52 protein-coding genes and 2 pseudogenes (2 of these 54 running past the window's edge) are annotated in these 55937 nt (G+C 73.4%); 22 read left to right on the forward strand and 32 right to left on the reverse strand.

What is annotated here, in order from left to right:
* Nucleotides 1-153, reverse strand: partial view of a putative ATP-grasp-modified RiPP gene (gene tgmA, locus ACIQ1J_RS08995; RefSeq protein WP_210958266.1) — the 5' portion only. It extends 39 nt beyond the left edge of the window; only the first 153 of its 192 coding nucleotides appear in the window; its start codon is at nt 151-153; the stop codon falls past the left edge of the window.
* A 118-nt stretch (nt 154-271) separates the two neighbouring features.
* Nucleotides 272-595 carry a YkvA family protein gene (locus tag ACIQ1J_RS09000; RefSeq protein WP_403555425.1) on the reverse strand — a complete coding sequence of 108 codons (324 nt, stop codon included), beginning with the start codon at nt 593-595 and terminating at the stop codon, nt 272-274.
* 219 nt (nt 596-814) lie between these two features.
* Here ACIQ1J_RS09000 and ACIQ1J_RS09005 point away from each other — a divergent pair, with 219 nt between their 5' ends.
* On the forward strand, nt 815-2236 hold the full coding sequence (locus tag ACIQ1J_RS09005; protein ID WP_403555427.1) for a hypothetical protein: 1422 nt from the start codon (nt 815-817) through the stop codon (nt 2234-2236).
* 67 nt (nt 2237-2303) lie between these two features.
* On the opposite strand, the gene ACIQ1J_RS09010 is transcribed toward ACIQ1J_RS09005, so the two are convergent.
* From ACIQ1J_RS09010 to ACIQ1J_RS09025, 4 genes are all read right to left on the reverse strand, one after another.
* A complete protein-coding gene (locus ACIQ1J_RS09010; protein WP_403555429.1) occupies nt 2304-4433 on the reverse strand; it encodes a xanthine dehydrogenase family protein molybdopterin-binding subunit in 2130 nt (709 codons plus the stop codon).
* 27 nt (nt 4434-4460) lie between these two features.
* Entirely contained in the window at nt 4461-5453 is a 993-nt protein-coding gene (locus ACIQ1J_RS09015; protein ID WP_403555431.1) for an FAD binding domain-containing protein, read from the reverse strand.
* Nucleotides 5450-6013, reverse strand: a complete 564-nt coding sequence (locus ACIQ1J_RS09020; RefSeq protein ID WP_403555433.1) for a (2Fe-2S)-binding protein — start codon at nt 6011-6013, stop codon at nt 5450-5452. The genes ACIQ1J_RS09015 and ACIQ1J_RS09020 overlap by 4 nt, the downstream gene beginning before the upstream one ends.
* A gap of 309 nt (nt 6014-6322) precedes the next feature.
* Nucleotides 6323-7480 carry a hypothetical protein gene (locus tag ACIQ1J_RS09025; protein ID WP_403555435.1) on the reverse strand — a complete coding sequence of 386 codons (1158 nt, stop codon included), beginning with the start codon at nt 7478-7480 and terminating at the stop codon, nt 6323-6325.
* A 200-nt stretch (nt 7481-7680) separates the two neighbouring features.
* On the opposite strand from ACIQ1J_RS09025, the gene ACIQ1J_RS09030 reads away from it, so the two are divergent.
* Nucleotides 7681-8475 (forward strand): SDR family NAD(P)-dependent oxidoreductase, encoded by a 795-nt coding sequence (locus tag ACIQ1J_RS09030; protein WP_403555437.1) that lies wholly within the window; start codon nt 7681-7683, stop codon nt 8473-8475.
* A gap of 20 nt (nt 8476-8495) precedes the next feature.
* Here the strand turns inward: ACIQ1J_RS09030 and ACIQ1J_RS09035 are convergent, their stop codons facing one another.
* Nucleotides 8496-9554, reverse strand: a complete 1059-nt coding sequence (locus ACIQ1J_RS09035; protein ID WP_403555439.1) for a YihY/virulence factor BrkB family protein — start codon at nt 9552-9554, stop codon at nt 8496-8498.
* A 340-nt stretch (nt 9555-9894) separates the two neighbouring features.
* On the opposite strand from ACIQ1J_RS09035, the gene ACIQ1J_RS09040 reads away from it, so the two are divergent.
* Genes ACIQ1J_RS09040 through ACIQ1J_RS09055 form a run of 4 tightly spaced genes read left to right on the forward strand, consistent with a single transcriptional unit; the run spans nt 9895 to nt 12129 of the window.
* On the forward strand, nt 9895-10347 hold the full coding sequence (locus ACIQ1J_RS09040) for a hypothetical protein (protein ID WP_403555441.1): 453 nt from the start codon (nt 9895-9897) through the stop codon (nt 10345-10347).
* Complete coding sequence (locus ACIQ1J_RS09045) at nt 10344-11129, forward strand: hypothetical protein (protein WP_403555443.1); 786 nt, start codon at nt 10344-10346, stop codon at nt 11127-11129. Before ACIQ1J_RS09040 ends, ACIQ1J_RS09045 begins: the two co-directional genes overlap by 4 nt.
* Before the next feature lie 38 nt (nt 11130-11167).
* Nucleotides 11168-11701, forward strand: coding sequence for a roadblock/LC7 domain-containing protein (locus ACIQ1J_RS09050; protein WP_403555445.1), 534 nt, complete (start codon nt 11168-11170; stop codon nt 11699-11701).
* A 53-nt stretch (nt 11702-11754) separates the two neighbouring features.
* The gene (locus ACIQ1J_RS09055; protein WP_121745419.1) at nt 11755-12129 is read left to right on the forward strand and encodes a hypothetical protein; all 375 of its coding nucleotides are present in this window, start codon (nt 11755-11757) and stop codon (nt 12127-12129) included.
* 72 nt (nt 12130-12201) lie between these two features.
* Here ACIQ1J_RS09055 and ACIQ1J_RS09060 read toward each other — a convergent pair whose 3' ends face one another.
* Nucleotides 12202-13566, reverse strand: coding sequence for an FAD-dependent oxidoreductase (locus ACIQ1J_RS09060; RefSeq protein ID WP_210958278.1), 1365 nt, complete (start codon nt 13564-13566; stop codon nt 12202-12204).
* Between the two features lie 231 nt (nt 13567-13797).
* On the opposite strand from ACIQ1J_RS09060, the gene ACIQ1J_RS09065 reads away from it, so the two are divergent.
* On the forward strand, nt 13798-15267 hold the full coding sequence (locus ACIQ1J_RS09065; protein ID WP_403555447.1) for an MFS transporter: 1470 nt from the start codon (nt 13798-13800) through the stop codon (nt 15265-15267).
* Between the two features lie 56 nt (nt 15268-15323).
* On the opposite strand, the gene ACIQ1J_RS09070 is transcribed toward ACIQ1J_RS09065, so the two are convergent.
* Nucleotides 15324-15470 (reverse strand): hypothetical protein, encoded by a 147-nt coding sequence (locus ACIQ1J_RS09070; RefSeq protein WP_121745416.1) that lies wholly within the window; start codon nt 15468-15470, stop codon nt 15324-15326.
* A 157-nt stretch (nt 15471-15627) separates the two neighbouring features.
* On the opposite strand from ACIQ1J_RS09070, the gene ACIQ1J_RS09075 reads away from it, so the two are divergent.
* Complete coding sequence (locus tag ACIQ1J_RS09075) at nt 15628-15801, forward strand: CsbD family protein (protein WP_210958280.1); 174 nt, start codon at nt 15628-15630, stop codon at nt 15799-15801.
* A 95-nt stretch (nt 15802-15896) separates the two neighbouring features.
* Here ACIQ1J_RS09075 and ACIQ1J_RS09080 read toward each other — a convergent pair whose 3' ends face one another.
* Together ACIQ1J_RS09080 and ACIQ1J_RS09085 are read right to left on the reverse strand one after the other, a co-directional pair.
* Complete coding sequence (locus ACIQ1J_RS09080) at nt 15897-18650, reverse strand: SpoIIE family protein phosphatase (protein ID WP_403555449.1); 2754 nt, start codon at nt 18648-18650, stop codon at nt 15897-15899.
* 88 nt (nt 18651-18738) lie between these two features.
* A complete protein-coding gene (locus ACIQ1J_RS09085; protein WP_403555451.1) occupies nt 18739-21297 on the reverse strand; it encodes a SpoIIE family protein phosphatase in 2559 nt (852 codons plus the stop codon).
* A gap of 224 nt (nt 21298-21521) precedes the next feature.
* On the opposite strand from ACIQ1J_RS09085, the gene ACIQ1J_RS09090 reads away from it, so the two are divergent.
* Together ACIQ1J_RS09090 and ACIQ1J_RS09095 are read left to right on the forward strand one after the other, a co-directional pair.
* Nucleotides 21522-22871 (forward strand): endo-1,4-beta-xylanase, encoded by a 1350-nt coding sequence (locus tag ACIQ1J_RS09090; protein ID WP_403555453.1) that lies wholly within the window; start codon nt 21522-21524, stop codon nt 22869-22871.
* A gap of 338 nt (nt 22872-23209) precedes the next feature.
* Nucleotides 23210-23560 carry an ATP-binding protein gene (locus tag ACIQ1J_RS09095; protein WP_403555455.1) on the forward strand — a complete coding sequence of 117 codons (351 nt, stop codon included), beginning with the start codon at nt 23210-23212 and terminating at the stop codon, nt 23558-23560.
* Between the two features lie 5 nt (nt 23561-23565).
* On the opposite strand, the gene ACIQ1J_RS09100 is transcribed toward ACIQ1J_RS09095, so the two are convergent.
* Nucleotides 23566-23931 carry an STAS domain-containing protein gene (locus ACIQ1J_RS09100; protein ID WP_210958284.1) on the reverse strand — a complete coding sequence of 122 codons (366 nt, stop codon included), beginning with the start codon at nt 23929-23931 and terminating at the stop codon, nt 23566-23568.
* A gap of 159 nt (nt 23932-24090) precedes the next feature.
* Here ACIQ1J_RS09100 and ACIQ1J_RS09105 point away from each other — a divergent pair, with 159 nt between their 5' ends.
* Nucleotides 24091-24369, forward strand: a complete 279-nt coding sequence (locus ACIQ1J_RS09105) for a hypothetical protein (RefSeq protein WP_307852022.1) — start codon at nt 24091-24093, stop codon at nt 24367-24369.
* Between the two features lie 33 nt (nt 24370-24402).
* Here the strand turns inward: ACIQ1J_RS09105 and ACIQ1J_RS09110 are convergent, their stop codons facing one another.
* On the reverse strand, nt 24403-25992 hold the full coding sequence (locus ACIQ1J_RS09110; RefSeq protein WP_403555457.1) for a glycerol-3-phosphate dehydrogenase/oxidase: 1590 nt from the start codon (nt 25990-25992) through the stop codon (nt 24403-24405).
* On the reverse strand, nt 25989-26606 hold the full coding sequence (locus ACIQ1J_RS09115; protein WP_403555459.1) for a TetR/AcrR family transcriptional regulator: 618 nt from the start codon (nt 26604-26606) through the stop codon (nt 25989-25991). The genes ACIQ1J_RS09110 and ACIQ1J_RS09115 overlap by 4 nt, the downstream gene beginning before the upstream one ends.
* A gap of 94 nt (nt 26607-26700) precedes the next feature.
* Between ACIQ1J_RS09115 and ACIQ1J_RS09120 the strand changes: the two genes are divergently transcribed.
* Both ACIQ1J_RS09120 and ACIQ1J_RS09125 read left to right on the forward strand, forming a co-directional pair.
* A complete protein-coding gene (locus ACIQ1J_RS09120) occupies nt 26701-28299 on the forward strand; it encodes an FAD-binding oxidoreductase (protein ID WP_403555461.1) in 1599 nt (532 codons plus the stop codon).
* Between the two features lie 72 nt (nt 28300-28371).
* Nucleotides 28372-29253, forward strand: a complete 882-nt coding sequence (locus ACIQ1J_RS09125) for a diacylglycerol kinase family protein (RefSeq protein ID WP_403555463.1) — start codon at nt 28372-28374, stop codon at nt 29251-29253.
* Nucleotides 29254-29307: 54 nt separating this feature from the next.
* On the opposite strand, the gene ACIQ1J_RS09130 is transcribed toward ACIQ1J_RS09125, so the two are convergent.
* The 18 genes from ACIQ1J_RS09130 to ACIQ1J_RS09215 all read right to left on the reverse strand — a co-directional run bounded on the left by ACIQ1J_RS09130 (nt 29308) and on the right by ACIQ1J_RS09215 (nt 45570).
* The gene (locus tag ACIQ1J_RS09130; RefSeq protein ID WP_403555465.1) at nt 29308-31587 is read right to left on the reverse strand and encodes a catalase; all 2280 of its coding nucleotides are present in this window, start codon (nt 31585-31587) and stop codon (nt 29308-29310) included.
* A gap of 135 nt (nt 31588-31722) precedes the next feature.
* Nucleotides 31723-31953 (reverse strand): hypothetical protein, encoded by a 231-nt coding sequence (locus tag ACIQ1J_RS09135; RefSeq protein WP_210958290.1) that lies wholly within the window; start codon nt 31951-31953, stop codon nt 31723-31725.
* Nucleotides 31954-32403: 450 nt separating this feature from the next.
* Entirely contained in the window at nt 32404-34299 is a 1896-nt protein-coding gene (locus ACIQ1J_RS09140; protein WP_403555467.1) for a DUF2264 domain-containing protein, read from the reverse strand.
* Complete coding sequence (locus ACIQ1J_RS09145) at nt 34296-35276, reverse strand: hydroxyacid dehydrogenase (RefSeq protein WP_403555815.1); 981 nt, start codon at nt 35274-35276, stop codon at nt 34296-34298. Before ACIQ1J_RS09145 ends, ACIQ1J_RS09140 begins: the two co-directional genes overlap by 4 nt.
* Before the next feature lie 56 nt (nt 35277-35332).
* Entirely contained in the window at nt 35333-36196 is an 864-nt protein-coding gene (locus ACIQ1J_RS09150) for a carbohydrate ABC transporter permease (RefSeq protein ID WP_403555469.1), read from the reverse strand.
* Complete coding sequence (locus ACIQ1J_RS09155) at nt 36193-37179, reverse strand: carbohydrate ABC transporter permease (RefSeq protein WP_403555471.1); 987 nt, start codon at nt 37177-37179, stop codon at nt 36193-36195. The genes ACIQ1J_RS09150 and ACIQ1J_RS09155 overlap by 4 nt, the downstream gene beginning before the upstream one ends.
* 25 nt (nt 37180-37204) lie before the next feature.
* Entirely contained in the window at nt 37205-38536 is a 1332-nt protein-coding gene (locus ACIQ1J_RS09160; RefSeq protein WP_403555473.1) for an ABC transporter substrate-binding protein, read from the reverse strand.
* Between the two features lie 127 nt (nt 38537-38663).
* Nucleotides 38664-39818 carry a substrate-binding domain-containing protein gene (locus ACIQ1J_RS09165; RefSeq protein ID WP_403555475.1) on the reverse strand — a complete coding sequence of 385 codons (1155 nt, stop codon included), beginning with the start codon at nt 39816-39818 and terminating at the stop codon, nt 38664-38666.
* A 102-nt stretch (nt 39819-39920) separates the two neighbouring features.
* Nucleotides 39921-40232: a gas vesicle protein K gene (locus ACIQ1J_RS09170; protein WP_403555477.1), complete on the reverse strand. Its 312-nt coding sequence runs from the start codon at nt 40230-40232 to the stop codon at nt 39921-39923.
* On the reverse strand, nt 40229-40480 hold the full coding sequence (locus ACIQ1J_RS09175; RefSeq protein ID WP_403555478.1) for a gas vesicle protein: 252 nt from the start codon (nt 40478-40480) through the stop codon (nt 40229-40231). The genes ACIQ1J_RS09170 and ACIQ1J_RS09175 overlap by 4 nt, the downstream gene beginning before the upstream one ends.
* Nucleotides 40477-40752: a GvpL/GvpF family gas vesicle protein gene (locus ACIQ1J_RS09180; protein WP_403555817.1), complete on the reverse strand. Its 276-nt coding sequence runs from the start codon at nt 40750-40752 to the stop codon at nt 40477-40479. The genes ACIQ1J_RS09175 and ACIQ1J_RS09180 overlap by 4 nt, the downstream gene beginning before the upstream one ends.
* A 192-nt stretch (nt 40753-40944) precedes the next feature.
* Nucleotides 40945-41727 (reverse strand): GvpL/GvpF family gas vesicle protein, encoded by a 783-nt coding sequence (locus ACIQ1J_RS09185; protein ID WP_403555480.1) that lies wholly within the window; start codon nt 41725-41727, stop codon nt 40945-40947.
* On the reverse strand, nt 41724-42245 hold the full coding sequence (gene gvpJ / locus ACIQ1J_RS09190; RefSeq protein WP_403555482.1) for a gas vesicle protein GvpJ: 522 nt from the start codon (nt 42243-42245) through the stop codon (nt 41724-41726). The genes ACIQ1J_RS09185 and gvpJ overlap by 4 nt, the downstream gene beginning before the upstream one ends.
* A gap of 36 nt (nt 42246-42281) precedes the next feature.
* Nucleotides 42282-42599: a gas vesicle protein gene (locus tag ACIQ1J_RS09195; RefSeq protein WP_403555484.1), complete on the reverse strand. Its 318-nt coding sequence runs from the start codon at nt 42597-42599 to the stop codon at nt 42282-42284.
* A gap of 42 nt (nt 42600-42641) precedes the next feature.
* Nucleotides 42642-43301 carry a class I SAM-dependent methyltransferase gene (locus ACIQ1J_RS09200; protein ID WP_403555486.1) on the reverse strand — a complete coding sequence of 220 codons (660 nt, stop codon included), beginning with the start codon at nt 43299-43301 and terminating at the stop codon, nt 42642-42644.
* A gap of 173 nt (nt 43302-43474) precedes the next feature.
* The gene (locus tag ACIQ1J_RS09205; protein ID WP_403555488.1) at nt 43475-44275 is read right to left on the reverse strand and encodes an SDR family NAD(P)-dependent oxidoreductase; all 801 of its coding nucleotides are present in this window, start codon (nt 44273-44275) and stop codon (nt 43475-43477) included.
* Nucleotides 44276-44286: 11 nt separating this feature from the next.
* Entirely contained in the window at nt 44287-44736 is a 450-nt protein-coding gene (locus ACIQ1J_RS09210; RefSeq protein ID WP_403555490.1) for a hypothetical protein, read from the reverse strand.
* 186 nt (nt 44737-44922) lie between these two features.
* Nucleotides 44923-45570 carry a TetR/AcrR family transcriptional regulator gene (locus tag ACIQ1J_RS09215; protein ID WP_403555492.1) on the reverse strand — a complete coding sequence of 216 codons (648 nt, stop codon included), beginning with the start codon at nt 45568-45570 and terminating at the stop codon, nt 44923-44925.
* Nucleotides 45571-45683: 113 nt separating this feature from the next.
* Between ACIQ1J_RS09215 and ACIQ1J_RS09220 the strand changes: the two genes are divergently transcribed.
* The 9 genes and pseudogenes from ACIQ1J_RS09220 to ACIQ1J_RS09260 form a co-directional block, all read left to right on the forward strand.
* The gene (locus ACIQ1J_RS09220) at nt 45684-46697 is read left to right on the forward strand and encodes a zinc-binding dehydrogenase (protein ID WP_403555493.1); all 1014 of its coding nucleotides are present in this window, start codon (nt 45684-45686) and stop codon (nt 46695-46697) included.
* Nucleotides 46698-46773: 76 nt separating this feature from the next.
* Nucleotides 46774-48969 carry a DUF1996 domain-containing protein gene (locus ACIQ1J_RS09225; RefSeq protein WP_403555495.1) on the forward strand — a complete coding sequence of 732 codons (2196 nt, stop codon included), beginning with the start codon at nt 46774-46776 and terminating at the stop codon, nt 48967-48969.
* A 240-nt stretch (nt 48970-49209) separates the two neighbouring features.
* On the forward strand, nt 49210-49881 hold the full coding sequence (locus tag ACIQ1J_RS09230; protein WP_403555497.1) for a lytic polysaccharide monooxygenase: 672 nt from the start codon (nt 49210-49212) through the stop codon (nt 49879-49881).
* 127 nt (nt 49882-50008) lie between these two features.
* Nucleotides 50009-51715: a hypothetical protein gene (locus tag ACIQ1J_RS09235; protein ID WP_403555499.1), complete on the forward strand. Its 1707-nt coding sequence runs from the start codon at nt 50009-50011 to the stop codon at nt 51713-51715.
* 181 nt (nt 51716-51896) lie between these two features.
* Nucleotides 51897-52283: a BlaI/MecI/CopY family transcriptional regulator gene (locus ACIQ1J_RS09240; protein WP_210958311.1), complete on the forward strand. Its 387-nt coding sequence runs from the start codon at nt 51897-51899 to the stop codon at nt 52281-52283.
* A gap of 6 nt (nt 52284-52289) precedes the next feature.
* Nucleotides 52290-53222 carry a M56 family metallopeptidase gene (locus ACIQ1J_RS09245; protein WP_210958312.1) on the forward strand — a complete coding sequence of 311 codons (933 nt, stop codon included), beginning with the start codon at nt 52290-52292 and terminating at the stop codon, nt 53220-53222.
* 2 nt (nt 53223-53224) lie between these two features.
* A pseudogene (locus ACIQ1J_RS09250) lies at nt 53225-53494 on the forward strand (fasciclin domain-containing protein); the annotation flags it as partial.
* A 149-nt stretch (nt 53495-53643) separates the two neighbouring features.
* Complete coding sequence (locus tag ACIQ1J_RS09255) at nt 53644-54387, forward strand: response regulator transcription factor (RefSeq protein ID WP_403555502.1); 744 nt, start codon at nt 53644-53646, stop codon at nt 54385-54387.
* A 124-nt stretch (nt 54388-54511) separates the two neighbouring features.
* Nucleotides 54512-55937 (forward strand): annotated as a pseudogene (locus ACIQ1J_RS09260) (flavin-containing monooxygenase); it runs 403 nt beyond the window's last position.

Genomic DNA, 55937 nt, shown 5'->3' on the forward strand with positions numbered 1-55937 from the left:
CGTGGTCCCCAGTTCTCTCAGCAGCGCATGGTCACAGGCGGCCGCCCGCCCGTCCAGAAGCACGTTCAACTGCCGCCCGGAGTCGTAGACGTACGGAGTCGTCGCTTCCAACTCCACCGCCGGACGTGCGTAGTCGAGGGCGAACGGTTTCATCGTCTCTCCCTGGTCGGTGCTGTGCCGAGCAGGCGATGGTCTCCTGCGCCGCCGCCTGGTCCGCCGACTGCCTTCGGCTTCCAGAGACTTATACGAGTCGAACGGGTGATTGGTTTCCTTACGCGGCGTAGTCATGGGGCGGGCCGGCGCCTTCACGCCGGTCCGCGGCGCTCCGCCGCCCGCCGAGAGAGCCGCGCGCCGAGCGCAGGGCGAGCAGCAGTACACCGATGTCGTCCAGGTAGACGGGATCGGGTACCAGGTCGGTCGGCAGTACCAAGTACAGGACGGCGCCCCAGAAGACCCACCTCGGACCGGTGGGAAGACCGGCCCGCCTGAGTTCCCGTCGGGTGCGGACCAGCCGCACCAGGACGCCGACCGCCGTCGCGAGGACGACCGCCGCGAGCGACACCGCCGCGACGATCACCACTGTGGTCGTATCCACCCGCCCCTCCTCATGGTGCGTGCTCGTGCTGCGCGGCACGCGCCTTCTCTCCCCGGATGCCCGCTCGGGGCGGCGACAAGTCCGCACGCAAGGGTCTCTCATCCCTGTGGCCCACTCCAGTGGCACGGTGCGGTGGACGTGCTTAGTAATGGTCAGCACAGAGCGCGAGTCGCATGTCGGGGACGCAGGGCGGCCGCACCCCCACCACACGGAGAGATCATGACTACCGGCTCTTCATCACCTCGTTCGCCCGAGTACGCCATATCCGCCGTGGACCTGCCCACCGGGGAGACGACCATGGCCACCGGCGCGCACCCGGTGCGTCCGCCGGCCGCGCAAGCCGACGCCGAGTCATCGACCGTCCATCCCTCGGCCGCCCGTTCGCCCGCCGCTCAGTGGCCGACCCCCCAGCCGCCCGCACCCCAGCCGTCCGTCCTCCAGGAACCAGCCCCCGCCCCGCACGCACCCGGCCTCCAGCCCTTCGTCCAGGAGCTCGCCACCCACGAGGGAGCGGTGCACGAGTACGGCGATCCCGTCGGCGACCTGGTGCGCGCCGCCGTGGCCGACCGGCCGCTGGAGGACGTCGTCGACCTGATCACGATGCTGGAGGGGTCACCCCAGTACGCGCAGGCCACGATCGACGCCCTGCGCGCGGTCGGCGTGAACCGCTCCGTGGAGGACGTCACCCGGCTGGTCGGCCTGCTGACCCGCCCGCCGCGCCATTCGGACAGCGCGGACGAGGCGATCCGGGCCGCGGCGGAGTGCCGCTCGGTCGAGGACGTCACCCGCCTGATGGAACTGCTGCACCGCACACCCCTGGAACCGCACTGCGGGCAGGAGGCCGTAAGGGCCGCCGCCACCGGCCGGCCCGTCGAGGAGCTGGTCCAGCTGATCGGCCGGCTGGCCGAGGACGGGCGGGTACGCCCGGACCGCCCGGACGCCCGGCACCTGCGGGCGGCACTGGACGGGACCGGCGACGACGGCGAACCGGGGCCCGACGACCGTCCGGCCGGACTGGCCGGCGCCTTCACCACGGCGGACCGCCGCGGTCGGGAGCGCCGCAGGACACCGCGCCTGGGCCGCCGGGGACGTGACCGGGACCAGGAGCGTGCGTCGCGTGGGCGCGAGCAGGACCCCGAGTCGCACGACCGGGACCGTGCGTCCCGTGACCGCGGCCGTGCGTCCAGTGACCGCGACCGTGCGGCGCGCCGGTCCGCCCGGGGCGCGGCATGGCCGGCCTGGCTCACTGTCGCCTTCCTGGCCGGGTGCGGTGTGGCCTACTTCCCGCTGCACCAGGGCGACGCCTCCGCCCGCGCCTACGGGGTCGCCCTCGGCCTGTCGGCGCTCTGCCTGGTGCTGGCCCTGCTGCTCACCGTGCGGCCCGCCGTACCGCTGTTCGCCGTGGCGGTCGTGGGGCCGGCGGCGCTGGCCGCGGCCAGGCTCTACGGCAGTGTCACCCCGTCGGCGCGGGTGTCCCCGGCCGTGGACCTCACCCTGGCGCCGACCTGGATCGCCGTCGCGGTCGCCGTACTGGCGTCGCTGGTCGCCCTCCTGGCGCTGTGCGTACGAGTGGCCTCGCAGGCGCCCGCAAGGCGCTGGTCGGCCCGCCCGATGGCCGGCGCGAGCCGCGCCGCGGACTGACCGCCCGGCCCGCCGCACGCGGCACGTGGTCCGCGCCGGACCTTCCGGTGCGGACCACGTGCCGCGTTCACGTGCCCAGCATGCCCGCGGGGTGCTCGTGTTCGAGCAGGCCGGTGAGCACCCGGTCCGGGGTGAGCGGGAGTTGGCGGAAGCGGATACCCGTGGCGTGGTGGACCGCGTTGCCGACGGCCGCGGCCGAGCCGACGATGCCGATCTCCCCGATCCCCTTGCTGCCCATGGGGTTGAGGTGGGCGTCCTCCTCGTCGACCCAGTGCGCCTCCACCGCCGCCACGTCGGCGTGCGCGGGCACGTGGTACGAGGCCAGGTCGGACTCGGCGAAGTCGCCGAACGCCGGGTCCACCGTGCTGTCCTCGGTCAGCGCCATGCCCAGGCCCATCGTCATGCCCCCGACGAACTGCGAGCGGGCCGTGCGGGCGTTGAGGACGCGCCCCGCCGCGAAGACGCCGAGCAGCCGCGTCACCCGCACCTCACCGGTGACCGTGTCCACGGTCACCTCGGCGAAGTGCGCGCCGAACGCGTGGCGTGCGTAGGGACTCTCGGCGTCGGCGGTACCGGAGGTGTCGGCGTCGGCCGCGATGCCCTCGTCGGGCAGCGGCCCCGAGTGCTCGGCCAGCCGGCCGGTCAGCCGCACGCACGCCTCGTGCACGGCCCACCCCCAGGAAGCGGTGCCCGACGAGCCGCCGGCCACCGGCGCGAAACCGATGTCGCTGTCGGCGACTTCGATGCGGACCCGGTCCAGCGGGACACCGAGGGCGTCGGCCGCGACCTGGGCGCAGACCGTCCGGGCGCCCGTGCCGATGTCGGTCGCGTTGACCCGCACCAGGAAACCGCCGTCGGGCAGGGCCCGTGCGGACGCCGCGCACGGCGACACCAGGACCGGATACGTGGCCGCGGCCACCCCGCTGCCGACGAGCAGCGGTCCGGCAGCGCGGGAGCGCGGGCGCGGATCACGGCCCTCCCACCCGAATCGGCGGGCACCCTCGCGCAGGCACTCCACCAGATGCCTGCTGCTGAACGGCTTGCCGCTGTCGGGCTCGGTCTCCGGCTCGTTGCGGATCCGCAGCTCGACCGGGTCCATGCCGAGTGCGGTGGCCAGTTCGTCCACCGCGGACTCCAGCGCGTACATGCCGGGGCACTCGCCGGGCGCGCGCATCCAGGACGGCGTGGGCACATCGAGCCGCACCACTCGGTGGGCCGTGCGCAGGGCGGGGGCGGCGTACATGACGCGCGCCGGGACCGCCGCCTGTTCCACGAACTCCTTCACCCGGGAGGTGTGCGTCGTCACCTCGTGGGTGAGGGAGGTGATCCGGCCGCCCGCGTCGGCGCCGAGGCGCAGCCGGTGCAGGGTCGGCGCGCGGTGGCCCACGACGGCGGGCAGGTAGCGGCGCGGCAGCGCGACGGTGACCGGCCGGCCGGTCTCGCGTGCCGCCATCGCGGCCAGCACCACCTCGGGGCGGGGCGTGCCCTTCGACCCGAAGCCGCCGCCCACGTGCTCGGCGAGCACCGTGATCCGGTCCTCGGGCACCTCGAACAGCCTGGCGAGCTCCGTGCGCACGGCGCTGGTGCCCTGGCTGGAGGAGTGCACGGTCAGCCGGTCGCCGTCCCACCGCGCCGTGCTGGTGTGCGGCTCCATCGGGTGGTTGTGCAGTGGCGGTACCCGGTACTCGACGTCGACGCGTGTCGCCGACGAGGCGAAGGCGCTCTCGGGGTCGCCGTGTTCGGTGACGGCCGGGAAGCCGCCGTTGGCGGACTCGGGGACGTACGCCTCCGGATGCGCCGCGGTGAGCGTCACGTCGTGGCCCTCCGCCTCGTACGTGACACGGACGGCGGCGGCACCGGCGCGGGCCGCCTCCAGCGTCTCGGCCACCACCAGGCCGACGAACCAGCCCCGGTGCGGGACGTGCGGGCTCTGCAGCAGGGCCAGGGTGGAGTCGTCCGGCTCGCCGAGCCGGGGCGCGTTCTCGTGCGTGAGTACCGCGAGTACGCCGGGCATGGCGAGCGCGGGGGCAGGGTCGACGCCGGTCACCCGGCCCCGCGCGACCGCCGCCGGCACGGGCCAGGCCTGGGCGCGGCCCGGGGAGTCGTACTCGGCGGCGTACCGGGCGGTGCCGGTGACCTTCTCCCGTCCCTCCCGGCGCTCGACCGGAGCGCCCAGGACGGTTTCGGTGCCGGTCATGGGGGTCCTCCTCGTGGACGCCGGGTCTCAGGTGGTGGCGGGCGGCGCGAGGCGGCCCAGTACGTCCAGGGCCAGCCGGCGGGCCAGCGGCACCTTGTAGGCGTTGTCCCGCAGCGGCTCGGCGGCGGCCAGCTCCAGATCGACGGCGTGCTCGAACGCCGCCGTGGTGGGCGCCGCGCCCACCAGCGCGTCCTCGGCTCGCCGCGCCCGCCAGGGCCGGTGCGCCAGGGCCCCGAAGGCGATGCCGGCGCGGTCCACCACCCCGTCCCGCATGTGCAGGACGACGGCGACGGAGGCCAGGGCGAAGGCGTACGAGGCCCGGTCGCGGGCCTTTCGGTACGCCGACGGCAGCCCGGCCGTGGCGGACGGCAGGACCACCCCGGTGATCAGCTCGCCGGGGTGGATCTCCGTATCCCGTTCCGGGTGCGGGCCCGGCAGCCGGTGGAAGTCGGCGGCGGGCACGCTGCGCGTGCCCTCGGGGCCGTGCAGCTCCACGCGTGCGTCCAGGGCGGCGAGCGCCACCGCCATGTCCGAGGGGTGGGTGGCGATGCACTGCTCGGAGTGGCCGAGCACCGCGTGGTCGCGGTGCACGCCCTCCAGCGCGCCGCAGCCGGTGCCGGGCTCGCGCTTGTTGCACGGCTTGGACAGGTCCTGGAAGTAGGGGCAGCGGGTGCGCTGCAGCAGGTTGCCGCCCGTGGTGGCGGCGTTGCGCAGCTGTCCGGAGGCGCCCGCCAGCAGGGCCTGGGACAGCGCGGGGTAGCGGTCGCGGACGGCGGGGTGGGCCGCGAGGTCGCTGTTGCGGACCATCGAGCCGACCCGCAGCGCGCCGTCGGGCAGCTCCTCCACCGCGTCCAGCGGGAGGCGGGTGATGTCGACGAGGGCGGCGGGCGTCTCCACGCCGAGCTTCATCAGGTCGACCAGGTTGGTGCCGCCGCCGAGATAGCGGGCGCCGGGGTGCGCGGCGAACGCGTCGGTGGCCTCCTCGACGCTGCCGGCCCGTACGTAGGTGAAGGGCTTCACGGGATCACGTCCTCGACGGCGTCGGCGATGCGCGGATACGCACCGCACCGGCAGATGTTTCCGCTCAGCCGCTCGCGGATCTCCTCCCGGACCAGCGGAACGGGCTCACCGGAGGGCGCCTCCGGGTCGGTGACGTGGGACGGGTGTCCGGCCGCGGCCTCGGCGAGCACACCGACCGCCGAGCAGATCTGGCCCGGCGTGCAGTACCCGCACTGGAAGGCGTCGCGCTCAAGGAACGCCCGCTGCACCGGATGCAGTTCCTCCTCATCCCCGGCGAGGCCCTCGACGGTGGTGATCTCGCAGCCGTCCAGGGCGACGGCGAACAGCAGGCAGCTGTTGACCCGCCGCCCGTCCACCAGGACCGTGCAGGCGCCGCACTGCCCGTGGTCGCAGCCCTTCTTGGCGCCCGCGAGCCCGAGATCCTCCCTCAGCAGGTCCAGCAGGACCCGGCGGTGGTCGACGGTGAGGGTGTGCGGTTTGCCGTTGACGCGGAGCGTCGTCTCCGATCGGGACGTCTGAGCTGGGGAAGCGGGAGCGGTGCCCTCGTGCTGGCTGTCCATGGCGTCGATGACCTTTCGGTACGGTCAGTGCTGCCGTTCCGCCCGCGTAACCACGTCGGGCCGGGCTGACACGTAAGGGTGCCCTCAGCCGGCGGGCCCGCCCCAGGGCGGCGCCATGACGACTCCTGGGCCGCCCGGTGCCGCTGGACTGGAGCGACGAGCACTACGCCCGCACCGTCACCGGCCGCAACCGCTCACCGAGAGCGAACGGGACGCCATGGGACCCGACGCGGACCGGGGCGCGCTCTGCGGCTGACCGAGCCGCCGGCCGGCGGTCCGGACGGCGCCGCCCGCCGGGCCCGGCGGCGGTCAGTCGTCGCGTGCGGCGGTCTGCCGCGCGGCGCCCGGGTCGCCGGCCTCGGCACGCGGTGTCCGGCCCGGGCCCCTGAACCTCTCCAGCGTGCGGGTCAGGCTCCGCAGCGGCGACAGCTGGGGCGTATCGGCCGGCGGGGGACCGGCGGGAGCGGACGCGGCGGACTCCCGGTACGCGGCCAGGGCCTCGGCCGCGCGTTCGGCCGCCTCCCGGTACAGGTCCCGGGACCGCGTCATGGCCTCCAGCGCCTCGGCGTACATGGCCACCAGCTTGCGCTCGCGGTCCAGTTCCTCCGCCGTGTTCAGCAGCCGCCAGTCCTCCCGCAGCGCGGTGAGCGCCTCCTGCGCGCCGTCCGGCAGCGGCCTCGGCAACGCGGCGAAGGACGTCACCGCCGCGATCAGGGCGGTGGGCTCGGAGCCGTCCAGGAAGACGGAGCGGACGGAGAAGTCCCCGGCGTCGTAGTCCGCCGGGGCCGGGATGCCGGGCAGTACCACGGCGCCGCCGCGCGGCACCTGGACGCCGAAGTCCTCCAGGGCCCAGTTGACCACCCGCAGTTGCTGCGGTGCGGCGCGGTGCTCGACCACGCGATGCCGCAGGCCGGGAGGCAACCGGTCCGCCAGCGGTGCCCGGCCGCGATGGTCGGGGGTCATCGCCTCGTGCACGACGACGTGGACGTTCCACGGGCTGCGCCCGGCCTCCCTGAGCAGCCGGCGCAGGGCCCTGTCGTCGTCGGGCAGGGTGTTGATGCCCCGCAGCCGCAGCCCCGTGGCGGCGTCGCGGTCCCAGGTGACGTCCGGGTCGTCGGGCCAGAACATCGTGGCGGGGGAGGGCCAGGCAGGGTCCCAGGCCTCCTCGGCCTCCGCGAGCAGGGTCCACTCCTGCCCGCAGGCCGAACCGGGCGCCAGGACCAGCCTGGCCCGCACCGTGACGGCCTCCGCGGCCGTCCAGCGCGCCTCGAAGATCCGGGGGACGGCGGCCTCGCCGTCCGGCCGCCCCTCGGCGGGCAGTTCCAGGAAGTCGTCGATGACGCGGCCGTCCTTGAGCCGCCGCAGGGAGTGCCGGACGGTGTCCTCCGCCGCGGATCCGACGTGGCGGCCGCGAGCGGGCCACACCGTGGGCGGAGTCGTGGGGCGGGCGGTGGCAGAGGTCGGCATGAGTCCATCGGGAGGCGGAAGCGGGGGCACGGACACACGCAAGTATCGTCGCCGCAGGTCAGCGGCGAGCACCCGGGGGTCCGCCGAGCGGGCGGGGCGCGGCACCTTTCGCGGTGCGGTGGGCGGCGTACGAGGTGCGCCATGGGCGAGGGTGGACAGGAGTACCGCGACCGACCGTACGGCAAGAGAAGGAGCGACCGATGGACCTCGACCTCGGCGGACGAACCGCGCTGGTGACCGGCTCCTCGCAGGGCATCGGAGCGGCGATCGCCGCCGGCCTGGCCCGGGCCGGCGCCACCGTGGGCGTCAACGGACGCGACGCCGGCCGTCTGGAGGAGAGCGTCGGAGAACTGCGGGCCGAGGTGCCCCGCGGGGTGTTCGTGCCGGTCACGGCCGACCTCGGCACCGCGGAGGGCGCCGAGCGGGCCTTGGAGACGCTGCCCGACGTGGACATCCTCGTGAACAACCTCGGCGTCTTCGGCGCGGTGCCCGCACTGGAGATCAGCGACGACGAGTGGCGCCGCTACTTCGAGATCAACGTCCTCGCGGGCGTCAGGCTGACGCGCGCCCATCTCCCCCGGATGAGGGAACGGGGCTGGGGCCGGGTGCTGTACATCGCGAGTGACTCGGCCGTCGTCGTCCCGGCCGAGATGATCCACTACGGCGTTTCCAAGACGGCACTGCTCGCGGTGAGCCGCGGCTTCGCCAAGGAGGCGGCGGGCAGCGGTGTCACGGTGAACTCCGTCATCGCCGGCCCCACCCACACCGAGGGCGTCGAGGACTTCGTGTACCAACTGGTCGACGGCGAGCTGCCCTGGGACGAGGCCCAGCGCGCCTTCATGCGCGAGCACCGCCCGCAGTCGCTGCTCCAGCGGCTGATCGAGCCCGAGGAGATCGCCAACCTCGTGGTGTACCTGAGCTCGCCCCAGGCGTCCGCCACGACCGGTGCGGCCGTCCGCGTCGACGGTGGTTACGTCGACTCGATCCTCCCGTAGTCACTCTCCCGGGCTCGTAGTCACTCCCCTGGCGCCGCGCGCCGCCGGTCCGTCTCGTCCCAGGCCCGGGTGTCGCGCGGCTCCACGTACGGCTCCTCCTCGGGCGGGTGGCCGCCGTCGATCACACGCTGCCGGGCCAGTTCGGCGTCGAACTCGAGGCCGAGCAGGATGGCCAGGTTCGTCACCCACAGCCACACCAGGAAGATGATGACACCGGCCAGGGTGCCGTACGTCTTGTTGTACGAGCCGAAATTGGCCACGTAGAACGCGAAACCGGCGGAAGCGAGCAGCCAGATCAGCAGGGCTACGACGCTGCCCGGCGAGATCCACTTGAAGCCCTTGACCCGGGCGTTCGGGGTGGCCCAGTACAGGATCGCGATCATGAACGTGACGAGCACGACCAGTACCGGCCACTTGGCGATCGACCACACCGTCATGGCGGTGTCGCCGACGCCGAGCGCGGTGCCCACCTGCTGGGCCAGACCGCCGGTGAACACGACGATCAGCGCGCTGACCACGGCGAGCACCAGCAGCACCACGGTCAGGGCCACCCGCAACGGCAGCACCTTCCACACCGGGCGCCCTTCGGGCATGTCGTAGACCGCGTTGGCCGCGCGGATGAACGCGGCCACATAGCCGGACGCCGACCAGATGGCACCGACCAGGCCGACCACCGCCAGCACGGAGCCCAGACCGGCCTTGGCCTGCAACTGCTCCACCGCGTTGGTGATGACGTCCCGTGCGGCCCCGGGCGCCAGTTCCTGGATGTTGTCCAGCACCTCCTGGGTGACGGACTGCCCGGCGATCCCCAGCAGGGAGACCAGCACCAGCAGGGCCGGGAACAGCGACAGAATCCCGTAGTAGGTGAGAGCGGCGGCGCGGTCGGTCAGCTCGTCGTCCTTGAACTCGGCGACCACGCGCCGCAGCAGCGCGGACCACGAGCGCTTCGGCAGCTCGGTGGGGGAGTCGGGAGCGGCGCGCTCGGTGGAGGAGGCCGGACCGTAGTCCTCGGGCGCCGTCTCGTCCGTGGTGTCGTCCTTCGGGTGCTTCCCGCGATGGGGAAGATGCAGTCGGGCCATGGGCCCCGGGTTGCCAGTCTCGGCCTGCCCACGCCCCCCGTGCGCGGGAAGCGCGCCGGGTGTGCGGCCGCCACCCGAGACCCTGTCGTTCACCCGTGGCCCGGGACGGCGAGCCGTCCCCACAATGGTCGGCGCGGACAGGTCCGCCCGCCATCCGCTCAGGGGCGGGCCTGCCCGCACCACCCCGCGCCCAACGGGCCTCGCACGGCCGAAATACCGCAGTATGCCGGAGCGCGCGCACGTTCCTCTGGAAAATGCCAAAGCGCTCACCAGATGCGTGCACTTTCCGTAGTCTCATCGTCACGTTCGCGGTACAGCCGTGCGGGAGAGGGGATCCGGCGTGCCCGGAATCGATGAAAGTCTGCTGGAAGCCATGCGGCTGCCCGGCGCGCGGGGCGCGTCGCTGGTCGACTGGATCAGCGGGCTCGCCCTGGGCGCCGTCGGCGAGGCGCCGGGCGGCGACTGGGAGGCGACCGCGGCGGAGACCGCGGAACTGGCCCGGCACGTCGCGGAGAGCGGCTCCCTGGCAGCGGCCGGCGCGCCCGGCGCCGGTCCCGCCGCCGCCCCCACGGGCCCCACCGGTTCCGTCCGTCCCGCCGTCACGCCGGAGCAGGAACCGCCGGTCGAGGACATGATCGCCACCACCGCCGACGCCTACCACCTGCTCAGGTTCGTCAGCACACCGTTCGACAGCACCGTCTTCCTCCACCTGTGGCTGGACCGCAACGACGGAAACCTCGCCCTGGCCCGCATCCGGCTGTCCGAGATGGCGGATCGTCTGGTGCTCGGATGACCAGGGTGACGACCACCTGGACCACGCACGAAACGACGTCGGCGGCTCTCGGCGCGCTCGCGGCCGAAGGGGCGACCGGCGCACTGTCGGGCGAGCGGGGCGTCGTCTACCTCGCGGCGGGCCGGGTCGTGCACGTCGAGTCCGCCGTCACCCCGGACCTCGGAGCGCTGCTCACCCGCAGCGGCGCCGTCGCGCCGGACGGCTGGTGGGACGCGGTCGACCGCGGCGGCAGGCAGGCCCGGGTCGGACAGCGGCTCGTGGACAGCGGCCGGCTCGCCGCCGGGGCGCTGGAGGTCTGTCACCTGGGCGCGCTGTTCGACGCCGCGTACTTCGTCCTCGCCCACGACACGCGCGCACACCGCTTCCGGCCCGGCGCGGTGCACTGGCTCGGCGCGGTCCGGTCCGTACCGGTGGACGCCGTCGTCCGCGAGTGCGGACGCCGGCGCGCTCTGCTGGACCGGATCTGGCCCGACCCCGACATCGACACCGTCCCCCTCACGCGGGTGCCCGACGCGGGTGCGGCAGCCCTTCCGGTGCGGCGCGGCCGGACCCTCACCCAGGTCGACGGCGTCCGCACCGCGGCGGAGATCGCCTCGGCGCTCGCCTGCCGCACGTACCACACCCTCGTCGAACTGCGCCGCCTGGCCGCCGACGGCCTCGTCACCGCCGCGCCGCCCGCTCCCGCCCCCGCCGCGCCGGGCCCGAGCCCCCGCGACGTGGTGTGGGACGACCCGGACACGGCCCTGCTGCGACGGCTTCGAGACGCCTTGGAGGCCCTGTGATACGCGCGCGTCGACAGCGTGCCGAAAGGAGACTGCTCATGGCCGTCGAGAGCGACGTCCTGGACGAACTTCACCGACTGCGCAACCGCGTACCCCAGTTGACCGGATCACTCGCGGCCACCGTCGACGGGCTCGTGCTGGCCCACGACGCACCGGGCACCGAACCCGAGGGCCTCGCCGCGCTCACCGCGGCCGCACTCGGCGTCGCCCACCGCATGGCCGACGCCACCGCGCGCGGCGGATTCCGCGAACTGCTGCTGCGCGGCACCGACGGCTACATCGCCACCTACGCGGCCGGTCCGGCCGCCGTTCTCACGCTGCTCGCCGACGGCCGGGTCAACGTGGGCCGGCTGCACCTGGAGGGCCGCCGCAGCGGCGCCCGGATCGGGGAGCTGGTCGTCGCCCACCTCGGCCACGACCGGGGCCGCTCTCCGGCCGCGGAAGCCACCGAGCACGTCACGACGCCCGCCGGGGAAACGGCCCGCCCCATCGGCACCCTGCCGGTGCGCACCCCGCAGCGGCCCACACACCGACCGAGTCCCCAGATCGGCGGCCAACGCCGGCCGACCTGATCGACCGAGCACCACCGATCACGTACCGATCACGTCCGGAAAGGAACTCACACATGGCCAACCTGGAGACCTCACTCAAGGAATGCCTCAGCTCCATCGACGGAGCGAAAGCCGCCGCGCTGGTCGACTACACCAGCGGGATGGCCCTCGGCACGCTGGGCGGCACCAAGGACTTCAACCTGGAGGTCGCCGCCGCCGGCAACACCGACGTCGTGCGGTCCAAGCTGCGCACCATGGAGCACCTTGGTCTGAAGGAGGAGATCGAGGACATCCTGATCACCCTGAACACCCAGTACCACATGATCCGCCTGCTCAAGGGCCGCGGCGGCAACGGACTGTTCCTCTACCTGGTGCTCGACGCGAGCCGCGCCAACCTGGCGATGGCCCGCCACCAGCTGCGCCGGATCGAGACCGAGCTGGAGGTCTGAGCCGGTCGACCGCGCAACCGGGCGCGGGCCCGGCGGGGAGCTCCCCGCCGGGCCCGCGCCGGTCACCGAGGTTCAGGCGCCGCTTTCCCGGAGCATGTCCGCGCGCTCGACGAGCTTCACGCGCTCGCGGCCCTGCGGCTCGCCCAGCGCCTTCTCCGCGGCGTCGAGCCGGTACCAGCCGTCCCAGGTGGTGAAGCGGACGTTCCGCTCCGCGAGGAAGGCGTCCACGGCCTCCGGAGCGGGCGAGGCGGGCGTCTGCAGCCTGCCGTTCGCGAAGTCGTCCAGCAGGTTGGACACCGTCTCGTTGGCGTCGCCCTTGGTGTGACCGATCAGGCCGACCGGACCGCGCCGGATCCAGCCGGTGACGTACGTCGACTGCAGGTGCTCGCCGGACTCCTGCATCACCCGGCCGCCCTCGTCCGGGACCGTGCCCGAGTCGATGTCCCAGGGCAGCTTGGGCAGCTGGTCGGACAGGTAGCCGACGGCCCGGTAGACCGCCTGGACGTCCCAGTCCTTGAACTCGCCGGTGCCCTTGACGTTGCCGGTGCCGTCCAGCTCGGTGCGCTCGGTGCGCAGGCCGACGACCTTGCCGTCCTCGCCGAGGATCTCCGAGGGCGACTCGAAGAAGTGCAGGAACAGCTTGTGCGGCCGGTCGCCGACGTCGCGGATCGCCCAGTTCTCCAGGGTCTTGGCGACCATGTCGGCCTGTTTGTTGCCGCGCCGGGTGGCGATGGAGCCCTCGTCGTAGTCGATGTCCTCGGGGTCGACGATGACCTCGATGTTGGGGGAGTGGTCCAGCTCCCGCAGCTCCATCGGGCTGAACTTCGCCTGTGCCGGGCCGCGGCGGCCGAAGACGTGGACCTCCAGCGCCTTGTTGGCCTTGAGGCCCTCGTAGACGTTCGGCGGGATCTCGGTCGGCAGCAGCTCGTCCGCCGTCTTGGCGAGGACGCGCGCGATGTCCAGGGCGACGTTGCCGACGCCGAGGACGGCGACCTTCTCCGCCTCCAGCGGCCAGGTGCGCGGGAAGTCGGGGTGGCCGTCGTACCAGGCGACGAAGTCGGCGGCCCCGTACGAGCCGTCGAGCTCGATGCCGGGGACGGAGAGCGCCCGGTCCGCGGTGGCGCCGGTGGCGAAGATCACACCGTCGTAGAAGGCGCGCAGATCGTCCAGGCTGATGTCGGTCGGGTAGTCCACGTTGCCGAAGAGACGGATCTGCGGCTTGTCGAGCACCTGGTGCAGGGCCGTGATGATGCCCTTGATCCGCGGGTGGTCGGGGGCGACGCCGTAACGGATCAGTCCGAACGGGGCGGGCATGCGCTCGAAGATGTCTATGGACACACCGGGGTCGGCGGCCACTTCGGACTTGAGCAGGGCATCGGCGGCGTAGATGCCGGCCGGGCCCGATCCGACGATGGCTACCCGCAGAGGGCGGGGCATGTTCAGGTTCCCTTCGAGCGGTGATAGATCGACTCGTGGGGAAGCCTAAGCTAAGGCAAGCCTAAGTCGGTACGCGGGTCCGGTCTATGGGGGCATAAGGGTGGCTTATGGGTTCTCACGGCTTGGCTTTGTGACCCGGCTGCGTGACCGGGTTTGAACCCCCGGTCACGGGTGACGCAGGCGTGGGGCGCGGCCACCGCGTCCCACGCCCACCTCACGAGGGGAGTCTGCGTGCACCGTCCGGACGACCACCCGGACCCGAACCGGTGGCGGGCCCTCTGGGTGACCCTGGTCGCCGGTTTCATGACCCTGCTGGACGTGACGATCGTCGCCGTCGCCCTGCCGTCCATGCAGCAGGACCTGCGGGCCTCCGCCGCGTCCGTGCAGTGGGTCGTGTCCGGCTACGCCCTCGCGTTCGCCCTGACCCTGGTGACAGCGGGCCGGATCGGCGACGCGTTCGGCAGGCGCCGCGTCTTTCTCGCCGCGCTGGCCGCCTTCGTGCTCTTCAGCGCCGCCGCCGGGGCCGCTCCGGGCATCGGACTGCTGGTGGTCGCCCGGCTCGCCCAGGGAGTCGCCGCGGGCTGCATCGCGCCGCAGAACTCGGCACTGATCCAGCAGATGTTCCGGGGCGCCGAACGCGGGCGCGCGTTCGGGCTGTTCGGTGCCACCGTGGGTGTCTCCAGCGCCGTGGGCCCGGTCGTCGGCGGTCTGATCCTGGCACTGGCCGGCCCCGAGGGCTGGCGGTGGATCTTCTACGTCAACGTGCCGGTCGGCGCGCTCGCCCTCCTGCTCGGCTTCCGTCTGCTGCCCCGGGTCGCCCCCGGCGGCCGGGGACATCTGGACCCGGTGGGCGTGCTGCTCCTCGGCGCCGGAATCCTGGCCCTGATGCTGCCGCTCGTCCTCGCCGAGGGCGGCGGGGTGGGCAGGGTGTGGTGGCTCTTCCCGGCGGGACTGCTCGTCCTGTTCGCCTTCGCCCGGTGGGAGCGCCGCGTCGCCCGCCGCGGCGGGCATCCACTGCTGGAACCCGGTCTCCTCACCGAGACCCGCGGCTACGTCACGGGGGCGGGTCTGGCCGCCCTGTACTTCGTCGGGTTCAGCGGTGTGTGGCTCGTCTTCGCGCTCTTCTTCCAGAACGGGCTGGGCTTCTCACCCCTCGTGTCCGGCCTGGCGGTGACCCCGTTCGCCGTGGGCTCCGCCGGCGCGGCGGCCGTGGCGGGCCGGCTGGTCGACCGGCTGGGGCGGCTGCTGACCGTCTGGGGACTCGTCGCCGTCATGCTGGGACTCGGCACGACCGCGCTGGTGCTCTGGCTCGCGCCCTCCGACCGGGCCGCCTGGATCGCGGCCCCGGCGCTGCTGGTCGGCGGGCTCGGCAGTGGCTGTGTGATCTCCCCGAACATCACGATGACGCTGCGGGACGTCCCGGTGCGGATGGCGGGCGCCGCCGGGGGCGCCCTGCAGACGGGACAGCGCCTCGGCGGTGCCGTGGGCACCGCCGCGCTGCCGGGGCTCTTCTACCTGACGCTGAACGCGACCCACGAGGACTACCAGGAGGCCGTGGCGCTGTCGGTCGGCTCGGGGGTCGCCGCCATGCTCTGCGCGCTGACCGTAGCGGTCCTCGACTGGCGACGGGACCGCTCCGAGAGCGCCGGACGCTGCCCGCCGGAGACGTCCCACAGCCACACCCACGCGGGTCAGGGCTGAGACGCTCCCGGCAGCGGCAGCGGCAGCGGCAGCGACGGCGAACCGGCCCGGCGCGCTCAGCGGCGCTTGCCGAACTTCCGGAGCATCTGCTGGGCCTGCGCGCGGCGGCGGGGGTCCGAGGCGGCCCGGCGTACCTGCTCCGTCGCCCGGCGGCCCTGCGGGCTGCGCGCGAAGCGCTTGATCCGGTCCAGCATTCCGGCCATGACGTTCCTCCGAGTCGACGACGGACGTGCTTGTCCGTTCTCCTACCCCGCGGCCCCGCGCTCACCCCGGCCGCCGTCGCCGGGTTTGACCCCGCCGTCACGGGCGACCCGCAGGGGCAGGACATCGGAAGCGAACGAACACGTGAGGTGAGCAACTGTGGCCGGCAACCAGAAGTCCAAGGCCAAGATGGAACAGGCCAAGGGGAAGGCCAAGGAAGCGGCCGGCCGGGCAGCCGGCAACGAGCGGATGACGGCCGAGGGCCGCGCCGAGCAGTCCAAGGGCGACGCCCGGCAGGCCAAGGAGAAGGGCAAGGACACGTTCCGGCACTGAGACCGGAACCGGCACTGCAACCGGAACCGGCACGCGCGCGGCACAACCGGTACACGCGCGGTATCGGTACGGACCGGGGGCGGAGCCCGAGCCCGTCAGGGCACCGGCTGCTCCGCCCAGATGACCTTGCCACCCGGCGTGTAGCGGGTGCCCCAGCGCTCCGCGAGCTGCGCGACCAGGAACAGCCCGCGCCCGCCCTCGTCCGTCATGGCCGCGTAGCGCAGATGGGGCGAGGTGCTGCTGCTGTCGAAGACCTCGCAGATCAGGCTGCGGTCGCGCAGCACCCGGACATGGACGGTCTCGCCGCCGTAGCGGATCGCGTTGGTGACCAGCTCGCTCAGGATCAGCTCAGTCGTGAACGTCAGCTCGTCCAGCCCCCACTCGGCCAGCCGCCGGGTGACCTGGGCGCGTACCTCGCCGACCGCCGCCGGGTCGTTCGGCACCTGCCACTCGGCGACCCGGTCCGGACCGAGCGCGCGGGTGCGGGCGACGAGCAGGGCGATGTCGTCGCCCGGCCGGTCCGGAAGCCGCGCGTCCAGGACGGTCCGGCAGGTCTCCTCGGGCGACTCGCCGGCCGTCTCCAGCGCCTGGCGCAGGTGCTCGAGGCCGACGTCGATGTCGTGCTCCCGGTCCTCGACGAGTCCGTCGGTGTACAGGACCAGGCGGCTGCCCTCCGCCAGGCGCAGCTCGGTCGTCTCGAACGGAAGACCGCCCAGGCCCAGTGGGGGACCGGCGGGCACCTCGGGGAACTCCACACCCCCGTCCGGCTGGATCAGCGCGGGCGGCGGGTGGCCCGCCCGCGCGATCACACAGGTGCGGGAGACCGGGTCGTAGATCGCGTAGAGGCAGGTCGCGCCGGTGACCGGAGCGGTGCCGTCGTCGGCCGCCTCGTCCTGGTCGATGCGGCCGACCAGCTCGTCCAGCAGACCGAGCAGCTCGTCGGGCGGCAGGTCGAGGGCGGTGAAGTTGTGCACCGCCGTCCGCAACCGCCCCATGGTGGCCGCGGCGTGCAGCCCGTGACCGACGACGTCGCCGACCACGAGCGCGACCCGGGCCCCCGACAGCGGCAGCACGTCGAACCAGTCCCCGCCGACCCCGGCCTGCGCGGGCAGGTACCGGTAGGCGACGTCCAAGGCGTTCTGCTCGGGCATCCTGCGGGGCAGCAGACTGCGCTGGAGGGCCACCGCCATGCTGTGCTCGCGGGTGTAGCGGCGCGCGTTGTCGATGGAGACCGCGGCGCGCGCGACCAGCTCCTCGGCGAGCGTCATCTCGTCCTCGTCGAACGGCTCGGGCTTCTCCGAACGCCAGAAGCTGACCACCCCGAGCACCAGGGTGCCCGCGCGCAGCGGCACGGTGATCAGCGAGTGGACGCCGTACTCCACCACCCGCGCCGAACGTTCGAGGTCCTGCGCCTGCCAGCCCCGGGCCTCGCGGAGGCTGGGCGTCAGTACGGGCCGGCCGGTCTGCAGGGAGCGGCCCTGCGGGGAGGAGATGACGAAGCGGATCTGCCGGCCCACCGGGTAGAGCGGGACCTCCTCGCGGATCCCGCTGAGCGCGGCGCGGCGCAGCGGGGTCACGCCTCCCGGCTGGCCGCCGGCCAGTACGGTGTCGAACAGGTCCACGCTGACGTAGTCCGCGAACCGGGGTACGGCCAGCTCCGCCAGCTCCTCGGCGGTGCGGGTCACGTCCAGGCTGGTGCCGATGCCCACGCCGGCGGCGTACAGGATGTCCAGGCGTTCCCGGGCGGTCTCGGCCCGGCCGGACAGGGCCCGCAGCTCCGTGGAGTCGCGCAGCGTGGCGACGCTGCCGGCCGGGCCGCCCCGTACGTCCGTGGGCCGCTGGTTGACCGCCAGCAACCGGTCCTTGACCAGGTGCACCTCGTCGGTGGCGACCCGCCCGGAGGCCAGCAGCTCCGCCGTGTCGTCCGGGAGCCCGAGGTCGAGGACGTGCCGTCCCTCCGCGTCGTCGGGCAGGTCGAGCAGGCGCTGTGCCTCGTCGTTGGCGAGCAGCAGCCCGCCCTCCCCGCCGACGATGAGCACGCCCTCCCGGACGCTGTGCAGAACCGCGTCGTGGTGTTCATACATCCGGGTCATCTCGTGCGGTCCCAGGCCGTGCGTCTGCCGCAGCAGCCGCCGGCTGACGAGCGCCGTGCCCGCCGTCGCCAGGGCCAGTCCGACGCCCGCCACGATCAGCACCAGCGGCATCTGCCGTTCGGCGGCGCCACCCACGTTCTCCGTGGTGATGCCGGCCGAGACCAGGCCCATCACCGTCCCGTCGGGCTCCTCGACGGGTACCACGGCCTGGACCAGCGGGCCGATGGTCCCCTCGATCTCCTCGGTCACCGTCTCCCCGGCCAGCGCGGGGGCGATGTTCCCCACGAACTCCTTGCCGATGCGGTCGGGTCTGGGGTGGGTGTAGCGGATGCCGTCGGTGTTCATGACGACGACGAAGTCCACGCCCGTGGCCCTGCGCGCCGCCTCGGCCCGGGGCTGGAGCACCGCCGTGGGGTCGGGGCCGCGCAGTGCCTCGCGGATGCCGGGGGAGTTGGCGAACGTCGAGGCCACGGCGACGGACCGGTTGCGGGCCTCGACCGTGCTGTCGTGGCGTACCTGGAGCACCAGCGCGACGGCCGCGGCCACCACGAGCAGCAGCACGATGACCACGTTCATCGCGAAGACCTGGCCGGCGACACTGCGTCCGGACATGGCCGAGCGCAGTGCCGCGGCACGCCGCCGCCGTCCCGCGTCCGCCCCCCGCCGTGACCGGTCCGCGTCTCGCCGGTACCGGGCGAGCGGGCCGCCGGGACGACGGGGTGACCGCTCTCCCGATCGACCCATCAGTCGGACCATGTGCCCATGTCTACACTGCCGGGCCCGAGGAGGCGAGGGGCACCCCTGGTGAAGGAGTGGCCCGGCGGGCCCGGTCCCGGCGCGGTCCTCACGGCGGGCTTCCGCGCCGGTGGCGGCGCGTGGCGAGCAGCAGGGCGATGTCGTCGGGGCGGTCCGTGGCGTGGCGGGCGGCGACGACGATCCGGTCGGCGACGCCCGCCAGCGAACTGCTTCCCGGCCGTGCGGCGGGTGCACCGAACCTGGCGAGGGCCAGCCGCAGGGCGGTGATGCCGTCGTCGATGTCGGTGCCGGGCCGCTCCACCAGGCCGTCCGTGTAGAGGGCGAGGACGGCATCGCGCTCGACGTGGAACTCCGTCAGCGGGTACGGCGCGCCGGGGTCCACGCCGAGCACCACCCCGCCGGGCAGGTCCAGTGCCTCGGTGCGTCCGTCCGGGTGGCGCAGGAGCGGCGGCGGGTGTCCCGCGCGGGCCGCGCACGCCCGCCCGGTGGCCGGGTCGAGCCGGATGTAGCAGCAACTCGCGAACAGACCCGGGTCCAGATCGGTCAGCAGGTGGTTGACGCTGCTCAGCACCTCGTCGGGCGGACGGTCGCCGAGGGCGAAGGCTCGCACGGCGCTGCGCAGTTGCCCCATCGTGGCCGCCGCCTGCACGCCGTGCCCCTGCACGTCGCCGATGACCAGGGCCATGCCGTCCCCGGAGGCGACGACGTCGTACCAGTCGCCGCCCACGTCCATGCCCTGGGTCCCCGGCAGATAGCGTCCCGCCGTCTCCAGCAGGGGATGCGCGGGCAGCCGGCGCGGCAGCAGGGCGCGCTGGAGCCCGCGGGCGAGCGCGGTCTCGGTCTCGTAGCGCCGGGCCTTCTCCATGGCGTGGGCGATCACGCCGGCGAGGGCGGTGAGGACCGCGCGTTCCTCGGTGCCGAAGCCGCGGGCACGGTCGAAGCCGAGGATGCAGGAGCCGACCGGGCGCCCGGAGGCGATCAGCGGCAGGAAGGCACGGGCCCCCTCAGTGGCGTCCAGCGGGATGCCCGGGTACGCGGCGGCCAGCGCCTGCATCGAGTCGAAGAAGAGCGGCCGGCCGCTGGTCAGCGTCTCGACGCCGGGCAGCCTGGCATCCAGGGCCACCCCCTCGAAGGGCGCGAGGAAGCCCGGCGGGAAGCCGGTCTCCCACGCCAGGTACAGATGCCGGTCCTGGAGCAGGTAGATGGCGAGCCGGCGGCCGCCGAACGCCGGCAGCAGTTCGCGCACGACCACGGCGGACACCTGGCGGGCGGTGACCGCCTCGGTCAGGGCCACGGCCAGGACGATGGGACGGTACACGGGTGCCGTCGTGGCGTCGAGGGCCGGGCCCGGGGCGCCGGTGCCGGACGCCGTCTCCGCTGCGCCGTGCTCGGGCGTGAGGCCGGCGGACGCGTCGGCCACCCGGTTGGCGGGGCGCAGCGTGCCCGTCAGGAGGTCCGGCCCGGGATGGACCGAGACGGCGAGCCAGTCCCCCTCGTAGGGCTGCGGCGTGGTCCGGCGGCTGCCGTCGGGAGGGCGCCGGACATGGAAGTGGACCGGCTCGGGGGACAGCAGGGCGCCGCGGAGATGATCCTCGTAGGCCACCTGGTCCAGCCAGGGCACGGCCTCCCACAGGGAATGGCCGAGCAGCCGCGCCCGTGGCTGCCCCAGCAGCGCGGCGGCGCGCGGATTGGCGTAGACGATCGTGCCCAGCCGGTCCACGCAGAACACGCCGTCCGGAAGCAGGTCGGCCGCGGCGTCGGCCACGGCGCCGGTGGACGTGTCGCGTACGACGCCGCGCACCGGGCCGCCGACGAGCGGCGCGGCCTGTGGTTTCCACAGCTCCACCAGGAGCAGCGCACCGTCCGCGGCACGCACGTACAGGGGCAGCGGAGGAGGCCGGCCGGCGGCCGTCTGCCGCAGTGCCGCGGCGATCCGGTGCCCCTCGTCGGCTGCGAGGGCGGCGGTGAGTGGGCCGAGTGGGGCGCTGACGGGTCCGTCGGTGGCCGCGGCCACGCCGAGCAGGGCGCACAGCGGCTCGTCGACGGTGACGGCACCGGTACCCGGGTCCCAGGTGAAGCTCCCGGCGCGCGGCGGGTGCCGTTCGGCCGGGGGCGGCCGGAGGCAGAGCGGCTCGCCGTCCCATGCGACCGGCGGGGCGTCCCGGTCCTCGTCCAGCCGTTCCAGGGCCGAGCCGAGCTCCCGCGCCAGCCGCTCCATCCGGTCGAGGCCGTCCAGCGCCTCGGCGGTGTCGGAGGCGGAGGGACGCAGGACGGTCAGCACGCCGTACGACCGCGTCGCGCCTGCCACGGGCACGTACAGGGATCCGAACGGGAAGGGCAGGCCCGCCGCGAACTGCGGATACCTGCGCATCGTCTCCGTCGCGTTGGGCAGCACCACCCGGACGCCCAGCCGGTAGGCGTCGGCGACCGGGAACGGGCTGTCCACGTGCAGCCGCCACCAGGGCCGGAAAAGTGGCCCGGGCAGTCCGGCCAGGACGGCCAGTCGCAGCAGGCCGGGGGTGCGGGAGCGCAGGTAGACCCCGCCCGCATGGCCGCCGGACGCGCCGATGGCCTGGACGCAGGCGTCGATCAGCAGCGCCGTCAGCCGCCCGGGCATGCGGTCCGCGTCCTCGGCGCCTGCACTCATCGGCCCCACCTCGTCCGTGCGCCGTCACGCGGGCGACACAGCAAGAATGCGCGACGACTCCCAGGTCGCGCACCTGGTCGGGCCGCACGGGTGACAACGACGGGCGTTGACCTCGCGGACCGGAGTCCGTAACCTCCTCCGCGACATTCGGAAATCCTTCCGAAACTTTCGGAGTTTCCTGCCCTTCCGAACGGCTCCGCACACCGATCATGGAACGGGATGACATGCGCATGACTCTGCTACGTCTGTCGAGAGCGGCCACCGCCGGTCTCGTCGCCGCCGCGGCGCTGGCGGCCGCGACCCACTCCGCCGAAGCCGCCCGAGCCGCCGACACACTCGGATCCGCGGCGGCCGGCCAGGGCCGCTACTTCGGCACCGCCGTCGCGGCGAGCCACCTGGACGAGGCCGACTACGTCTCCACGCTGAACCGCGAGTTCGCCTCGGCGACACCCGAGAACGAGATGAAGTGGGACGCCACCGAGCCCAGCCGGGGCAACTTCACCTTCGGCGCCGCCGACCAGGTCGTGGACCACGCCCGAAGCCAGGGCATGGACGTCCGCGGTCACACGCTCGTCTGGCACTCGCAGCTGCCCTCCTGGGTGGGCGGCCTCGGCGCCTCCGGCCTGCGCACCGCCATGAACAACCACATCAACAGCGTGATGGGCCACTACAAGGGGCAGATCCACAGCTGGGACGTCGTCAACGAGGCCTTCCAGGACGGCGGCAGCGGTGCGCGGCGCAGCTCGCCCTTCCAGGACAAGCTGGGCAACGGCTTCATAGAAGAGGCGTTCCGCACCGCCCGCGCCGCCGACCCGGCCGCCAAGCTCTGCTACAACGACTACAACACCGACGGCGTCAACGCGAAGAGCAATGCCGTCTACGACATGGTCGAGGACTTCAAGTCCCGCGGCGTGCCCATCGACTGCGTGGGCTTCCAGGGCCACTTCAACAGCAACTCCCCGGTCCCCGCCGACTTCCGGGCCAACCTCCAGCGCTTCGCCGACCTCGGCGTCGACGTGCAGATCACCGAACTCGACATCGAGGGCTCCGGCACTGCGCAGGCCAACAGCTACGCCGACGTGGTCGAGGCCTGTCTCGCCGTGGACCGCTGCACCGGCATCACCGTCTGGGGCGTCACCGACAAGTACTCGTGGCGCAGTAGCGGCACCCCGCTGCTCTTCGACGGCGACTACCAGGAGAAGCCCGCCTACGGCGCCGTCCTGTCCGCCCTCGGCGGTGACGGCGGCGGCGACCCGGGCAACGGCACGGCGAGCTGCACCGCCACGTACACCAGGACCGCCGACTGGGGCAGCGGCTACAACGGCCAGGTCACCATCACCGCGGGCAGCGAAGCGATCGGCTCCTGGACGACGACCGTCGCCTTCACCTCGCCGCAGCGGGTCCAGGCCACGTGGAACGCCACGTCCACCTGGGACGGCGGCGGCAACGTCATGACGGCACGGCCTAGTTGGAACGGCTCCCTGGCGGCCGGCGCGTCGACCAGCTTCGGGTTCACCGTGTCGAAGAACGGCAGCGACGCCGCACCGGCGGTCGGAGCCTGCACGGCCTCCTGACCCGTCCGGCGCACCGGGTCGCCCCGAAGCCCCCGCGGGCTCGGGGCGGCCCGGCGCGCCTCGTCGCGAGGCCCGGCCGTGCCCGCCGCCGACCGGGACGGCACCCTTTCCGGCGCACTGGGCCCGGGCCTGTCCGAAAAACGGCGCGTCCGGCGGAAGTTGGGGCAAAGAGATCGTGGAAACCGCCCCGGTGCGTATCGTGAGGGACCGGGGGCATGTGCTTCCCCTACTCGGCCCCGGACCGGACGGTGAGGCTCTGTATGACTCCGGCGCGCAGACCCGATGCCGCAGACGCCTCGGTCGTGTCCACGGCGGTGGAATTCAGAGGGGGATCGGCGATGATCCCGGCCTCCCGGGACGTCGTGCACGGCTTCGTCGCGGGACTGGGCGAGAAGGGCGTGGACCTGGCCGACACCTTCCTGGACGCCGCCCGCCTGGTCGCCAGCGAGCTGGTGACGAACGCGCTCCGTCACGCGCCCGGCCCCTGCCGCCTGGAACTGACCCTGCTGGACGACGGAGTGGAGATCGCGGTGTCGGACACGGGGGACGCATTCCCCACGTTCCTGCCCCGCGATCCCCTGCGGGTCGGCCGGCACGGTCTGGAGATCGTGACGCGCCTGTGCGGCGAGGTCATCACCAAGCCGCACGCGACGGGGAAGACGGTGTACGCGCGCCTGCCGCTGCGCTGACCGCGTCAGGCCGCGAGGGCCTGTTCGACGGTCGGGTAGCAGGCGATGAGTGTGTCCACGCCCACGAGCTGCAGCACGCGCTCGACGGCGTGCTGCAGCGCGGCGAGCCGCAACCAGACACCGCGGGACTCGGCGGCCCGGTGCGCGGAGATGAGCACGTTTATGCCGCTGGAGTCCAGGAAGACCACCTCGCCGAAGTCGACCACCGTGCCCGGCGCCGTCTGCACGCAGGACAGCAGCACGTCGCGGAGCTGACCGCTGCCGTCGAGATCGACTTCTCCGGCGAGCAGGACGAGGCTGACGCCGTCGCCCGTGGTGGTACGGGTGATCAGCAGCCGCTCCGGTACTGCCGCTCCCTCGATGTCCGCCACGCTTCCCTCACCTCTCGCATATGCCCGGCCGTCCTCGGTGGCTTGATGCTATGGCTCTCGGGAGCCCGTGTGGGCCACTTGCGCAGACCGGCGGCGCCGGACCGGCGGCCAGGGGCTCGACGCGCGCGACGGCGCTCCTCTGACTACGGTCGAGGTGTGGTGGATCACACATTCGAAGAGCTCGTGCACAAGCGTCGCGCGGCGGACCTGGCCCGGCACCGGGTCGAGGAGCTGCGGGCCACGTACGGGCCTCCCACGCAGCATCAGTGGACCGAACGGCAGTCCCACACGTACGAGACCGCCGTTCGGGCCTGGCGCGACCTGGACCGGGACGCGCAGTCCGCGATGACGGAGTACGTCAAGGAGGGGGGTCAGTCCCGGCACAAGATGGAGGCGAAGGTGCGCAAAGCCGTCCAGGACGGGGGGCAGGGCACCTGACCGGTCCCCGGCGGGGCCGGTACCGGACCGGTTTCAGTCCCGCCGGGCGGCCGTGACCTCGCCGACGAGAGCGCGCACGGCCGCCAGCGCCGCCGCCCGGTCCTCGGGCACCAGCCCGATGCGGGTGCGGCGGTCGAGCAGGTCGGTCTCGTCCAGGGCCCCCTCGTGGCGCAGCGCCCAGAGCAGCTCGGCCCCGGTGACGGGATGGTCCGGCAGGACGCGCTCGCCGAGCCGGGGGTCCCGGTCGGCGAGCGCCTGCACGGCCGGTGCCTCGGTGCCGTAGCGCTGCACCAGACGGCGCGGTGCCCGCAACGCGGCCAGGGCGTGCGGAGCGGCCGCGCCGACCAGCGGAAGCGTGGCTGTGGGCGACGGGCCGGCGCCGAGGCGGCGGGCGGCGACGGCGGCGTCCACGGCGTCCTCGGCCATGCGCCGGTACGTGGTGAGTTTTCCGCCGACCACGGTGATCACGCCCTCCGGCGAGGTGAGCACGGCGTGCCTGCGTGAGACGTCCGCCGTGCGGGCCCCGCTGCCGGGCCGGTCCGCGGACGTGGTGTCCAGCAGGGGGCGCAGGCCCGCGAAGGCGCCCACCACGTCCTCGCGCTGGACCGGCACGTCCAGCACGGAGCCGAGCACGTCGAGCAGGAAACCGATGTCTGTCTCGGGCACCTCGGGCACGTCCGGTATGTCCCCGTCGACGGGCTCGTCGGTCAGTCCTACGTAGACGCGGCCGTCGCCCTGGGGCAGGACCAGGACGAAGCGGTTGGTCTCCCCGGGGACCGGCACGTGCAGGCCGGCGGGGAGCGGGCCGAGCCGGTCGGAGCGCAGGACCAGGTGGGTGCCGCGGGAGGGCCGGACGCGGATGCCGTCGACCAGGTCGCCGGCCCACACACCGGAGGCGTTGACCACCGCGCGGGCGCGGATCACGCCCTCCTCCCCGGTGAGCTCGTCGCGTATCCGGGCGCCGGACGAGGTCAGTTCCAGAGCCCGGACCCGGGTCAGGATCCGGGCGCCGCGCCCGGCGGCGGTCCGGGCGAGCGCGGTCACCAGCCGGGCGTCGTCGGTGAGCCGGCCGTCCCAGGACAGCAGGCCGCCGCGCAGCCGGTCGGAGCGCAGCGCCGGCGCGAGGTGGCGGGTCTCGACGGCGGACAGCCGGCGGGGCGCGGGCAGCGTGGCCCGGGCGGTGCGCGCCGCCAGCCGCAGCGTGTCGCCGGCCCGGAACCCGGCCCAGGCCAGCGCGGCCTGACCGCGGGAGACCATGGGCGTCAGCGGCAGCACGAACGGCTGCGCGCGCACCAGATGGGGCGCCGTGCGCTCCATGAGCACACCGCGCTCCACCGCGCTCTCGTGGGCGACGTCGAGCTGGGCCGAGGCGAGGTAGCGCAGGCCGCCGTGGATGAGCTTGGAGCTCCAGCGGGAGGTGCCGAAGGCCAGGTCGTGGGCGTCCACAGCGACGACGCTCAGGCCGCGGGCCGCGGCGTCCAGGGCGGCGCCGGCCCCGGTCGCGCCGAGACCGACGACCAGGACGTCCACGACGGGGCCGCCGACGGCGTCGGTCAGCTCGCGCGAGCGCCGCCCGGCGGACAGGGAGGCCCCGGCGGCGGGGGTGCTGCTGACGGGGCTCATGGCGTGAGGGTCCTCTCCAGGATGGTGCGCAGCTCCGCGAGGAAGGCCGCGGGGGTCAGCTCGGCGTCGTCCTCGTCGGTCATGGTCCGCAGCGACAGGGCGAAGGACTGGACGATCAGCAGTACGGAGCGTGCCTGCCGCCCGGTGTGGGCCGGGCGCACCGTCCCGTCGGCGTGGCCCTCGCCGAGCGCGTCGGCCAGCAGCCCCAGCAGTGCCTCCTGGCTCGCCCCGCGCCGGTCGAGGACGTAGGGCAGGAGCAGCTCGGGGTCGACGTCGACGATCTTGCGGAAGAGCGGATGGGCGCGGAACGCCTCGACCCCGGTCACGAGTCCCTCGACGACGCGCGGGCGGGTGCCCAGGCCCGGCCGGGGCTCGGGGATGGCGCCGGTGGCCACCGCGATCCACTCGCGGGTCATCAGGTCGCCGACCAGGGACCGCACGTCCGGACTGCGCCGGTACAGCGTCATCCGGGAGACGCCGGCGCGGCGGGCGACGTCGGTCATCGTCGTACGGCGGACGCCGACGGCCAGTACGCAGTCGCGCACGGCGTCCAGCAGCGTGTCGTTGTCCGAGGTGTTCGGTCGGCCCGAGTTGTTGTGACGGTTAGGCGTCATGTGTAACAGTGTAACGCCAGTGGGGCCGGGCGGACCGCATTCCGATGGCGTCCCGAACGCACCTCTCCCGAACCGAGCGTGAGGACGACAGGCAATGGACATGCTGTGGAACGGCTGGGGCGACCCGGCCCGGGCGACGCCGCTGCCCGACACGGTGACCGGGCTGCTGCGCGAACTGCTCGGCGTCAAGCCCCGCGACGCCGCGTCCGTTGCGCTGGCGGAGATCGACGTCCCCGCCTCGCCGCTGGACGAGGCCGCCCGCCGCGCGCTGGCGGCCGCCGTCGGCGACCGCGCGGACGGCGTGCGCACGGACGCGGAGTCCCGCATACGCCACACCCGCGGCAAGTCCACCCCCGACCTGCTGCGGATGCGGACCGGCGACACCGCCGGCACCCCGGCCGCCGTCGTCCTGCCGGACAGCCACGACGAGGTGCTCGCCGTACTGGGGGCCTGTGCCAAGCACGGCCTGACCCTCGTCCCGTTCGGCGGCGGCACCTCCGTCGTCGGCGGCCTCGCCCCCGGCCGCGACGGCACCTTCGTCGCCCTCGACCTGCGCCGCATGAACCGCCTGCTCGACCTCGACGAGGTCTCCCGGACCGCCACCCTGCAACCCGGACTGCGCGCCCCGGAGGCGGAGGCGCTCCTCGCCGAGCACGGCTACACCCTCGGCCACTTCCCTCAGTCCTACGAGTGGGCCACCATCGGCGGCTTCGCCGCGACCCGCTCCAGCGGCCAGGCCTCCGCCGGCTACGGACGCTTCGACGAGATGGTCCTGGGCCTCACCCTCGCCACCCCCGAGGGCACCCTCGACACGGGCCGCGCCCCGCGCTCGGCGGCCGGCCCCGACCTGCGCCAGCTCGTACTGGGCTCGGAGGGCGCCTTCGGCGTCATCACGTCCGTCACCGTGCGAGTGAGGCCCGTGCCGAAGGTCCGCCGCTACGAGGGCTGGCGCTTCGCCTCCTTCGACGAGGGCGCCGCGGCCCTGCGCCGGCTCGCCCAGGACGGCCCGCGCCCGACGGTGCTGCGGCTGTCCGACGAGACGGAGACACTGATCGGCCTTGCCCAGCCCGACGCCATCGGCGCCTCACTGGCCCGGCAGGACGCCGGATGCCTGGCCGTCGTCGGCTTCGAGGGCAGCGAGGAGGACACCGCCCACCGCCGGGGCGGCGCCGCCGCCGTACTGCGGGAGAGCGGCGGCGCCTTCGCCGGCGAGGAACCGGGGGAGCGCTGGGCCCACGGCCGGTACTCGGCGCCCTACCTGCGCGACTCCCTGCTGGACGCCGGGGCGCTCGCCGAGACCCTGGAGACGGCGACCTACTGGTCCCGCGTCCCCGCGCTGTACGCCGCCGTCCGTGACGCGCTCACCGGCACCCTCACCGAGGCCGGCACCCCGCCCCTGGTCATGTGCCACATCTCGCACGTCTACGAGAACGGCGCCTCCCTGTACTTCACCGTCGTCTCGGCCCAGGGCGACGACGCCCTGGCGCACTGGGCCCGGGCCAAGCACGCCGCCAACGAGGCGATCCTCGCCGCGGGCGGCACCATCACCCACCACCACGGCGTCGGCACCGACCACCGCGACTGGTACGTCCGGGAGGCGGGCCCCCTCGGCGTCGAGGCCCTGCGCGCCGTCAAGCGGACCCTGGACCCCGCCGGACTGCTCAGCCCGGGCGTCCTCCTGCCCGAGGACTGACCCCGCACAGCGACTCGCTGCGACCCCGTGAGACAACAGTCCGGCACCACCCGTCAGCCCGGAGGCACATCGATGCGACAGTTCACCGCCGTCGTCAACCCCACCGCGGGCGGCGCCACCTCGGCCGCCGCACTGCTCGGGGTCGCCCGGCTGCTGCGGGGGGCGGGGGCGGAGCTGGAGACGGAGTACAGCCGCAGCCTCGCGCACGCACGGGAGCTCGCCCGGCGGGCCGGGGAACGGGGCCGGGTGGTGCTCGCCGTCGGCGGCGACGGCATGGCCGGCGGGATCGGCGGCTCCCTCAGCGGCACCGGGTCCCTCCTCGGCCTCGTCCCGGCGGGCCGCGGCAACGACTTCGCCCGCGCCCTGGAGCTGCCCACCGAGCCCACCGCCCTCGCCGAGGTGCTGCTGCGGGGCGAGCCGCGCCCCGTCGACACCATCGAGGTCACCTCGGCCGTCCACGACCGCACCGTCGTGCTCGGCAGCGTCTACGCCGGGGTCGACGCGCTCGCCAACCACCACGCCAACAACGCGCGGCTGCTGCGCGGCACCGCCTCCTACTACGCCGGCGCGCTGCGCGCGATCGTCGCCTGGCGCGCGACCCGCTACCGCGTCACCGTCGACGGCGAGGAGCACGCGTTCACCGGCTACACCGCCGTGGCCGCCAACTCCGGCTACTACGGGTCCAACCGTCTCATCGCGCCCTCCGCCCGGGTGGACGACGGCCTGCTGGAGGTCGTGATGATCCACGACGCGCCGCGGCGGCTGTTCTTCGCCCTCATGAACGAACTCGGCTCGGGCGCCCACGTCCGCAGGCCGCAGGTGCGAGTCCTGCGCGGCCGGGAGGTCCGCATAGAGGCCGACCGGGCGATACCCTACGGCGCCGACGGCGAGGTCGAGGCCGTCCTCCCCGTCACGGCGAGAGTGCTCCCCGGGGCGCTGAACGTCCTGTGCTGAACACGCCGCCGGGCCGGCCACCGGCATCGGTGACCGGCCCGGCGGGTACGCGGATCAGCCGCGGGGCGTGGTGAAGCGTTCCCACACCCGGTGGGCGCCCATCAGCTCCGTGAGCTGCTCCAGGGCCGCGGTGCCGGACGCCGCGACGACCACGCCGGGGGCGTCGGTGGGCACGCCCGACGCGTCGAGCGCGGCCTCGCCGCCCGCCCAGACACCGATCGCCTTGCCGTGCCGGTACGCCTCCGACACCAGCAGGCTCACCCGCGGGTCGATGGTCCCCGGCCGCGCGGGCGGCGGAGTGGCCTTGTAGTCCCGCGGGGTGTAGGCGTCGCCGCCCATGTCGGGCGTCCCCGCCACCAGGACGGCGTCGAACTCGACGGACCGTGCGGTGACGTAGCTGCGCTGTACGGTCAGCGCCGCGTCGCCCGAGCCGATGGTGCCGCCGGTCGGCGCCACGACCAGCGGCACCATTCCGGCGTTCAGCACCGCCTCCCGTACGGCCGTCACACCCTCCAGGTCCGCGCCGCCGGTGACGATGCCGACGACCCGGCCGTCGAGGGGCCAGGTCCGGCCGACCTGGGACAGCGCGGGGCTGGGCTCGACATCGGCCAGCGGCACGGTCGGTGTCGGGGCGGGCAGGCCGAGGCCCTCGGCGACGCCCGCGCACAGCTCCGGGTCGATGTTGGCCAGGACCTGAAGCGTCCGCTCCCTGACGGCCTGTTCGTAGCACTTGCCCAGCTCGAAGGTGTAGGCGCCGATGATGTGCTCGCGCTCCACCGGGCTCATGCTCAGCCAGAAGCGGCGGGGCTGGCTGAAGTGGTCCGCGAACGACTCCGGCGCCTCCCGTACCTTGGTCGCCTCCGGGACCCGGACCGGCGCCTCCACGAAGGCGCTCATGTCCGCCCCGGCGGTGAACGGGCAGCCGCCGTCCAGGGAGTTGGGCCGGTAGGGCGCCACGCCCCGGTGCACGGCCGTCTGGTGCATGCCGTCGCGCAGCATGTCGTTGACCGGAGCCTGGGGGCGGTTGATGGGCAGCTGCGGGAAGTTGGGACCGCCCAGACGCGTGATCTGCGTGTCCAGGTACGAGAACAGCCGCCCCGCGAGCAGCGGGTCGTCCGTGACGTCGATGCCCGGGACGAGGTGGCCGACGTGGAAGGCGATCTGCTCGGTCTCGGCGAAGAAGTTCGACGGGTTCCGGTTCAGCGTCAGCAGGCCGACCGGCTGCACCGGTGCCAGCTCCTCCGGGACGATGTTCGTCGGGTCCAGCAGGTCGATGCCCTCGAAGGTCTGCTCCGGGTTGTCGGGGAAGGTCTGGATGCCCAGCTCCCACTGCGGGTACGCCCCCGCCTCGATCGCGTCGGCGAGGTCCCGGCGGTGGAAGTCCGGGTCGATGCCGTTGATCATCTGTGCCTCGTCCCACACCAGGGAGTGCACGCCCAGCTTGGGCTTCCAGTGGAACTTGACCAGCGTGGTCTCGCCCGCGGCGTTCACCAGCCGGAAGGTGTGGACGCCGAAGCCCTCCATCATCCGGTAGGAGCGCGGGATGCCGCGGTCGCCCATGAAGAAGATGGTGTGGTGGGTCGCCTCGGTGTGCAGCGACACGAAGTCCCAGAAGGTGTCGTGCGCGCTCTGCGCCTGCGGGATCTCCCGGTCCGGGTGCGGCTTCGCGGCGTGGATGACGTCCGGGAACTTGATGGCGTCCTGGATGAAGAAGACCGGGATGTTGTTGCCGACCAGGTCGAAGACGCCCTCACTGGTGTAGAACTTCGTCGCGAAACCCCGGGTGTCCCGCACCGTGTCCGCCGACCCCCGCGAGCCGACCACCGTGGAGAACCGCGTGAACACCGGCGTCTCCACGTCCGCGGCGAGGAACCCGGCCTTCGTCACCGAGGCCGCCGTGCCGTAGCTCTGGAAGACCCCGTGCGCGCCCGCGCCCCGGGCGTGCACCACACGCTCCGGGATGCGCTCGTGGTCGAAGTGCATGACCTTCTCGCGCAGGTGATGGTCCTGCAGCAGCACGGGCCCGCGCGGCCCGGCCTTCAGCGAGTGGTCCGTGTCGTACAGCCGCGTGCCCTGAGCGTTCGTCAGGTAGGCGCCGGACTGCGCCACCCGGGCCTGGTCGGCTCCCGTGGGCTGACCGGTCGGCGACACGGTGGCCGGACCGCTCTGGTCCGGCTTCGGGGGCAGCGGCTCCCGGGGCTCGGTGGGTTCGGCGACGGAGGGCGACTCGGGACCGGGCTTGCCGGGAATGCCGTCCGCCGGTCCGTCACCGTCGCCCTGCAGGCTCTCGGTGACCTTGTGGGCTACCCGCTTGAGGGGGTTGGCCTCGCTCATCAGCCTCTTCTCCGTTCTGGGCGGGCCGCTGCACGCGGCCGGTCGTGTTCGAGTACCGACTGCCGTGGTGGCCGTGACCGCGTACCCAGCGAGCGGGACTCAAGGCATGGTCGCGTGGGAACGGAGGCCGCCGTCTCAGGTGACGGACTCCCCGTCGTGGGTGCCGCCCTGACAGCGCTTCGTGAAGGAGCCCGTCCCCGACGACCCGTCCACCGAGATGATGATCACTCCGCCGCCCCGGATGCATTCGGTCGCCGTCACGTCGACCGGAAGGTGCGCGGCGCGGGACACGGCGGCCTCCGCCGGAGCGGCGCACAGTACCGACAGGGCCAGGGCCGCGACCACGGCCCACGACGACTTGCGCATGGGGCACTCCCTCTTTCCGGTGCCGTACCAGCGTCACCGGGCCGGGGGCGCCGCGCCACCGGAGGCGCGCACACGGGGGAGGCGCACGGGGAAGGACCCCGGCCCGGTGACGTGCCGACGCTGTTGGTCAATAGTGACGTGCCGGTCGGGGCCCTCGCAGGCCATGGCGCGTGCCGGGCCGGCCCTGAGCCGGGAGGCCCGAGGTGTGTCGTTGGATCCTGCCGGGGTCGCGGAGCGCCGTCCCTCGGAGCCGGCCTGATCCGAACGACACCCCCAGGCCCTGTCGTCAAGCTCCCGTCTGCCTCGCGACGCCATGCACGCACTCTCGCCGCACGGGGCCCTGACCCGAGTACGTCCAGTACGAGGATCAGGGCCCCGCGCGCCGAGAGCACGCACCTGACGCCGCGAGGCCCGCCCTCCGGGCGCACGACGGGAGTTTGACGACAGGACCTAGCTCACCTCGTGCGTCACCCCCACCGGTTCGAACGAGACCCGGGTGCGCCCGCCGCCGTTCGCCCAGACCACCTCGACGCCGGCGTCACCGGCCACGACCTCCGTGACCGCCTCCGCGAGCGGACCGGGACCGGGCTCCCCCGTGAGAGCGGCCAGGCAGACATGCACGGAGGTGCCGCCCGCGTCACCGGACAGCCGGGGCAGCTCGGCCCACGGAGCGCAGGCGGTGCCCTGCGGGGCGCGGACGGTCTCCGGCTCGGGGTGCCAGCCGTGCAGGCCGTGCAGCGCCGAGACCAGCGGCTCCTCCGGGCCGGTGGCCCACCCGGTGTGGGTGAGGCGGGCCTTGGCCGGCGCCCCGACCACCCGGTGCACCCGCAGCTCGTACGGCCCCCGCGCCACCGTCACGCTCTCCACCCGCAGCCCCGGCACCATCGGGGGGCCGCCGGCGAAGGCGGGCCGGTGCCAGGACGCCGCCCAGCCCCAGCCGTCGCCCTGTCCCGCGCCGAGCGGGTGGATCCGACGCCGCACGCTGCGCCGGCCGTTCACCTCCACGGACAGGTGGTTGTCGGCGACGTTCCCGGACGCCGTGGGGCCGGTACGGGTGGAGTAGGCCTGCCGCCCGTAGTGCGGGTCGTCCTCGGCGGCCGACTCGCCCTCGTGCGGCCGCACATGGTCGCTGCCGTGGTTGTGCAGCCGTACGATCCCGTCGCCGCGCGTCGCCTGCACCAGCAGCCCGGGCGCGGGCAGGGCCAGCACCCGGTCGGCCTCCTCCACCGGCGCGGCCTCCTCCGCGGCCGTCCACAGCGGGTGGCCGGCGGGGGCGAGGAGGGACACGAACGCCTTCGACGCCCAGTAGGGGGAGGCGGGACCGGAATACGACTGGAGGGTGGCCTCGTGCGGGCCGTGCCACCCCAGGCTCAGCAGCCCGTCGTCGGTCAGCGCGCCGCGTTCCACGAAGTAGCGCAGACTGCCGCTCGCCAGCCGCCGCGAGGCGCCCGGCGTCAGCGGCGTGTGCCCGGTGACGGCGCCCAGACCCACGGCGGCACCGGCGGCGAACCGGTACGACAGCGAGCGGCCGTAGTGCAGCGGAGCCCCGTCCGCGCCGAACATCAGCGCGAAGCCTTCGAGATGCGCGCGCAGCCGTTCCCCGTACCGGGCGGCCTGACCGGTGTCGCCGCCGAGGTGGGCGTCGAGCACCGGGTACAGGTGCAGCGCCCAGCCGTTGTAGTGGTCGAAGGCGCGTCCGTCGCCGTCGGCGTACCAGCCCCCGCCCCGGTACCACCCCTCCATCAGCTCCAGCGCCCGCTCCCGGGCCGCGGCCGTCCCGTCGTCGCCGCGTCCGACCGACTCCAGGAACCCGGCGACCGTGTACGGGAACAGGTACCAGTTGTTCGGCGCCGGCACGTGCCGCAGCGCCCCGCGCAGCCACTCCTCCACCCGGTCCTGGACCCCGGCGTCGAGGTTCTTCCACAGCCACGGCGCGGTGAGCCGCAGCCCGAGCGCGACCGACGCCGACTCGACCATGGGCTGGCCCTGCACGTCGTGGTCGAGGATCAGCGGCCAGGACTCGGTGTCGTCGCGGCCGGGGGAGCGGGTGCCCGAGGCCAGACCGCGCGCGTAGCGGTCCAGCCAGCCGTGCGGGTCGTCGCCGTCGGCTCCCGCGACGCGGAAGGCCGCCGCGAGGAACGTCCGGGCGAACCCCTCCAGCCCGTCGGAGCGCACGCCCGAGCGCGAGGGGCGTCCCGGCAGGTCGAGCAGGGCGCAGCCAGGGGTGCTCCAGCGCCACGCGGCCCACAGCAGCCCGTCCGCGACGGCCTCCCAGTGGTCCCGGGTGTAACCGGTGTACGGGCTCAGCGCACGGTCCTCGGTGGGCAGTTCGAACGGGATGCTCATGCCAGGAACGCCAGCCTTTCGCGTCGTACGGGATGGAGGAAACCGGCACCGGAAGCCCAGCGGGTCGTCTCGGCGAGCGCGAGGTCGGCCAGGCGGCGCCACTCGTTGCCCTCGGAGCCGGCGAGGTGCGGGGTGATCAGCGCGTTCTCGCACTCCCACAGCGGGTGGTCCGGCGGCAGTACCTCGGGGTCGGTGACGTCCAGCACCGCCCGGATCCGGCCCGCCCGGACCGCGTCGGTGAGCGCCTCCTGCTCGACGACCGCGCCGCGGGAGGTGTTGATCAGCACCGCGTCCGCGGGCATCGCGTCGATCAGGGCACGGTTCACCAGCCCGCGCGTCGTGGGCAGCAGCGGGGTGTGCACGCTGACGGTGTCGCAGCGCGCGAACAGCTCCGGCAACTCGACGTGTTCCACGCCCAGCTCGGCTGCGTCCGCGTCGCTGACGTACGGGTCGTGCAGCAGCACGTCGATGTCGTGCGGCCGCAGCAGCTCGACGACGCGGCGGCCGATCAGCGAGGCCGACAGGATGCCCACCGTGCGGCGGTAGTTGCCGACGCCGCGCGGGGTGCGCAGCCAGTTCCCGCGCGTCCGGGACACCCGGAAGTCGCGGGCCCGCTCCAGCACCCGCTTGCCGGTGAGCAGGATCATGCCGAGCGTGTACTCGGCCACCGGCAGCGCGTTGGCCGCGGCGGCCGAGGAGACCTCGATCCCCCGTTCCCAGCACGCGTCGGTGACGTGCCCGCGGACACTGCCCGCCGTGTGCACCACCGCCCGCAGCCTCGGCGCCGCCCGGAGTACGTCCGCGTCCAGCGGCGGGCAGCCCCAGCCGGTGATCAGCAGGTCCACATCGGCCAGCACGGATCCGGCCCGCGGCGCGGTGAGGTCGTCGAGGACCGGGAACGGCGCCAGGTCGCAGACCCGGCGGAACGCGCCGAGGGACTGGGGGTCGAGGACGGCAGAGGCGGCGTCCGGGGACATGGCCACGGCGGCACGGGGCCGGGACCCGCGGTCGGGGGTGTCGGGGGCGTGCGGTGTCACTTGACGGCTCCGGCGGTCAGCCCGCTCCGCCAGAAGCGCTGGAGCAGGACGAAGGCGAGGATGAGCGGCAGTACGGCGAGCAGCGAACCCATGATCACCACGGGGTAGTACTCCGGCGAGACGGACGCCGCGCTGTTCCACTGGTACAGGCCGAGACTGACGGGATAGAGATCCTGGTCGGACAGCATCACCATGGGCAGGAAGAAGTTGTTCCAGATCGCGGTCAGCTGGAAGAGGAAGACGGTGATCAGGCCGGGCCCGAGCATCCTGAGCGCCACCCGGGCGTACGTGGTCAGCTCGCCCGCCCCGTCCACGCGCGCCGCCTCCAGCACCTCGTCGGGCACGTAGCCCCGCGCGAAGATGCGGCCGAGGTAGACGCCGAACGGGTTGAACAGCACCGGGATGAACACCGCCCAGAAGGTGTTGACCAGGCCGGCCTCGGAGGCCATCAGGTACAGCGGCAGCGCGAGGACCGTCTGCGGCACCATGACCGCCGCCAGCACCAGGCCGAACAGCTTCTCCTTGTGCCGGAAGCGGTACTTGTCGAAGGCGTAGCCGCAGGCCACGCTCACCAGCGCGCCGGCGGCCGCACCCACCACCGCGTACAGCAGGCTGTTCACGTACCAGCGGCCGTACAGCCCGCCGTCCATGGCGAACAGGTCCGTGAGGTTCTGTCCGAAGGAGAAGTCGCCCAGGGAGAGCAGGTCGCTGCTGAACAGCGCGTCCCGGGTCTTCGTGGAGGCGAGCACCAGCCACAGCACCGGCAGCAGCGTGTAGAGGACGGAGATCGCGACGACCACGTTGACCGTCGCCCGGCCCAGCAGCCTCGGACGGAGCAGGGAGCTGTCGGTGGCGCTCATCGGGCCTCCTCGGAGTCGGCGCGGCCGGTGAAGCGGGTGACGCCGTAGGACAGGGCGATGGTGCACACCAGCAGGACCACCGAGGCGGCCGCCGCGAGGCTGTAGTTGTTGCGGGTGAAGGCCGCGTCGTAGATGTACATGCTCGGCGAGAAACGGGAGCTGACCATGGGGGAGGACTGGTTGAGCAGCATCGGCTCCGTGAAGAGCTGGAGCGCCCAGATCAGGGTGAAGATGGCGACCATGACGATCGAGGCACGTACCAGCGGCGTCTTCACCTGGAGCGCCGTGCGCACCGGCCCCGCACCGTCGACCACGGACGCCTCGATCACCTCGCGGGGCACGGCCTGCAGGGCGGCATAGAAGACCACCATGTTGTAGCCGAGGTTGCTCCACAGGGCGATGTTCACGATGGACGGGACGACCGTGTGCACGCCCAGGAAGTCGATCGTGATGTCGGCCTGGGCGAAGAGTTCGATGACCGGGCTGATGCCGGGCGTGTACAGGTACAGCCAGATCAGCGCGGCGATGATGCCGGGCACCGCGTGCGGCAGGAACAGGCCGAGCTGGGCGAAGGCGCGCAGCCGGACCACGCCGGAGTCCAGCAGCAGGGCGAGGGCGAGCGCGCCCACGACCATCAGCGGGATGTAGATCAGGCAGTACAGCGCGACCGTGCCGAGCCCGCCGAGGAAGGTCGGGTCGGTGAGCACGGCCGCGTAGGAGCGCAGTCCGACGAAGACCTGGCGCTCGGGGCCGAAGCCGAGGCCGGGCTGGTCGTCACTGAAGAAGCTCAGGTAGACGGCCGTGCCGACGGGGATCAGGAAGACGGTGACCAGCAGGGCGAAGAACGGCGTCATCAGGACGCCGGCGGCGGTCAGTTGCCGTCGCTTCGCCGCTCTGCGGGCGCGCAGGCCGGACGCGGAGGGCGCCGGGGCGGTGGCGCGGGACGCGCCGGTCGGCACCCGGGGCTGGGCGGTCGTGGTCATGGGGTGTCACCTGCCTTTCGTCGGCTCAGGTGCTGTGCCGGGTGGTGGACAGGCCGAGGGCCTTGAGGTCGGGCATGGTGCCCTCCTGTGCCGTGCGCAGCGACTCGACGAGGGAGCCCTGGCCGGCGCCGACGCGGGCGAAGGAGTCCTGCATGACCTTCTGGGTGGCGCTCATCCGAGGCCCCCACAGCCACTGCTCGCCGACCTTCTCGGCCTCCCGCTCGAACAGGGTGTAGATGTCCTGCCCGCCGTAGTACGACCGGTCGAAGGCGTCGCGGCCCACGGAGACCAGGCCGGGAGCGGCCGGGTACTGGCTGCTGGTGCCGCTGGAGAGCCGGGCGCGCAGGGCGTCGGGGTGGGACACCTGCCACTCGATGAACTCCATCGCGGCCTCGGGGTGGCGGCTGTCCTTGGTGACCGCGAAGGTCGAACCGCCGTGCGTGCCGACGGACGGGTTACCGGTGTCCCACTGGGGCAGCGGCGCGATCCGCCACTGGCCCTTCTGTCCGGGCCGCGCGTTCATCTGGGCGCCGGCGTCCCAGGCGCCGCTGAGCCGGGTGAGGACCAGTCCGTTGCCGATCTGCGCGTCGGACTGCCTGCTCTCGACGGCGTTCACGAAGACGTCGTCCCGGTCGATGAGACCCTGCCAGTAGTCCGCGACCCGCCGGGAGGCAGCGTCGGCGAGGGACACGTTCCAGGCGCCGCGCGAGGTGTCGAACCACTGGGCGCCCGCCTGCCAGGCGTAGCAGGCGAACTGTGTCATCCCGTCGGTGGGGAACAGCACCAGCCGCCGGTCGGGTGCCTCGCGGCGCACGGTCGCGGCCTGCTCGGCGAACTCGTCCCAGGTGCGCGCGATGCTCAGCCCGTACTGCTCGAACAGGTCGGCGCGGTAGTGCATCACCATGGGCTCGACGTCCAGCGGCACGGCGAACACCCGGTCCTCGAACGTGGTCAGCCCGAGCGCCTGCGGCAGCAGCTTGCGGCGCAGCCCGTCGCTGACGAGGTCGGTGATGTCACGGGCGACGCCGTCGATGGCGTACCCCGGCACCTGCGGATACTCGACGGTGGCGACGTCGGGTGCGTTGCCCGCCCGGGCGGCGTTGCTCAGCTTGGCGTAGCCGCCCTGCCCGCCGGAGGGGATCTGCTGGAACTCCACCCGGATGTTCCGGTGGGTGCGGTTGAAGGCGTCGACCACCTCCTGGCTGCCGCGCAGGGCGGACCAGAAGGTGACGCGCGTGGTGGTGCTCGTGCGGGCCGACGAGGCGCCGTTCCCCCCGCTGCAGGCGCTCACGGCTCCTGTCAGGGGTACGGCGGCCATCGCGGCGAGCACGGACCGACGGCTGGGTCGTCCGGGCATGGCGCCTCCCGCGGCTCCTGCGGGTCCGCGTGGGTGCGGACACGACTGTTCGGGACACGGGAATCCTGAACCGCTCCGACGTAAACGGTCAATAGATCGATCAGAGGAAAATAAAGCGATCAAACGCTCACACGGTAGGGCGGTCGGTAGGGCGGTCGGTCGGGCAGTCGGTAGGGCAGTCGGTAGGGCAGTCGGTCGGGCGCGTCGACCCGCGCACCATCAGCCGCGGCAGCAACTCCACCCGCCGGCCGGACCGGCTGCCGGGCGCCTCGGACAGCCGCTGGAGCAGCAGCTCAGCGGCCGTGCGCCCGACCTCGGTCTTCGGCGGCGACACGGCCGTGAGCGGCGGCGAGCCCAGCCCGGCCACCACATCGTCGTACGCCACGACCGAGCAGTCCTGGGGCACCCGTACCGCTTCCTCCGCCAGCCGCTGGACGATCATCAGCGCGTCCACGTCGCCGTGCAGCACCATGGCCGTCGCGCCCACCTTGCGCATCAGCGCCGGCAGCTCGGCCGTCTCGTCGGCCGCGTACGGCCCGTCGGCCCCGGCCTCCGGCGCGACGAGCGTCCACGCCCACTGCTCCACCAGCGGATGCGCCTCGGCGATCTCGGTGAAGGCGGCACGCAGCGAGCGCGCGGTGGGACTGTCGTGACGCGTGGCGAACACGATGCGCCGGTGACCGAGCCCCACGAGATGCTCCACGGCCAGGTGGGCGCCGTACCAGTGGTCCGAGCACACCGAGTCCAGCGCGTGCAGCGCGCTGCCGCGCCACGGGCGGCGTTCCATCAGCACCGTCGGCACCCCGAGCGCGGCGAGCCACTCGTGGTCGGCCTCCTCCTCGGCCCGGCCGCGCCAGCGGGGGGCGATCAGGAGCCCGTTCGCCCCGTCCGCCAGCGCCCGCTCGACCAGCGGGCGTTCGGCACCGGACGCCTGCGGCGCGAGGTGCAGGGCCATGCGCACCCCGGCGTCCTCCAGGACGGTGCGGGCGCCGTGCAGCGCCTCGGTGAGGTACGAGTGCCGCACGGGGACCACCACGGCCACCCGGTCCCCGGCCGCCGTCGCCCCGGCCATCTCGGAGGGTGCCTCCTCGGTGGCCAGGGTGGACCGGACGACACCGTGGCCACGGCTCAGCCTGCCCTCCCGCGTCAGCTCCTCCACGTCACGGCGCACCGTCACCACGGAGACCTGCAACTCGTCGGCGAGATCGCGCACCCGCGCGGTACCGCGCGCCTGGACCGCCGCCAGAATCCGCTGGCGCCTGAGATCGACCGGCTCCCGCATCAGGCCTCCCCACCCGAGAATGTTCGTTTGAGCGATTCGCCGTCATCATAGCGATCGCTCGTCCCGGGTGTGCGCCCCGCCTTCCCGCCCGGCGGGCGGCCGCTACGGCTCCGGGTCCGCGAGGAGCGGTCCCAGCGGGCCCAGATCGAGGTTCAGGTCGCCGCGGCTCAGGCCGTGCTGCGCGCACAGGTCGTGCTGCGCGCACAGGTCGTCCATGCGCTCGTCGAGCGGCATGAGCGCCGTGCCGAGCCGGTCCTCCTGCTCCGTGCTCAGCGTGCCCTCGTCGAAGCGGCGCACGGCCTGGCGTTCCATGAGCTGGCGCAGCAGCTCCACGACGGTGAGGACCAGGGCGGCCAGGTCGTTCGTGACCCGTTCGGGGTCCAGGTCGAGGGCGTGCGCCCGGGGCGCGGTCACAGCGGCCCGCTGTCCGGCCAGGGGGCGGGCACTCGCTCGTTCACCGACGACAGCAGGGCATGCAGGGAGATCCGCACCAGCGGCACGTCCGCGATCGCCAGGACCAGGTCGCCGCTGACGGCGACACCGGTCGCCAGCACCCGGTCGAGGAGGCCGACCAGGGGCACCCCGACCGGTGCGTACGGCTCCGGCCCGCCCCAGGGCACGGGGGCCGGGCCCGGCGTACGGGTGTCCGGGTAGGAGGTCATGAGCGGGCCTCCTGTTTCACGGGGTGCGGTACCGCGCGGTCCGGTGCGGTGCGCTCCGGTGCGGCGGGGGGCGGTTCCGTGGTGTCCGGGGTTAAGGCGTCCGGTTCCGTGGCGTCAGGGGCCTCGTCCCAGCGGGCGAAGGAGTACGGGATCCACGGGCCCGAGGCGCTGACCTCGACGGCCGTGTGCCGCCCGTCGGCGGCGAGCCGGGCCAGGGCGTGCTTGAAGGCGGCGCTCTCCGCGTCCTCCACCAGGTAAGCGGCGTTGATCAGTTACGGTGCGCGCCGGCCCGTCAGCCGCTCGCTCTGCGGGCGGTGCCGCTTCGCGTCGACGGCGTACCGCCGCAGCTCCGCGTCGACGGCGTCCGCCTCGGCCAGGGCCTTCCCGTGCGCGTCCTGCCGGTCGCGTCGCCGTGCGCTGGCCCGGCTGAGGTAGGCACGCCCACGCGCGCGATGCCCACCGCGTCACCGCCCGGCCGGCGCGGGACGGGGGTCGACGAAGCTGTAGCACGGCAGGGGCCCTGTCACGCTGAGTGCCAGCCGGTCCCCGCAGTCACGTGCCCGTACGTCGACCGCCTGCCGGAATCGCCGTTCGTCGGTGGAGCGCAGCAGGAACGACGCGCTCAGCACCTGTTCGTCGTCGGTCGTACCCCGCACCGTGCGAACGGCGAGCGGGGTCAGATGGTCGAGGACCTCCCCGGCCGCGCGCCGCGCCTCGCGGCGGACCCCGCGGGCGATCGCCTCACCCAGCCGGACGTTGGCCTCGTAGTCCGGACGGCGCCGCGTCCGCAGGGCCAGGTTCCGCAGGCTCTCGTCCCGGCGCACCAGATCGGCGAAGTGGCCGGGCACGACCGTTCCCTTGACGTTGAGTTCGACGCACCCACGGACTTCGTCGAGCTGCCGTGACAAGTGGGCCGCGTCGGCACGCAGTTGGGAGAGCAGGGCATCCGGCCGGGGGCTGAGCACCGCGAACCGCATGGGCAGCAGCGGTCCCTGTTCCGCCAGTGCGTCCAGTACGGCCTGGTGGGCCAGCAGGTCACGGCGTCGGGGCCGGATCCGTGCGGGCGCGGCCGACACCGCCGCGCACAGGCCGGACTCGGTCAGCAGCCGTACGGGGGCACCGTCGACCCCGGGGAAGCGGGGAGTACGGATCCCGGCGGGGGCGATGCCGTAGACGTACAGGGCCTCCGGGACGGAGGCGGTGGTGCCTGCGACTGCGGCGCCTGCGGTGGTGGTGGGCGCGGTCATTCGTCCTCCGTCTCCATGCGCCGGCGGGGGCGGCTGCGCGGGCGGTCGTCCTCGTCGCGGGGGCGTGCGGCCGGCCGGCTACGGGGCCGCTGAGGGCTCCGGCCGCGTGCCGCGCGCTCGCGGGTGTGCTCGCGGGGGCGGGCCTCCTCCGCTTCCACCGCCGTCTCCTCCTCCTCGGGAGTGAGGATGTCCCGCACCTTGCCGGTCAGTGAGCGCGCCGTCCGCTTGGCGCCCGCCCTGCCTATGGTCTTGGCGACCGGACTGCCGAACATCTTGGGAACGGTCTTGGAGCGCACGTCGTGCTCCAGGTCCAGGCGGTTGCACGCCTCGGCGAACCGCAGGTACGTGTCGACGCTCGCGACCACGATGCGGGCGTCCACCTTGAGAATCTCGAGTCCGGCCAGCGAGACGCGAACGAAGACGTCGATCACCATGCCGCGGTCGAGGATGAGTTCGAGGACGTCGTAGAGGGTTCCGGCGCGGGGCGCGCAGACGGCCTCGTCGTCGTAGGTGATCATGCGGTGGTCCTTCCGGGTGCGGACCGCACGGCCCGGTCACTGGTCCTGGGCACCGCGCCGGTAACGGGCGACCCTGCGGTACTGGAGCAGGTCGCCCGCCGAGTCCAGTTCGACCTGGTAGGTGGCGAGCAGGCTGGTGGTGTCGGGGATACGGGACACCTCCAGCACGTCCACGTCGACGATCCAGCCGTCGTCCTCGCTCCGGCACACCGCGGAGACCCCCTCCAGGTGGTGCCGGATCAGCTCGGACAGGGCGTCAACGGCGCGCTGGGCGGCGTCCCGAGCGCCCCGCACGGCACGCTCACGCGTCCTCGTGGAAGTCGTACCGCGCCGTCGCTCGCCAGGTTCTGTCACGCTGCCCACCTTGGCGGCGGACCCGGGGCGGCGCGTGCGCAGTTACCCCATCCGGGGTGAGGCGGCGGCCCGGCGTCGGCAGTGCAGGAACAGGTGCGGCTCCGGCTGCGCCTCCGGGTGGGCCGGGGTGAACAGGGACGCCTCCTGTGCCAGCACCTCCAGGCCGGCGTCCTCGGCCACGGTGGCGAGGCCCTGCGCGGTGAAGCTGGACACGCGCACCGGCTGACCCATGAAGACGGCGTCGACGTCCTCCACGTCCAGCGGCACGGTGGCCAGGACCATGTACCCCGCCGGCCTCAGCGCCCGGACGAGGAGCCGGACCAGGTCCGCCTGCTCCCGCCGGTCCAGCTGGAGCAGCGAGAAGTACACGCAGACCGCGTCGAACGAGCCGTCCGCGAGCGGAACGTCACGGACGTCGGCGCACTGGAAGGTCGCGGCCGGCACCCGCCGCGTCGCCAGGTCCACCATCACGGGGGATACGTCGACGCCCAGCACGTCGTGCCCGGCGCCCGCGAGGGTCTCGGCGGTGGGCCGGCCCGTGCCGCTGCCCACGTCCAGCACCTTGCTGCCCGGCGCGAGCCGCCCGAGCAGCCACTCCAGCGAGCGCCGGTGCGTCTTCGAGCCGGCGAACGCCTTCTCGTACTCGGCGCCCAGCGCGTCGAACGCGGCGGCGGCCCGCGGCCGTTGCTGCTCGTCGGTCACGATGGTCCCTTCGCTGGGTGAGCCGGTGCCGTGAGCATCGTTCCACCGGGAGCGAGCCACCGACAAGGGGCCCGCCGAGCGACCGGCCGCCCGCGGTCCTGCCGGCCGCCCGCGGTCCTGCCGGCCGCCCGCACTCCTATCGGCGATCCGCAGTCCTGCCGGCCCCGCCCGCCCTACCGGCCGTCGTCGTCCGGTGCCGTCCCCGGCTCCGCCATACGGCGGTGCACGGCGGCCTTGACGCGGTCCGGCAGGACCTTGTCGGCCACGCCCTGCGCCTTGGTCTTCGCCGAGCCGGTGACCAGTTTCCCGCGGCCCTTCATGACGGCGTCGTACGCCTGCCGGGCGACCTGTGCGGGGTCGTCCTTGTCCATGGTGCCGACCTTGGTGTCCTGCATCCCGGCCCGCCGGAAGAAGTCGGTCTCCGTCGGGCCCGGCATGAAGGAGGTGACCGTGACCCCGGTGTCCTCGACCTCCTCCTGCAACGCCTGGGCGAAGGACTGCACGAACGACTTCGAGGCGTTGTACACCGCCTGGAAGGACCCCGGCATCGTCGCGGCCACCGACGACGTGAACATCAGCCGGCCCACCCCGCGCGCCACCATGTCCCGCAGCAGGGGCTTGGCGAGCCGAACGGTCGACGTCACGTTGAGGTCGATGACGGACTGGTCGTCGGCCGGGTCGGTGTCGACGAACGCGCCGCCCTGCCCCACACCCGCGTTGAGCGCCGCGACGTCCACGGTGAGCCCGGTCAGGGCGGCGACCAGCCGGTCCACGCCCTCGGCGGTTCGGAGATCAGCGCGCACGGCCCGTACCCCGGCGCCGGTCTCCCGCAGCCGCTGGGCGGCGTGCTCCAGCCGGTCGTCCTCGGCGTTGACCACCAGGTCGTAGCCGTGTTCCGCGAACAGTGCGGCGAGTTCGTACCCGATTCCGCTGGACGCCCCGGTGACCAGGGCGAGCGGCCTGCTGCCGGCCATGATGCCTCCGTTCAGCGCAGTGCCTGGTAGACCGATGCCGTGGTGAAGCCGTACACCAGATGGGGCACCAGGTCCGACACCCATGACGTCCGGTCCCACGAGGCCGGGTCGGTCACCCCGAGCACCGTGGCCGGCAGATCGCTGCCCGCCATGGCGGCCGCGCCGAGCAGCGGACCGGCCACCCAGTCGGGCAGCGCGCCGCGCCCGCTCCGCAGCAGCCCGTAGGCCGCCCCGACCCCGAGGCCGGTGACGTAGCCGAGGAGGGCTCCGGCCGCCTGTTCACGGTTGGCCGTGGTCTCCTCGTCGCCCAGATCGACACCGGCCCGGTTGACGAACCGGTCCGCGACCTGGGCCGGCATGCCACTGGACCCGCGGCCGCGCAGCAGCATGTCGCCGTACGTGGTGAGGTTCAGCGCGACGGTGCCGGCCGCTCCGGCGACGAGGCCTTTGGTCAGTGACATCCGGTGACTCCCTCGACGTGGGCGCAGGCGCGCGGGGTGGATACGGCGGGCCCCGGGTTCCCCGAACCCAGGCCCCTAACAGAGCTTCCGATGCGCCCCGAACCGATCCCCTGGCCCTTCGGACCCTTGGGACCCTTCGGACCCTTCGGACCCTTCGGACCCTTCGGACCCTTTGGGTCCTTTCGGCTACTTGTGCCCGCCCCCTCCGGTGGTGTCAGCGACTGTTCGAGCAACAGGACCGACTCGCCGGGCGCGGGGCCGGGCCCCGTCCAGGGCCAGGTCGACCAGTCGCCGCACGAGTTCGTCGTCCAGCGGCGCCCCGCTGAGCAGCACCCGGACGAACAGCGGGCCGCCGGCGGCCTCGATCAGCAGCCCGGGATCGGTGTCCGCTGCCAGCTCGCCCCGCTCGACGCCGCGTCGGACCATCACCACGGCACGGTCGAGACGCTCGCTCCAGTACGGGCCGCGGCGGTTCGCGAGGCTGTCGTCGTGCTCGACGCTCAGCCGCAGCAGCGCCACGCCCTGCGGGGTGCCGAGCAGCCGGGCCAGGGAGCGGAAGAAGGCCAACAGGTCGTCCCGTACGTGCCCGGTGTCCGGGACCGGCAGCGCGGAGTCCAGCTCCGTGGTCAGCGCGTCGAGGACCAGGTTCTCGCGCGTGCCCCAGCGGCGGTAGACGGATGTCTCGTGCACCCCGGCCGCGCGGGCGACGGCGCCGACGGTCGTCCCCGCGAGGCCCTGGCTCGACAGCAGGTCCACCGCGGCGGCCAGCACCGCCCGTCGCATCCGCTCGCCACGGCGGCGCAGGGGCGGGGCGACGGGTTCCGGAGTGCTCATCGGGCCAGGCTAAAGCAATCCGACTTGCGTTGGGTGTACCGTTAACGCAAGGCGACCTGCGATGGACCGCTGGGGGCCGTCCGGGTTCGCCGACACACCCAGGAGGTCCTGTCATGGCGCAGATGCTCGCCGCCCGCCTGCACGTCCCGAGTCGCACCCTGCGGCTGGAAGAGGTGCCCCGCCCGCAGCCGGGCCCGGGCGAGGTACTGATCAAGGTCGAGGCGGCCGGCGTGTGCCTGTCCGACGTGCACCTCATCGACGGCACCCTCACGCCGCTGCTGCTCCAGGGCGACACGGTCACCCTCGGCCACGAGGTCTCCGGCACCGTCGCCGAGGTCGGCGCGGGGGTCACCGCCTGGTCGCCCGGGCAGCGGGTCGTGCTCCACGCGGGCGAGGTACGCGACGGCGTCACCTACACCCGCGGCGTCGACTACGACGGCGGCTGGGCCGAGTACGCCCTGTCCGCCGCCGGATCCCTGACCCCGCTGCCCGACGGCATCCCCTTCGACCAGGGCGCGATCATCCCCGACGCCGTGTCCACGCCGTGGGGCGCGATCACCGAGTCCGGCGCCGTCCGCCCCGCCGAGGCGGTCGGCGTGTGGGGCGTCGGTGGGCTCGGTGTGCACGCCGTGCAACTGCTGCGGGCCATCGGCGCCTGCCCGGTAGTGGCCGTCGACCCCAGCCCCGTCGCCCGCGAACGCGCCCTGGCCGCCGGCGCCGACCTCGCCCTGGACTCCGCCGACCCGGACCTGCGCAAGGCCGTCCGAGCGGCGACCGGCGGGGCGGGCCTGGCCGCAGCCTTCGACTTCGCGGGCGTGCCGCCCGTGCGGGAGCAGGCGGTCTCCGTCCTCGCGCCCAAGGGACGGCTGGTCCTGGTGGGCCTGACCGACAAGCCGCTCACGGTCACCGACGGAACCCGCTTCAGCTACCTCCAACAGCGCGTCCTCGGCCACTACGGCTCCGACATGCCGGTGGCGCTGCCGCAGCTCCTGCGGCTCATCCAGGGCGGCCGGCTGGACTTCTCCGCCTCGATCAGCGGGGTGCTGCCGCTGGCGGAGGCCGCCGAGGCGGTCGCACGGCTGGAGACGAAGGAGGGCGACCCGGTCCGGCTGATCCTGCGCCCGTGAGGTGAGGGATTCCTGGGAATCCGCGCGGCGTTTGAACGCTCCGGCCCCCGACTCCGTATGGAGCCGGGGGCATTTCATGTCCGAGTCCGCCACGACACAGGAGCACGCCTTGGGACACAACAGGCGCAGACGCCCGACCGGGGCGCGCCGCGCGACCTTCGGAGCATTCGCGCTGATACTGGGAGGCGGCGGACTGGTGGCCGTGAACGTGTTCGCCTCCGCGACCGAAGCCGGCGACACCGCTGTTCCCCTGGGCAGTTCCGGCGTGGCGGCCACCGTCGACTGCCCCGATCTGAGCGAGCGGCTGACGACGGTACCGGAGCAGGCGAGGCCGGACGTCGACACGGAACTCGCCCGGCTCGACGGGCAGATCGCCGCGGCGTACCGGCAACTCCAGGAAGCCGCCCGCACCGCGGACGACGGCAAGCTCGACGAGGGCGCCATCCTCGACCCGTTGAAGAAGGACCGGGCCGGGACGATCGAGCGCATCGCCGCCGCCATCGGAAAGGCCGGCGATCGCCCCGAAGGCCTGGACACCCTGGCGGAGTGCACACTGCGCCGCACCGAGGTCGCCGCGACGGACGCACCTGGCGGCAGCCCCGACCAGCGGCAACAGCAGCAGAACGGCAAGGGCGAAGACCCCGGAGACGACGGGAACGGCCAAAACGACGGGGAAGGCGGCGACGACGGAAAGGCCGGTGACGGGCAGCAGCCCGGCAACGGCGGACAGGCGGGCAACGGCCCCGTGGCCGCGGACTACGTCGACATCGACTCCGTCGAGCCGAACGTCGTGCAGGCACCCCGGCAGAAGAACGCCTCGACCGGCTCCTTCGCCACCAGTTGCGGTGTCAACGCCGAGGGACTGTTCAACTCGGACAACCTGATCGCCGCCCCCGGCGTCAGCAACGGGGCCCACCACTTCCACGACTACGTCGGCAACCAGGCCAACGACGCCTTCTCCAGCGACGAGGACCTGGCCGCCGCCGGCACGAGCTGCGCCGACCAGGGCGACAGGTCCTCGTACTACTGGCCCGTGCTCAGGCTCCAGAACGGCACCGTCGAACAGGACGCCGAGTCACCCGGCGGCGGCATCGAGGGCAACGCCGGCGAGATCGTCACGCCCGCGGAGGTGACACTGACGTTCGTGGGAAACGAGCGCGGTGAGGTCACGGAGATGCCGCGGCTGCTGCGCATCATCACCGGTGACGCGAAGGCGTTCGTCAACGGCAACACCAACGCGAACGCCTCCTGGAGCTGCACCGGCTTCGAGGACCGGCAGCTGAAGGACAAGTACCCGCTCTGTCCGTCCGGCAGTGACGTGGTGCGCACCTTCACCTTCCAGAGCTGCTGGGACGGCCGCAACATCGACAGCGCCAACCACCGCACCCACGTGGCCTTCGCCGCCGCCGACGGCAGCTGCCCCGAGGGATTCCGGGCCATCCCGCGGCTGGTCCAGCGTGTCCTGTACGACGTGGACGCGCCCAGCCTCCAGGACGGTGGCAGGACCGTTCCGCTGTTCGCCGTGGACTCCTTCCCCGAGCAGCTGCACAAGGCGGTCACGGACCACAGCGACTTCATCAACGTCTTCGACGAGGACCTGATGCGGGAGATGGCCGACTGCATCAACAGCGGCCGCGAGTGCGGTCCGGACACGCCCCCGGGATCGGAGCCCGGCCAGGGCGAGGACCCGCAGGAGCAGCCGGCCGGGGACCCCACGAAGGACCCGCAGGAGCAGCCGGCCGAGAACCCCACGGAGAACCCGCAGGATCAGCCCACCGAGAACCCTGACGCCTCCGAGCCCCCGGCCGAGCAGACCGCCACGGCCTCGGCACCCGCGGATTCCGGGCAGGACGGCCGGGGCGACGGAGCGGACGAGGGGAAGGGCGCGGGGAACGACGCCGGGCAGAACGACGGGAAGGGCGCGGGGAGCGACACCGGGCAGAGCGACGGGAAGGCGCCCGCGCCCCCGTCCCAGGAAAGGGACGGCGACGCCTCCCCGTACGCCGAGCCCAGGGCCGCCACGACGGCCGCCGGCGACACAGCCGACGACGTACCGGACGACGCGAGCGGCGCCGCGCCGGCGCCCGGGGCGACGCAGGGCACGGGCGGTGCCGGCGGCGCCGCGGCCGGGTCGGCGACCGAACCGCAGGTCACGCAGGGCGGCCTCGCGGAGACGGGCTCCGGCCTGGGCCTGTGGCCCGCGGCCGCCGGAGGCGTCCTCTTCGCCGGTGGCTGCGTGCTGCTGATCCGCTCCAGGCGGCGTTCACTGTGACACCGGCACCGGCATGACGCCGTCGTGACGACGGGCGGGCAGGGGCCCAAGCCCCCTGTCCGCCCGTCTTCACGACCGCATCGAACGCGCCATGGCCGGGCGGGAACTGGCGCATTTCAACTATTGCCATTCAGTTTGTCCGGGCGCAGCCTGTTCTCCGAAAGGCTTTGGGAGCGCTCCCAATGGCGCTTCCGGTGTTCGACCGTCCATCGCTGTCCCCCCACGCGAAAGAAGGGCGTCATGGCTTGTCATGATCTCAACAAGAGGATCCGGCGTGCGTCGACCGTGGCCCTCGGCACCGTGACCGCGGCACTGCTCACCATGATCCCCTGGAGCGGCACCGCCGTCGCCCACGGCTCGGTCGTCGACCCCGCCTCCCGGAACTACGGCTGCTGGCAGCGCTGGGGCGACGACTTCCAGAACCCCGCCATGGCGCAGGAAGACCCCATGTGCTGGCAGGCCTGGCAGGACAACCCCAACGCCATGTGGAACTGGAACGGCCTGTACCGCAACGGCTCCGCGGGCAACTTCGAGGCGGTCGTTCCCGACGGCCAACTGTGCAGCGGCGGCCGGGCCGAGGGCGGGCGCTACAACTCCCTGGACACCGTGGGTGCCTGGCAGACCACGGACGTCACCGACAACTTCACCGTCAAGCTGTACGACCAGGCCAGCCACGGCGCCGACTACTTCAAGGTCTACGTCAGCCGGCAGGGCTTCGATCCCGCCACGCAGTCCCTCGGCTGGGACGACCTCCAACTGGTCGCGACCACCGGCAGCTACGGCCCCAGCCAGAACTACGAGATCCCGGTGAGCACCTCGGGCCTGAGCGGCCGCCACGTCGTCTACACGATCTGGCAGGCCTCGCACATGGACCAGACGTACTTCCTGTGCAGCGACGTCGACTTCCGCTGATCCGCTGATCCGCTGATCCGCGCCACCCCGCCCCCGCCGGGCGCGCCGTGTCCGGCGGGGACACCGGTCGGTGTGACCGGCCCGCGAAGTACTCCGTGACCGTCCGGAGTGCGGTATACGTCCCCTCATGGACCCCATGGACTACTACTACGACCTCGGCACCCACGGTCGCCCGGTGACGACCTCGTCCTCCGAGGCCCAGCGGTGGTTCGACCGCGGGCTGGTGTGGACGTACGCCTTCCACCACGAGGAGGCCGTCGCCTGCTTCGAGGCCGCCGCCGCGGCCGACCCGGACTGCGCCATGGCCCACTGGGGCATCGCCTACGCCCTCGGCCCGAACTACAACAAGCCGTGGGAGGCCTTCGACGCCGTGGAGCTGACGCGAGCCGTAGACCGCACCCACGCCGCCGTCGAACTCGCCCACGAGAAGGCGGCCCGCTCCGCCACCCCGCTCGAACGCGGCCTGATCGGCGCCCTGCGAGCCCGATACCCGCAGGCGCGCGCCGTCGAGGACTGCTCGGTGTGGAACGAGCCGTACGCCGAGTGCATGCGGGCCGTCCACGATCTCGCCCCCGACGACCTGGACGTGACCACCCTCTACGCCGACGCGCTCATGAACCTGACGCCCTGGCAGCTCTGGGACCTGCGCACCGGTCTGCCGGCCGAGGGCGCCCGCACCCTGGAGGCGAAGGACGTCCTCGACCGGGCCCTGGCCACCGAGGGCGGACGCGAGCACCCCGGCGTCCTGCACCTGTACGTCCACCTGATGGAGATGTCCGCCATCCCCGAGGCGGCCCTCGACGTCGCCGACCGGCTTCGCGGCCTGGTCCCCGACGCCGGGCATCTCAACCACATGCCGTCCCACCTCGAAGTACTGTGCGGCGACTACCGGCGCGTCGTGTCGGACAACAGTGCCGCGATCGCCGCCGACGAGAAGTACCGCGCGCGGGCCGGGGCGATGAACTTCTACACCCTCTACCGCTCGCACAACTACCACTTCAAAATCTACGGCGCGATGTTCCTCGGCCAGTACGAGGTCGCTCTGGAGACCGCGGCGCAGCTGGAGGCGTCCGTCCCCGAGGAGTTGCTGCGCGTCGAAAGCCCGCCGATGGCCGACTGGCTGGAGGGTTTCGTGGCCATGCGGGTGCATGTCCTGATCCGGTTCGGCCGCTGGGCGGACATCCTCGGGCTGCCGCTGCCCGCCGACCCGCGCCTGTACTGCGTGACGACCGCGATGCTCCGCTACGCCCGCGGGGTCGCCCTCTCCGCCACCGGTAAGGTCGCCGAGGCGGAGGCCGAACGCGTCCGGTTCCGCGAGGCGGTCGCCCGGGTGCCGGAGACGCGCACGCTGTTCAACAACACCTGCGCCGACATCCTCGCCATCGCCTCCGCCATGCTCGACGGCGAACTGGAGTACCGCAAGGGCGACCGCGCCGCCGCCTTCGCCGCCCTGGAGCGGTCGATCGACCTGGACGACGGTCTCCCCTACGACGAACCGTGGGGCTGGATGCAGCCCACCCGGCACGCCTACGGTGCCCTGCTCCTGGAACAGGGCCGGGTCGCGGAGGCCGAAGCGGTCTACCGGGCCGACCTGGGCCTGGACGACACCCTGCCCCGCGCCCTGCAGCACCCCGGCAACGTCTGGGCCCTGCACGGATTCCACGAGTGCCTGGTGCGCCTGGGCAAGGAGGGGGAGGCGCGGATCGTGGCACAGCAACTGAAGCTCGCCACCGCCCTGGCGGACGTCCCGGTCGAGGCCTCCTGCTACTGCCGCCTCGACACCGCGCCGGCCACCGGCGACGGCGCGGGCGGCTGCTGCGCCACGGACCACTGACCGGTACCACGGGCGATGTCCGGCATGTTCCCGACGAACCGTCGCGGTCCGGGACGGCGCGGTGGTCGGTTTCGTGACGTACGCAGGGCGCCTGGGCGGCCGACGGGGCCGACGCGTCTATACGATGTCGGCTCGGACAGACATCGGACAGGCGTGGCACTGCGGCGGAAGGAGACGGGCCGTGAGCGATAACCGGCGTCCGCGGCGGCGCGGGCAGGGCGAGCTGGAGGCGCTGGTGCTGTCGGCGCTGCGCGAGGCGGACGGACCCGCGACGGCCGGCTGGGTGCAGGAGCGTCTGGGCGGCGACCTCGCCTACACCACGGTGATCACGATCCTGACCCGGCTGCTGGAGAAGGGCGCGGTCGGCCGCGAGCGCGCGGGCCGTTCCTTCGCCTGGACACCGGCCTCGGACCAGGCGGGCCTGGCCGCGCGGAAGATGCGCAAGGTCCTGGACGCCGAGAGCGACCGGGAAGCGGTACTGGCCAGCTTCGTCACCGGCCTCGCCCCGGACGACGAGCGGCTGCTGCGCGAACTGCTGGGGCACGCACCCGGCGCGGGGGACGGCTGACGCCGCATGGGGGTATTCGTCTTTCTGCCGCTGGTCCTGCCGTTGACGGCGTGGCCGATCGCCCGGCTGGCGGAACAGCATCTGCACCCGCGCACCGCGACCCGGCTGCTCACCGCCGTGGCCGCGGTGATGGCCCTGTGCAGCACGGTGTGCCTGGCCCTGGTGATGGTGGTCGGGACCGCGCAGCTGCCGGGCAACCCCCTGCCGGACGGCTGGTCCGACCCCGAGGTGCGGGCGGCGGTGCCGTACGACGAGGTCGTCGGCAAGGCGGCGATCCCCGCGCTGTGCGCGGTGGTCGTGGCCTCGGCGCGAGCCCTGTGGCGGCACGGCAGGGTGCGTCGCCGTGCCCACCGCGCGCTGGCCGGCCTGCCGGGCACCGCGGTGGCCGTACTGCCGGACGACGTGCCCTACGCGTACGCGCTGCCCGGCGGACGCCGGGACCGGGTGGTGGTGACCACGGCCCTGCTCGACTGCCTCGCACCGGCCGAGCGGCGCGCGCTGTTCGCCCACGAGCGGGCCCACCTGACCGGCCGGCACCATCGCTTCCTGCTGGCCGTCCGGCTCGCCGCCCTGGCCAACCCGTTCCTGCGGCCACTGCGTACCGCCGTGTCCTACACGGCGGAGCGGTGGGCGGACGAGGCGGCCGCGCGGGCGGTCGGCAGCCGCCGAGCGGTGGCGACCGCGATCGGCAAGGCGGCCCTCGTCTCCCGGGGCACCCCGGTCGCCACCCTCGCCGGCCTGGCGGCACCCGGTCCGGTACCACGCCGGGTGGCGGCCCTGCTGGGCCCCGCTCCCGCCGTCCGCACCTGGCCCTCGGTCTTCACCTCGGTGGGCCTGGCGGCATGGGCCGCGGCCGCCGGAACCGCCGTGTCGGCGATGTCGTCCGCGAACGCCGCCGTCACGATGTTCCTCATCCTCCGCGCCGCGACGCCCCTCTGAGCGTCCTCAACGACAAGGCGATGCTCACCGACATCCTGACCTGCCACGTCGTGGGCCGGAAGCTCGCTCCCGGGCACGTCGTGGGCCGGAAGCTCGCTCCCGGGTACCTGGAGAACGGCTCCTTCGAGACGCTGCAGAAGTCCAAGCTGACCACGTCCGGCTCGGACGAGTCCCACACGGTCGACGACCCGGCCAAGGTCGTCTGCGGCAACGTGCAGACCGCCAACGCCAACGTGTACATCATCGACACCGTCCTGATGCCCAGGAGCTGACGGGTGGGCGGGTGGCGCCGGGGGCGGTCAGGCAGTCGGCCGCCCCCGGCCCGTCGGCATGGCCGGGAACGACCGCCGACCGAGAACGACCGCCGACAGAGAACGACCGCATTGCTTGAGTAACGCAAGCGACGGCTAAAATGGCGCGCATGCCCAAGCCGCCGTCCGCCCCTGCGGCCCCGGCCGACCCGTACGCGCGCGAGTCCCGCGGTGGGGAGTCCGCACGCCGTGCGGGCGTGCCGTACGTCCTGCTCACCGTCGGTGACGACCGCACCGCGGAGCTGCTGCGGAGCACGCTGCGGCTGGCGGGCTACCGGGTCGTCCTGGCGCGGGGTGGTGCCCAGGCCATGGCCCGGCTGACCGAGCGGTGCTTCGACCTGGTCGTCCTCGACGTGACGCTGCCGGACCTGCACCGGCTCGGGGGCCGGACCGGCAGCCTCGCCGCGCCCGTCCGACCGCCGGTGCTCCTGCTCGCCGGCGGTGAATTCCTCGGCAGCATGCGGTCCGGCGCCGGGGACGGGCCGGTGCAGACGGCGGAGATCCTCGCCACCGCCGAGCGGCTGGTCCGGGCGGCCGAGCCGGCCGGACCGGCCCTCGCCCTGCGCTACGACGACCTGGTCCTGGACGAGGCGTCCTGCCGGGCGCGGCGCGGACGGCGCCCCATCGCGCTCACCCCCAGCGAGTACCGGCTGCTGCGCTGCCTCCTCCAGCACGCGGAACGGGTGCTGTCCAAGGAGCAGCTCGGCCGTCACGTCTGGTCCGACCTGCCGACCTCCGGCGCCGTGGAACGGCTCGTCTCGCGGCTGCGCCGCAAGGTCGACGAGGAGGGAGACACGCTGATCCACACCCGCCGGGGATTCGGCTACTGGCTGGGGCGGCCCGCCCGTCTCTGACCGTCCCCGACTCTGTGACGTGCACCACGTGCGGTCGTCGACGGCCGACTGTCAGGGAGTTGTCCGACTGGTTCGCTTGACTGTGCCCGACCGGCACCGCCCGCAGAGAGGAACCAGGACGCGCATGTCCGCCCCCCACACCTCACCCCTCACTCCCGGCCCCCACGAGCTGGGTTTCGACCCGGAGGCCCTGCGCGCCAAATACCGCGCGGAGCGCGACCGCCGGGTCCGCCCGGACGGCAACTCCCAGTACCGGCGGCCCACCGGCGCCTTCGACTCCTTCGACACCGACCCCCACGCAGACCCGAGTACACCAGGCCGCCCCTGACCGACCGCGTCGAGGCACTCGTCATCGGTGGCGGCTTCGGCGGTCTGCTCGCCGGGGCGCGGCTGCGGCAGGCCGGCGTGGCCTCGATCCGGGTGATCGAGCAGGGCGGCGACTTCGGTGGCACCTGGTACTGGAACCGCTACCCGGGCATCCACTGCGACATCGAGTCGTACGTCTATCTGCCCCTGCTGGAGGAGATCGGCTACGTCCCCAAGTGGAAGTACGCGCCGGGGGAGGAGATCCGCCGGCACGCGCAGGCGATAGCACGGCACTTCGGCCTCTACGACGACGCCTGCTTCCAGACCCGGGCCACCGGCCTGCACTGGAACGAGAGCGAGGCGGAGTGGACCGTCACCACCGACCGGGGCGACCGGATCAGGGCCCGCTGGGTGGTGGTCGCCAGCGGCACCCTCAGCCAGGCCAAACTGCCCGGCATTCCCGGCATCGAGACCTTCAAGGGGCATGTCTTCCACACCAGCCGCTGGGACTACGACTACACCGGCGGTGACGCGAGCGGCGGCCTGCGCGGCCTCGCGGACAAGCGCGTCGCCCTCGTCGGCACCGGCGCCACGGCCGTCCAGGCGGTCCCGCACCTCGGAGCCGACGCCCAGCACCTGTACGTGTTCCAGCGCACCCCCTCCTCGGTCGACGTCCGGGACAACGGCCCCACCGATCCCGAGTGGGCGAAGTCCCTGGAACCGGGCTGGCAGCGGCGCCGCCGGGACAACTTCCTGCAGACCGTCACCGGCGTCGGGACGGACGAGGACATGGTCGGTGACGCCTGGACCAGTACCGCCCGCCTCCAGCAGAAGCTGATCCCGACCGACGGCTACGCGGACCTCGCACCCGAGGAACGCGAGCTCGCCTACGAGCTCGCCGACTTCCAGAAGATGAACGAACTGCGGGACCGCGTGGACGCCGTCGTCCGGGACCCGGCGACGGCCGCGAAGCTCAAGCCCTGGTACCGCTACATGTGCAAGCGGCCCACCTTCAGCGACCACTACCTCCAGACCTTCAACCGCCCCAACGTCACCCTCGTCGACACCGCCGACAGCCACGGCGTGGAGCGGATCACCGAGCACGCCGTCGTGACCGGGGGAGAGGAGTACGAGGTCGACTGCGTGATCTTCTCCACCGGATTCGAGACCGGGATCTCCGGCGTCCTGTCCGGCAGGCTCCCCGTGTACGGCAGGGGAGGCGTGCCACTGCTGGAGGCCTGGCA

The sequence above is a fragment of the Streptomyces sp. NPDC097107 genome (assembly GCF_044762405.1).
Lineage (GTDB): Bacteria > Actinomycetota > Actinomycetes > Streptomycetales > Streptomycetaceae > Streptomyces > Streptomyces thinghirensis.

Bases quoted from the DNA above. Each gene is read 5' to 3' on its own strand.
- ACIQ1J_RS09005 (WP_403555427.1), top strand. From the start codon at position 815: ATGACTACCGGCTCTTCATCACCTCGTTCGCCCGAGTACGCCATATCC.
- ACIQ1J_RS09010 (WP_403555429.1), bottom strand. From the start codon at position 4,433: ATGACCGGCACCGAAACCGTCCTGGGCGCTCCGGTCGAGCGCCGGGAG.
- ACIQ1J_RS09020 (WP_403555433.1), bottom strand. From the start codon at position 6,013: ATGGACAGCCAGCACGAGGGCACCGCTCCCGCTTCCCCAGCTCAGACG.
- ACIQ1J_RS09025 (WP_403555435.1), bottom strand. From the start codon at position 7,480: ATGCCGACCTCTGCCACCGCCCGCCCCACGACTCCGCCCACGGTGTGG.
- ACIQ1J_RS09030 (WP_403555437.1), top strand. From the start codon at position 7,681: ATGGACCTCGACCTCGGCGGACGAACCGCGCTGGTGACCGGCTCCTCG.
- ACIQ1J_RS09035 (WP_403555439.1), bottom strand. From the start codon at position 9,554: ATGGCCCGACTGCATCTTCCCCATCGCGGGAAGCACCCGAAGGACGAC.
- ACIQ1J_RS09045 (WP_403555443.1), top strand. From the start codon at position 10,344: ATGACCAGGGTGACGACCACCTGGACCACGCACGAAACGACGTCGGCG.
- ACIQ1J_RS09050 (WP_403555445.1), top strand. From the start codon at position 11,168: ATGGCCGTCGAGAGCGACGTCCTGGACGAACTTCACCGACTGCGCAAC.
- ACIQ1J_RS09055 (WP_121745419.1), top strand. From the start codon at position 11,755: ATGGCCAACCTGGAGACCTCACTCAAGGAATGCCTCAGCTCCATCGAC.
- ACIQ1J_RS09060 (WP_210958278.1), bottom strand. From the start codon at position 13,566: ATGCCCCGCCCTCTGCGGGTAGCCATCGTCGGATCGGGCCCGGCCGGC.
- ACIQ1J_RS09070 (WP_121745416.1), bottom strand. From the start codon at position 15,470: ATGGCCGGAATGCTGGACCGGATCAAGCGCTTCGCGCGCAGCCCGCAG.
- ACIQ1J_RS09080 (WP_403555449.1), bottom strand. From the start codon at position 18,650: ATGGTCCGACTGATGGGTCGATCGGGAGAGCGGTCACCCCGTCGTCCC.
- ACIQ1J_RS09085 (WP_403555451.1), bottom strand. From the start codon at position 21,297: ATGAGTGCAGGCGCCGAGGACGCGGACCGCATGCCCGGGCGGCTGACG.
- ACIQ1J_RS09090 (WP_403555453.1), top strand. From the start codon at position 21,522: ATGCGCATGACTCTGCTACGTCTGTCGAGAGCGGCCACCGCCGGTCTC.
- ACIQ1J_RS09095 (WP_403555455.1), top strand. From the start codon at position 23,210: ATGATCCCGGCCTCCCGGGACGTCGTGCACGGCTTCGTCGCGGGACTG.
- ACIQ1J_RS09110 (WP_403555457.1), bottom strand. From the start codon at position 25,992: ATGAGCCCCGTCAGCAGCACCCCCGCCGCCGGGGCCTCCCTGTCCGCC.
- ACIQ1J_RS09115 (WP_403555459.1), bottom strand. From the start codon at position 26,606: ATGACGCCTAACCGTCACAACAACTCGGGCCGACCGAACACCTCGGAC.
- ACIQ1J_RS09120 (WP_403555461.1), top strand. From the start codon at position 26,701: ATGGACATGCTGTGGAACGGCTGGGGCGACCCGGCCCGGGCGACGCCG.
- ACIQ1J_RS09125 (WP_403555463.1), top strand. From the start codon at position 28,372: ATGCGACAGTTCACCGCCGTCGTCAACCCCACCGCGGGCGGCGCCACC.
- ACIQ1J_RS09130 (WP_403555465.1), bottom strand. From the start codon at position 31,587: ATGAGCGAGGCCAACCCCCTCAAGCGGGTAGCCCACAAGGTCACCGAG.
- ACIQ1J_RS09135 (WP_210958290.1), bottom strand. From the start codon at position 31,953: ATGCGCAAGTCGTCGTGGGCCGTGGTCGCGGCCCTGGCCCTGTCGGTA.
- ACIQ1J_RS09140 (WP_403555467.1), bottom strand. From the start codon at position 34,299: ATGAGCATCCCGTTCGAACTGCCCACCGAGGACCGTGCGCTGAGCCCG.
- ACIQ1J_RS09145 (WP_403555815.1), bottom strand. From the start codon at position 35,276: ATGTCCCCGGACGCCGCCTCTGCCGTCCTCGACCCCCAGTCCCTCGGC.
- ACIQ1J_RS09150 (WP_403555469.1), bottom strand. From the start codon at position 36,196: ATGAGCGCCACCGACAGCTCCCTGCTCCGTCCGAGGCTGCTGGGCCGG.
- ACIQ1J_RS09155 (WP_403555471.1), bottom strand. From the start codon at position 37,179: ATGACCACGACCGCCCAGCCCCGGGTGCCGACCGGCGCGTCCCGCGCC.
- ACIQ1J_RS09160 (WP_403555473.1), bottom strand. From the start codon at position 38,536: ATGCCCGGACGACCCAGCCGTCGGTCCGTGCTCGCCGCGATGGCCGCC.
- ACIQ1J_RS09165 (WP_403555475.1), bottom strand. From the start codon at position 39,818: ATGCGGGAGCCGGTCGATCTCAGGCGCCAGCGGATTCTGGCGGCGGTC.
- ACIQ1J_RS09175 (WP_403555478.1), bottom strand. From the start codon at position 40,480: ATGACCTCCTACCCGGACACCCGTACGCCGGGCCCGGCCCCCGTGCCC.
- ACIQ1J_RS09185 (WP_403555480.1), bottom strand. From the start codon at position 41,727: ATGACCGCGCCCACCACCACCGCAGGCGCCGCAGTCGCAGGCACCACC.
- gvpJ (WP_403555482.1), bottom strand. From the start codon at position 42,245: ATGATCACCTACGACGACGAGGCCGTCTGCGCGCCCCGCGCCGGAACC.
- ACIQ1J_RS09205 (WP_403555488.1), bottom strand. From the start codon at position 44,275: ATGGCCGGCAGCAGGCCGCTCGCCCTGGTCACCGGGGCGTCCAGCGGA.
- ACIQ1J_RS09210 (WP_403555490.1), bottom strand. From the start codon at position 44,736: ATGTCACTGACCAAAGGCCTCGTCGCCGGAGCGGCCGGCACCGTCGCG.
- ACIQ1J_RS09215 (WP_403555492.1), bottom strand. From the start codon at position 45,570: ATGAGCACTCCGGAACCCGTCGCCCCGCCCCTGCGCCGCCGTGGCGAG.
- ACIQ1J_RS09220 (WP_403555493.1), top strand. From the start codon at position 45,684: ATGGCGCAGATGCTCGCCGCCCGCCTGCACGTCCCGAGTCGCACCCTG.
- ACIQ1J_RS09225 (WP_403555495.1), top strand. From the start codon at position 46,774: ATGTCCGAGTCCGCCACGACACAGGAGCACGCCTTGGGACACAACAGG.
- ACIQ1J_RS09230 (WP_403555497.1), top strand. From the start codon at position 49,210: ATGGCTTGTCATGATCTCAACAAGAGGATCCGGCGTGCGTCGACCGTG.
- ACIQ1J_RS09235 (WP_403555499.1), top strand. From the start codon at position 50,009: ATGGACCCCATGGACTACTACTACGACCTCGGCACCCACGGTCGCCCG.
- ACIQ1J_RS09245 (WP_210958312.1), top strand. From the start codon at position 52,290: ATGGGGGTATTCGTCTTTCTGCCGCTGGTCCTGCCGTTGACGGCGTGG.
- ACIQ1J_RS09255 (WP_403555502.1), top strand. From the start codon at position 53,644: ATGCCCAAGCCGCCGTCCGCCCCTGCGGCCCCGGCCGACCCGTACGCG.